This is a genomic window from Paraburkholderia phytofirmans PsJN, assembly GCF_000020125.1.
Taxonomy (GTDB): domain Bacteria; phylum Pseudomonadota; class Gammaproteobacteria; order Burkholderiales; family Burkholderiaceae; genus Paraburkholderia; species Paraburkholderia phytofirmans.
The window spans coordinates 2975520-3031195 of record NC_010681.1; the positions used below are offsets into that span (position 1 = coordinate 2975520).

Annotated in this window: 56 protein-coding genes, 1 tRNA gene and 1 riboswitch (2 of these 58 cut by a window edge); of the genes, 25 read left to right on the plus strand and 32 right to left on the minus strand. The window is 63.9% G+C overall.

Features of this window, described 5'->3' with window-relative positions:
• From BPHYT_RS13010 to BPHYT_RS37280, 6 genes are all read right to left on the minus strand, one after another.
• Window positions 1–20 carry the beginning of a TMEM175 family protein gene (locus tag BPHYT_RS13010; RefSeq protein WP_012433615.1) on the minus strand. The gene continues 556 nt to the left of window position 1, outside the view, so only the first 20 of its 576 coding nucleotides appear in the window; its start codon is at window positions 18–20; its stop codon lies beyond the left edge, outside the window.
• Between the two features lie 136 nt (window positions 21–156).
• On the minus strand, window positions 157–507 hold the full coding sequence (locus tag BPHYT_RS13015) for a cupin domain-containing protein (RefSeq protein ID WP_012433616.1): 351 nt from the start codon (window positions 505–507) through the stop codon (window positions 157–159).
• Between the two features lie 27 nt (window positions 508–534).
• Window positions 535–1935 carry an FAD-containing oxidoreductase gene (locus BPHYT_RS13020; RefSeq protein WP_012433617.1) on the minus strand — a complete coding sequence of 467 codons (1401 nt, stop codon included), beginning with the start codon at window positions 1933–1935 and terminating at the stop codon, window positions 535–537.
• A 136-nt stretch (window positions 1936–2071) separates the two neighbouring features.
• Window positions 2072–2260: a hypothetical protein gene (locus BPHYT_RS13025; protein WP_012433618.1), complete on the minus strand. Its 189-nt coding sequence runs from the start codon at window positions 2258–2260 to the stop codon at window positions 2072–2074.
• A gap of 222 nt (window positions 2261–2482) precedes the next feature.
• A complete protein-coding gene (locus tag BPHYT_RS13030; RefSeq protein ID WP_012433619.1) occupies window positions 2483–4789 on the minus strand; it encodes a putative bifunctional diguanylate cyclase/phosphodiesterase in 2307 nt (768 codons plus the stop codon).
• A gap of 389 nt (window positions 4790–5178) precedes the next feature.
• Window positions 5179–6129, minus strand: coding sequence for an SH3 domain-containing protein (locus BPHYT_RS37280; RefSeq protein ID WP_012433620.1), 951 nt, complete (start codon window positions 6127–6129; stop codon window positions 5179–5181).
• A gap of 302 nt (window positions 6130–6431) precedes the next feature.
• Between BPHYT_RS37280 and BPHYT_RS13040 the strand changes: the two genes are divergently transcribed.
• Window positions 6432–7010: a lysozyme inhibitor LprI family protein gene (locus tag BPHYT_RS13040; RefSeq protein WP_012433621.1), complete on the plus strand. Its 579-nt coding sequence runs from the start codon at window positions 6432–6434 to the stop codon at window positions 7008–7010.
• Window positions 7011–7115: 105 nt separating this feature from the next.
• Here BPHYT_RS13040 and BPHYT_RS13045 read toward each other — a convergent pair whose 3' ends face one another.
• Together BPHYT_RS13045 and BPHYT_RS13050 are read right to left on the minus strand one after the other, a co-directional pair.
• Window positions 7116–7658, minus strand: coding sequence for a nucleoside deaminase (locus BPHYT_RS13045; protein ID WP_012433622.1), 543 nt, complete (start codon window positions 7656–7658; stop codon window positions 7116–7118).
• A 43-nt stretch (window positions 7659–7701) separates the two neighbouring features.
• Entirely contained in the window at window positions 7702–8832 is a 1131-nt protein-coding gene (locus BPHYT_RS13050) for a BMP family ABC transporter substrate-binding protein (RefSeq protein ID WP_012433623.1), read from the minus strand.
• Between the two features lie 267 nt (window positions 8833–9099).
• Here BPHYT_RS13050 and BPHYT_RS13055 point away from each other — a divergent pair, with 267 nt between their 5' ends.
• Complete coding sequence (locus BPHYT_RS13055; RefSeq protein ID WP_012433624.1) at window positions 9100–9849, plus strand: SDR family oxidoreductase; 750 nt, start codon at window positions 9100–9102, stop codon at window positions 9847–9849.
• A 29-nt stretch (window positions 9850–9878) separates the two neighbouring features.
• Here the strand turns inward: BPHYT_RS13055 and BPHYT_RS13060 are convergent, their stop codons facing one another.
• A complete protein-coding gene (locus BPHYT_RS13060) occupies window positions 9879–10205 on the minus strand; it encodes a helix-turn-helix domain-containing protein (protein ID WP_012433625.1) in 327 nt (108 codons plus the stop codon).
• A gap of 20 nt (window positions 10206–10225) precedes the next feature.
• A complete protein-coding gene (locus tag BPHYT_RS13065; RefSeq protein ID WP_012433626.1) occupies window positions 10226–11659 on the minus strand; it encodes an aminotransferase-like domain-containing protein in 1434 nt (477 codons plus the stop codon).
• Between the two features lie 169 nt (window positions 11660–11828).
• Between BPHYT_RS13065 and BPHYT_RS13070 the strand changes: the two genes are divergently transcribed.
• Complete coding sequence (locus BPHYT_RS13070) at window positions 11829–14144, plus strand: FdhF/YdeP family oxidoreductase (RefSeq protein ID WP_012433627.1); 2316 nt, start codon at window positions 11829–11831, stop codon at window positions 14142–14144.
• A gap of 3 nt (window positions 14145–14147) precedes the next feature.
• On the opposite strand, the gene BPHYT_RS13075 is transcribed toward BPHYT_RS13070, so the two are convergent.
• The 3 genes from BPHYT_RS13075 to BPHYT_RS13085 all read right to left on the minus strand — a co-directional run bounded on the left by BPHYT_RS13075 (window position 14148) and on the right by BPHYT_RS13085 (window position 15804).
• The gene (locus tag BPHYT_RS13075; RefSeq protein WP_012433628.1) at window positions 14148–14651 is read right to left on the minus strand and encodes a M48 metallopeptidase family protein; all 504 of its coding nucleotides are present in this window, start codon (window positions 14649–14651) and stop codon (window positions 14148–14150) included.
• A gap of 19 nt (window positions 14652–14670) precedes the next feature.
• On the minus strand, window positions 14671–15303 hold the full coding sequence (locus tag BPHYT_RS13080) for a hypothetical protein (RefSeq protein WP_012433629.1): 633 nt from the start codon (window positions 15301–15303) through the stop codon (window positions 14671–14673).
• A gap of 192 nt (window positions 15304–15495) precedes the next feature.
• Window positions 15496–15804: a hypothetical protein gene (locus tag BPHYT_RS13085; protein WP_012433630.1), complete on the minus strand. Its 309-nt coding sequence runs from the start codon at window positions 15802–15804 to the stop codon at window positions 15496–15498.
• A gap of 38 nt (window positions 15805–15842) precedes the next feature.
• Between BPHYT_RS13085 and BPHYT_RS37285 the strand changes: the two genes are divergently transcribed.
• Window positions 15843–16061 carry a DUF1643 domain-containing protein gene (locus tag BPHYT_RS37285; RefSeq protein ID WP_012433631.1) on the plus strand — a complete coding sequence of 73 codons (219 nt, stop codon included), beginning with the start codon at window positions 15843–15845 and terminating at the stop codon, window positions 16059–16061.
• Window positions 16062–16221: 160 nt separating this feature from the next.
• Here the strand turns inward: BPHYT_RS37285 and BPHYT_RS13090 are convergent, their stop codons facing one another.
• The 3 genes from BPHYT_RS13090 to BPHYT_RS13100 form a co-directional block, all read right to left on the minus strand.
• Window positions 16222–17841, minus strand: coding sequence for a T6SS phospholipase effector Tle1-like catalytic domain-containing protein (locus BPHYT_RS13090; RefSeq protein WP_012433632.1), 1620 nt, complete (start codon window positions 17839–17841; stop codon window positions 16222–16224).
• Window positions 17842–17865: 24 nt separating this feature from the next.
• A complete protein-coding gene (locus tag BPHYT_RS13095) occupies window positions 17866–18324 on the minus strand; it encodes a DUF3304 domain-containing protein (RefSeq protein WP_049869035.1) in 459 nt (152 codons plus the stop codon).
• Window positions 18325–18771: 447 nt separating this feature from the next.
• A tRNA-Leu gene (locus tag BPHYT_RS13100) sits at window positions 18772–18856 on the minus strand.
• 182 nt (window positions 18857–19038) lie between these two features.
• On the opposite strand from BPHYT_RS13100, the gene BPHYT_RS13105 reads away from it, so the two are divergent.
• The 6 genes from BPHYT_RS13105 (at window position 19039) to BPHYT_RS13130 (ending at window position 25038) form a co-directional block, all read left to right on the plus strand.
• Complete coding sequence (locus BPHYT_RS13105) at window positions 19039–20109, plus strand: LacI family DNA-binding transcriptional regulator (RefSeq protein WP_012433634.1); 1071 nt, start codon at window positions 19039–19041, stop codon at window positions 20107–20109.
• Between the two features lie 153 nt (window positions 20110–20262).
• Window positions 20263–21351 carry an ABC transporter substrate-binding protein gene (locus BPHYT_RS13110; RefSeq protein WP_012433635.1) on the plus strand — a complete coding sequence of 363 codons (1089 nt, stop codon included), beginning with the start codon at window positions 20263–20265 and terminating at the stop codon, window positions 21349–21351.
• Window positions 21348–22172, plus strand: coding sequence for an ABC transporter permease (locus BPHYT_RS13115; protein WP_012433636.1), 825 nt, complete (start codon window positions 21348–21350; stop codon window positions 22170–22172). The genes BPHYT_RS13110 and BPHYT_RS13115 overlap by 4 nt, the downstream gene beginning before the upstream one ends.
• 47 nt (window positions 22173–22219) lie before the next feature.
• Window positions 22220–23122, plus strand: a complete 903-nt coding sequence (locus tag BPHYT_RS13120; RefSeq protein WP_012433637.1) for an ABC transporter permease — start codon at window positions 22220–22222, stop codon at window positions 23120–23122.
• Window positions 23119–24165: an ABC transporter ATP-binding protein gene (locus BPHYT_RS13125; RefSeq protein ID WP_012433638.1), complete on the plus strand. Its 1047-nt coding sequence runs from the start codon at window positions 23119–23121 to the stop codon at window positions 24163–24165. Before BPHYT_RS13120 ends, BPHYT_RS13125 begins: the two co-directional genes overlap by 4 nt.
• Before the next feature lie 45 nt (window positions 24166–24210).
• The gene (locus BPHYT_RS13130; RefSeq protein WP_012433639.1) at window positions 24211–25038 is read left to right on the plus strand and encodes a phosphodiesterase; all 828 of its coding nucleotides are present in this window, start codon (window positions 24211–24213) and stop codon (window positions 25036–25038) included.
• A 10-nt stretch (window positions 25039–25048) separates the two neighbouring features.
• On the opposite strand, the gene BPHYT_RS13135 is transcribed toward BPHYT_RS13130, so the two are convergent.
• Complete coding sequence (locus BPHYT_RS13135) at window positions 25049–25534, minus strand: DUF2569 domain-containing protein (RefSeq protein WP_012433640.1); 486 nt, start codon at window positions 25532–25534, stop codon at window positions 25049–25051.
• A 209-nt stretch (window positions 25535–25743) separates the two neighbouring features.
• Here BPHYT_RS13135 and BPHYT_RS13140 point away from each other — a divergent pair, with 209 nt between their 5' ends.
• Window positions 25744–26943, plus strand: a complete 1200-nt coding sequence (locus tag BPHYT_RS13140) for an MFS transporter (protein WP_012433641.1) — start codon at window positions 25744–25746, stop codon at window positions 26941–26943.
• A gap of 28 nt (window positions 26944–26971) precedes the next feature.
• On the opposite strand, the gene BPHYT_RS13145 is transcribed toward BPHYT_RS13140, so the two are convergent.
• The 5 genes from BPHYT_RS13145 to BPHYT_RS13165 form a co-directional block, all read right to left on the minus strand.
• Entirely contained in the window at window positions 26972–27400 is a 429-nt protein-coding gene (locus BPHYT_RS13145; protein WP_012433642.1) for a response regulator, read from the minus strand.
• A 20-nt stretch (window positions 27401–27420) separates the two neighbouring features.
• Window positions 27421–28053 carry a response regulator gene (locus tag BPHYT_RS13150; protein WP_012433643.1) on the minus strand — a complete coding sequence of 211 codons (633 nt, stop codon included), beginning with the start codon at window positions 28051–28053 and terminating at the stop codon, window positions 27421–27423.
• A gap of 291 nt (window positions 28054–28344) precedes the next feature.
• Entirely contained in the window at window positions 28345–28917 is a 573-nt protein-coding gene (locus BPHYT_RS13155) for a ferritin-like domain-containing protein (protein ID WP_012433644.1), read from the minus strand.
• A 100-nt stretch (window positions 28918–29017) separates the two neighbouring features.
• Window positions 29018–29179 (minus strand): DUF1328 domain-containing protein, encoded by a 162-nt coding sequence (locus BPHYT_RS37290; RefSeq protein WP_006052455.1) that lies wholly within the window; start codon window positions 29177–29179, stop codon window positions 29018–29020.
• Between the two features lie 107 nt (window positions 29180–29286).
• Window positions 29287–29463, minus strand: a complete 177-nt coding sequence (locus BPHYT_RS13165) for a DUF1328 domain-containing protein (protein WP_012433645.1) — start codon at window positions 29461–29463, stop codon at window positions 29287–29289.
• Between the two features lie 243 nt (window positions 29464–29706).
• Between BPHYT_RS13165 and BPHYT_RS13170 the strand changes: the two genes are divergently transcribed.
• Both BPHYT_RS13170 and BPHYT_RS13175 read left to right on the plus strand, forming a co-directional pair.
• Window positions 29707–31191 carry a sensor histidine kinase gene (locus BPHYT_RS13170; RefSeq protein WP_012433646.1) on the plus strand — a complete coding sequence of 495 codons (1485 nt, stop codon included), beginning with the start codon at window positions 29707–29709 and terminating at the stop codon, window positions 31189–31191.
• A gap of 233 nt (window positions 31192–31424) precedes the next feature.
• The gene (locus BPHYT_RS13175; RefSeq protein WP_012433647.1) at window positions 31425–31559 is read left to right on the plus strand and encodes an entericidin A/B family lipoprotein; all 135 of its coding nucleotides are present in this window, start codon (window positions 31425–31427) and stop codon (window positions 31557–31559) included.
• 256 nt (window positions 31560–31815) lie between these two features.
• On the opposite strand, the gene BPHYT_RS13180 is transcribed toward BPHYT_RS13175, so the two are convergent.
• Window positions 31816–32610, minus strand: a complete 795-nt coding sequence (locus BPHYT_RS13180; RefSeq protein ID WP_012433648.1) for a DUF4397 domain-containing protein — start codon at window positions 32608–32610, stop codon at window positions 31816–31818.
• A 339-nt stretch (window positions 32611–32949) separates the two neighbouring features.
• Between BPHYT_RS13180 and BPHYT_RS13185 the strand changes: the two genes are divergently transcribed.
• Window positions 32950–34998 carry an NADPH-dependent 2,4-dienoyl-CoA reductase gene (locus tag BPHYT_RS13185; RefSeq protein WP_041758496.1) on the plus strand — a complete coding sequence of 683 codons (2049 nt, stop codon included), beginning with the start codon at window positions 32950–32952 and terminating at the stop codon, window positions 34996–34998.
• Between the two features lie 55 nt (window positions 34999–35053).
• Here BPHYT_RS13185 and BPHYT_RS13190 read toward each other — a convergent pair whose 3' ends face one another.
• The 5 genes from BPHYT_RS13190 to BPHYT_RS13210 all read right to left on the minus strand — a co-directional run bounded on the left by BPHYT_RS13190 (window position 35054) and on the right by BPHYT_RS13210 (window position 39060).
• Window positions 35054–35983, minus strand: coding sequence for an EamA family transporter (locus BPHYT_RS13190; RefSeq protein WP_012433650.1), 930 nt, complete (start codon window positions 35981–35983; stop codon window positions 35054–35056).
• A gap of 364 nt (window positions 35984–36347) precedes the next feature.
• On the minus strand, window positions 36348–36593 hold the full coding sequence (locus BPHYT_RS13195) for a pentapeptide MXKDX repeat protein (RefSeq protein ID WP_012433651.1): 246 nt from the start codon (window positions 36591–36593) through the stop codon (window positions 36348–36350).
• A 117-nt stretch (window positions 36594–36710) separates the two neighbouring features.
• Window positions 36711–37502 carry a molybdopterin-dependent oxidoreductase gene (locus tag BPHYT_RS13200; RefSeq protein WP_012433652.1) on the minus strand — a complete coding sequence of 264 codons (792 nt, stop codon included), beginning with the start codon at window positions 37500–37502 and terminating at the stop codon, window positions 36711–36713.
• A 40-nt stretch (window positions 37503–37542) separates the two neighbouring features.
• The gene (locus tag BPHYT_RS13205) at window positions 37543–38184 is read right to left on the minus strand and encodes a cytochrome b/b6 domain-containing protein (protein ID WP_012433653.1); all 642 of its coding nucleotides are present in this window, start codon (window positions 38182–38184) and stop codon (window positions 37543–37545) included.
• Between the two features lie 30 nt (window positions 38185–38214).
• Window positions 38215–39060 (minus strand): DUF1223 domain-containing protein, encoded by an 846-nt coding sequence (locus BPHYT_RS13210; RefSeq protein ID WP_012433654.1) that lies wholly within the window; start codon window positions 39058–39060, stop codon window positions 38215–38217.
• A gap of 440 nt (window positions 39061–39500) precedes the next feature.
• Between BPHYT_RS13210 and BPHYT_RS13215 the strand changes: the two genes are divergently transcribed.
• The 6 genes from BPHYT_RS13215 (at window position 39501) to BPHYT_RS13240 (ending at window position 46621) form a co-directional block, all read left to right on the plus strand.
• Window positions 39501–39911, plus strand: coding sequence for a GreA/GreB family elongation factor (locus BPHYT_RS13215; protein ID WP_012433655.1), 411 nt, complete (start codon window positions 39501–39503; stop codon window positions 39909–39911).
• 152 nt (window positions 39912–40063) lie between these two features.
• Window positions 40064–40182: riboswitch (TPP riboswitch) on the plus strand.
• A gap of 93 nt (window positions 40183–40275) precedes the next feature.
• Entirely contained in the window at window positions 40276–42207 is a 1932-nt protein-coding gene (gene thiC, locus BPHYT_RS13220) for a phosphomethylpyrimidine synthase ThiC (protein WP_012433656.1), read from the plus strand.
• Window positions 42208–42463: 256 nt separating this feature from the next.
• Window positions 42464–42676: a glycine zipper 2TM domain-containing protein gene (locus BPHYT_RS13225; RefSeq protein ID WP_012433657.1), complete on the plus strand. Its 213-nt coding sequence runs from the start codon at window positions 42464–42466 to the stop codon at window positions 42674–42676.
• Between the two features lie 155 nt (window positions 42677–42831).
• A complete protein-coding gene (locus BPHYT_RS13230) occupies window positions 42832–43323 on the plus strand; it encodes a hypothetical protein (RefSeq protein WP_012433658.1) in 492 nt (163 codons plus the stop codon).
• A gap of 338 nt (window positions 43324–43661) precedes the next feature.
• A complete protein-coding gene (locus tag BPHYT_RS13235) occupies window positions 43662–45260 on the plus strand; it encodes an L-lactate permease (RefSeq protein ID WP_012433659.1) in 1599 nt (532 codons plus the stop codon).
• 434 nt (window positions 45261–45694) lie between these two features.
• Complete coding sequence (locus tag BPHYT_RS13240) at window positions 45695–46621, plus strand: DMT family transporter (RefSeq protein WP_012433660.1); 927 nt, start codon at window positions 45695–45697, stop codon at window positions 46619–46621.
• Between the two features lie 508 nt (window positions 46622–47129).
• On the opposite strand, the gene BPHYT_RS38650 is transcribed toward BPHYT_RS13240, so the two are convergent.
• Window positions 47130–47285 (minus strand): hypothetical protein, encoded by a 156-nt coding sequence (locus BPHYT_RS38650; RefSeq protein WP_012433661.1) that lies wholly within the window; start codon window positions 47283–47285, stop codon window positions 47130–47132.
• Window positions 47286–47466: 181 nt separating this feature from the next.
• On the minus strand, window positions 47467–48696 hold the full coding sequence (gene bamC, locus BPHYT_RS13245) for an outer membrane protein assembly factor BamC (protein ID WP_012433662.1): 1230 nt from the start codon (window positions 48694–48696) through the stop codon (window positions 47467–47469).
• Window positions 48697–49156: 460 nt separating this feature from the next.
• Here bamC and BPHYT_RS13250 point away from each other — a divergent pair, with 460 nt between their 5' ends.
• The 3 genes from BPHYT_RS13250 (at window position 49157) to BPHYT_RS13260 (ending at window position 52989) form a co-directional block, all read left to right on the plus strand.
• Window positions 49157–49621 carry a DUF2844 domain-containing protein gene (locus BPHYT_RS13250; RefSeq protein WP_012433663.1) on the plus strand — a complete coding sequence of 155 codons (465 nt, stop codon included), beginning with the start codon at window positions 49157–49159 and terminating at the stop codon, window positions 49619–49621.
• A 70-nt stretch (window positions 49622–49691) separates the two neighbouring features.
• Window positions 49692–50975: a DUF3443 domain-containing protein gene (locus tag BPHYT_RS13255; protein ID WP_012433664.1), complete on the plus strand. Its 1284-nt coding sequence runs from the start codon at window positions 49692–49694 to the stop codon at window positions 50973–50975.
• Between the two features lie 139 nt (window positions 50976–51114).
• Window positions 51115–52989, plus strand: a complete 1875-nt coding sequence (locus tag BPHYT_RS13260; RefSeq protein ID WP_012433665.1) for a hypothetical protein — start codon at window positions 51115–51117, stop codon at window positions 52987–52989.
• Window positions 52990–53099: 110 nt separating this feature from the next.
• Here the strand turns inward: BPHYT_RS13260 and BPHYT_RS13265 are convergent, their stop codons facing one another.
• Together BPHYT_RS13265 and BPHYT_RS13270 are read right to left on the minus strand one after the other, a co-directional pair.
• The gene (locus BPHYT_RS13265) at window positions 53100–53588 is read right to left on the minus strand and encodes a hypothetical protein (RefSeq protein WP_012433666.1); all 489 of its coding nucleotides are present in this window, start codon (window positions 53586–53588) and stop codon (window positions 53100–53102) included.
• 315 nt (window positions 53589–53903) lie between these two features.
• A complete protein-coding gene (locus BPHYT_RS13270; RefSeq protein WP_012433667.1) occupies window positions 53904–54233 on the minus strand; it encodes a hypothetical protein in 330 nt (109 codons plus the stop codon).
• 266 nt (window positions 54234–54499) lie between these two features.
• Here BPHYT_RS13270 and BPHYT_RS13275 point away from each other — a divergent pair, with 266 nt between their 5' ends.
• The gene (locus tag BPHYT_RS13275) at window positions 54500–55396 is read left to right on the plus strand and encodes a class I SAM-dependent methyltransferase (RefSeq protein WP_012433668.1); all 897 of its coding nucleotides are present in this window, start codon (window positions 54500–54502) and stop codon (window positions 55394–55396) included.
• Between the two features lie 278 nt (window positions 55397–55674).
• Window positions 55675–55676, plus strand: a 2-nt sliver of a protein-coding gene (gene leuA, locus BPHYT_RS13280) for a 2-isopropylmalate synthase (protein ID WP_012433669.1). It continues 1717 nt past the right edge of the window; a 2-nt sliver of its 1719-nt coding sequence is all that appears in the window; only part of the start codon is in view: it crosses the right edge, with 2 bases visible at window positions 55675–55676; its stop codon lies beyond the right edge, outside the window.

Here is a 55676-nt window from a genome sequence, read left to right on the forward strand (position 1 = left end):
TCGACACGTCCCTTGCCCATCGGTTGATTTCCTGATGATGAATGCGGTTGCGCGCACCGGTCGCCCGCGTTCCGCAGACGACCCACGCCGTTGCCGATTATCCGCGATGGCCCGGCGCTTTGTCGATGCGCCTGATCGATCGGCAGTTTGCCGCGCTCAGGTCGGAGCGTCGTCCGGGTAATAGACGGCGAGCCACACGCTGGGCTCCTGCTCGCTCGTCCATGCCACGCGATGCCGGCAATGCGCGCCGATCAGCACGTGATCGCCGGCCTTCATCGGGTGAGGCTCGGCCTCGCCTTCGAATTCGAGCGCCGCCGCGCCGCTCAGCAGCACGACCCACTCGGCGCGCGGACTGTCGTACCAGAAACCCGGCGCGCTGGCGTGGCCCACCGAGACGATCCGCTCGATGCTCACGCCGCCCTCTTCGACCAGCGCGTCGATCTGCTCGCCCGCGTCCGCGGATGCGTCGTGGTCGAACAGATTGCCGCTCCTTATTGCGCGCTTCATCGTATGTGCTCCGCTCGTGCGCGCCGCTCACTTCATGGGCTTGAGTCCATCGAGCAAGGTCGGAACAAGTTCGCTGATGGTCGGGTGAATATGCATCGCGTACTGCAAGGTCGGATACGGCGCGTCCGCCGTCATGATGTCGATGAACGTGTGAAGCGCCTCATCGCCTTCAATGCCGTGAATCGCGGCCCCGAGTACCCGCTTGCTCTCCTTGTCGACCATCACCTTCATGAAGCCGTCGGTCTCGCCGCGTTCGCGCGCGCGGCCCACCCGTGTCATCGGCATGGTGGCGATCAGCGCGTCGCGGCCGGACTTGCGCACTTCGGCCTCCGAGGCGCCGACCCGCGCGAGCGGCGGATCGACGAACACGGCGTACGCCATGATCCGCGTATCGACGCTGCGTGAGGCGCCGTCGAGCAGATTGGCCGCGACGATCTGATAGTCGTCGTAGGAGGTGTGAGTAAAGGCGCCGCGTCCGTTGACGTCGCCGATCGCCCAGACGCCCGGCACGTTGGTGCGCAACTGGCCGTCGACGGGAATCGTGCCGTGCTTGTCCACCGCGATGCCGGCGGCGGCGAGGCCGAGGTCGTCGGTGTTCGGTTCACGGCCGGTCGCGAACAGCAGGTGCGATGCTTCGAGCGCGGGAATGTTCTGCTCGAAGCCGACGCACACTTCATTCTCGCGATGCGGATGCGGCTCCACCCGCGAAGGCTGCACATTGAAGCGAAATTCCACACCCTCACGCGCGAGTACCTTCTGCACGGAGTCGGCGAAATCGGCATCCTCGCGCGTGAGCAAGCGTTCGCCGCGCACCAGCACGGTCACCTGGCTGCCGAAGCGGCGAAAGATCTGTGCGAATTCGAGCGCGATATAACTCGCGCCGACGATCACCAGATGACTCGGCAATTCCGTCAGATCGAGTAGGTTGGAGTTGGTGTAGTAGCGAATCCGCTCGAGTCCGTCGAGCGGCGGCACGACGGCGCGCGTGCCGGTATTGATGAAGACTTCGTCGGCGCTGATCTCGTCGAGCAGATTGCCGTCCGGTCCGCTGATAGCGAGTGCGCGCGGTCCGGTGAAACGCGCGTGGCCTTTGAACACGCTCATGTTCTGCGTGCCGCGCAGCCATGCTTCGACGCCGTCGCGCGACTGCCCGATGATCTTGTCCTTGCGTGCCTTGACCGCGGCCAGATCGACGCTGATCGCGCCGCCCACCTGCACGCCGAGTTCCGCGCAATGACGCGCGACATGCGCTGCGCGGGCGCTCGCCACATAGGATTTGGTCGGCGTGCAGCCGACGTTCACGCAGGTGCCGCCAAACGCAGCCCGTTCAATGACCGCCGTTTCGCGGCCGCTTTTAGCGAGACGCACGGCGAGCGGTGAGCCGCCTTGTCCCGTACCGATCACAACTGCGTCGAAGTGCTGTGGCATGGCGACTCTCCCGAGGCTGGGGTGCTGGTCGTAGCATCTTACGCTTCGCCCCTGGAATCACCATGTTGTGCTGCTCACTACTGCCGCGGATTGTTGCGGATTGTCGCGGACGACTGCTGTTTTCCGTCCGTTGTGCTCAGGCGTGGCAATGCACGGCGCAGATCAGTTCGCGCGAACGTTGCAGCGCGGCCTGTGCACCGCGTGACGCCATCACCCAGCCGACCTGGCCGAGATTGAAATCTTGCGACACCATCACCTGCATGAGGGCGACCATCGGTAGGACCACCGACGGCCGGTAAAGCTGGTCTCTGATTAAAGCTGGCATGACAACTCCCATCGCACGACGCCGCTTCGGCATCGCGCTCAATTTACCTTTCGATGGGAGGATTTTAGGGAGACCGGCCTCGCGGATAAATACCGCGAACGCGAAGTCACTTGTCCAGCAAACCGAACAATCCCGTCGGGATGTACGCGCGGCGCGCCGTGCAAGCCCGCATTCGCAAGCGCGGCAAGGGTTCCGGGCTTGCGTGCGGGACGGCCGGCAGGTTCAGGAGGCGTCGGCGACGTTGAGCTGTGCGTCCCACAAAGCGCGGGCATATGCACTGGCCCCGACCGGACGGCTGTAAAGATAGCCCTGCTGCTTGTCGCAATCGATCGCGCGCAGGAACGCCGCCTGTTCGGCGGTTTCCACCCCTTCGGCGGTGACGTTCATGCCGAGCGAGTGCGCCATCGCCACCACGGCCTGAGTAATCGCAATCGAATCGCGATGATCCGGCAAACCCGCGACGAACGAGCGGTCGATTTTCAGGTTATGCAGCGGGAAGCGCTTCAGATACGACAGCGACGAATAGCCGGTGCCGAAGTCGTCGACGGAAATGCGCACGCCCATGGCGTTCAGCGCGCTCAGCATCGGCAGGACCGTTTCGCTGTCGCTCATCAGCAGCCGTTCGGTGATCTCCAGCTCCAGCGCCGTCGGCTCGAGCCCGGACTGCGCGAGACAGCGTTCGATCCGCTCCACCAGGCCGTCGTTGAACTGCCGCGGCGACAGGTTGACAGCGACGATCAGCTCCGGCGCCAGCGTGCGCCGCCATTGCGCCACCTGCTCGCAGGCCCGCGCCAGCACGAAGTCGCCGATCTCGACGATCAGCCCGGCATCTTCGGCCACGGGGATGAATTCCCCCGGCGACACGTTGCCCAGCTCGCTGTTGTACCAGCGCAGGAGCGCCTCCGCGCCGATCGTGCGGCCGTCGTGGCTGTCGACGATCGGCTGGTAGACGAGGCTCAGTTCGTTGCCGGCGAGCGCGCGCCGCAGCGATTGCTCGATCGTGAAGCGGCGTTGCAGGTGCTGATTCAGCTCGGCGGTGAAAAACTGGAAGTTATTGCGGCCGCGCTGCTTGGCGTGATACATCGCCGAATCCGCGTTGCGCATGAGCGTGGCGACGTCCTGGCCGTCTTCCGGAAAACGGCTGATGCCGATCGACGCGCCCAGGTAGTACTCGTTGTCCGCCACCGCGAACGGCACCGCGATCATGTCGAGAACGCGGCGCGCGAGGCCGATCAGATGCCCGCTGTTTTCATACGCGCTGATCACGATCACGAATTCGTCGCCGCCCACGCGCGCGAGCGTGTCCTCGGGCGCGATGCACGCCGAGAGGCGCTCCGCCACGCTGCAGAGCAGGGAGTCGCCCGCCTCGTGGCCCGCCGTGTCGTTGACCTTCTTGAAGCCGTCCAGGTCGACGAAAAGCACGGCGACGCTCGCCAGTTCGCCCATGCCGGACGACATGTGCGGCGTGAACAGGTCGCGCATCCGCTCGGTGAGATAGGCGCGGTTGTAGAGGCCGGTGAGCGAATCGCGGGTGGCGAGGAACTTGAGTTGGCGCTGCGCCTCGCGCACGGGTCCGATGTCGGTGAACGAGATCAGCACCGAACCGGGTTCGCTCTCGCCCGGCTTGATGATCGGCACGACGTTCTCGGTGATCCAGACAATGTCGCCGCCGATCAGCTCCACGCCGATCGTCACGCCGAGCACCGGTTTGCCGGTGCTCAACACCTGCGCGGTCGGGCGGGCAGCGTCGACGACGAGCGAGCCGTCTTCGTGATACGCGCGCACCATCACCGTATGAATACTGCGGCCGACGATCTGCGGGGTGGCGCGCAAGATGCGCTGCGCGCTCGGATTGCAGGCGAGCACGACGCCGTCACGCGACTGCACGACGATTCCTTCGATCAGATGATCGACCACCAGCCGGTGATGCTCCTCGCTGTGCGCGAGGCGCTGGACCATGGTGTCCTGATGCACGGCGAGACCGACGCTGTGCCCGATGTCGCGCAGCATCGCTTCTTCCTCGGCGCCCGGACGGCGCGGCACGCGGTAGTAGACCGCGAAGGCGCCGAGCACCACGCCGGAATCGTTTTCAAAGGGCACCGACCAGCAGGCCCGCAAGCCGATCGGCAACGCGAGGTGCCGGAAGTCAGCCCACAGCGGATCGGTTTCGATATCCTCGACGACGACTAGGCGCCGCTCGTACATCGCGGTGCCGCATGAGCCGGCCCGTGGACCGATCGCCGTGCCGTCGATCGCCGCGCTGTAATGCGCCGGCAGCGACGGCGCGCCACCCACTCTGACGTGGACGCCGTCGGCGTCGAGCAACAGGATTGAACAGGACGCGCCTTCGCCCAGCAGCGCTTCAGCGCGGCGGCATACTTCGTCAAGCAATTCCGGCAGCGGCGTGTTGCGGGTGATCAAGCGCAACACCGTGCGCTCCGACGCCACCACGCCTTCGGCGAGATTCGATCCATAGCGGCCTTCAGGCGCTGCTTCCAGCTTGTTTTCTGATGTCGCTTCGCAAGTCATATGTGCGCCCCCTAACCCGACATCGGCAACTTAGTGTACGCGGCGCACCGGGGTTTACGCGAGGCCGGCGAATTTAATTCGTCGCGGATGGGAGACGGCGTGGCGAATCGGGCCGGTTGATGGAGTTGGGGAAACCGCGCAAAGGCCTTTCTGGAGCGGGTGATGGCGCTTTGGGCGGGCGCCGCGCGGGTAGCGTTTTGGGTTCCTCCGCTTTTGCAGAGTCGGAACCCGAATCACGGGGGGAAGCTGCGCGGCGACTTGCCTCAAGCGGGTGATGGCGCCCTCGGCGCGCGCCGCGCCGGCAGGGTTTCGGGTTCTGCCGCCGCCTGTTGCGGAGGCGGAACCCGATTTACGCTGGGACGCCTCGCGACGACTTGCCTAGATCGCGCTCAGCCGTGTTGGTCCGGCGGCCGGCCACCTCCACCGCTGCCGCCACCGCCCTGTCCTCCACCGCCGTTGCCGCCGTGGCCACCGCCCTGTCCTTCACCGCCGTTACCGCCGCCCGGCGGCCTGCCTCCGCCGCCTTGCGGAGGACTGCCTTGAGGGCGGCCACCCGCGTTACCTTGTGGACCACCGGGAGGCCGTCCGCCCGCATTGCCCTGTGGCTGGCCGCCCGGTGGCCGTCCGCTCGCATTACCCGATGGCTGACCACTCGGTGGCCGTCCGCCCGCATTACCCGGTGGTTGACCACCCGGTGGCCGTCCGCCCGCGTTGCCCGGTGGCTGACCGCCCGGCGGACGCCCACCTGCATTGCCCGATGGCTGCCCGCCCGGCGGACGCCCACCAACGTTCCCTGGAGGCGGCCCACCCGGCGGTCTTCCTCCGCCGTGCCCCGGAGGCGGTCCACCCGGCGGCCTTCCCCCGTCATGCCCCGGCGGTCTTCCACCCGGCGGCCATCCCGCGCCCGGCCGCGGCGGAGGTGGCGGCGGATGATGCGCCCAGCGCGATTGCTGACCGTACCAAGGCCGGCCGCGATAATAGTCGCCCCAATACGAGCCGATGGAGAACGTCACGATCGGCAGCCCAATTACGGTGCCGTAGTTCATTACCGGCACATTGGCGCCCTGATACGGATAGCTGAGCGAGCCTGCATACACCCAGCCGCGCAGGTTCGGCGCGGCGACATCGCACCATTGATAGCTGCTGATGCACCCCATCACGCTCAACGGCACTCCGCCGGGCAATTGCGTCACGACCGGATAATCCGGCGCCGGGCCCGCGCGCACGTTGACGGTGGTGTTGGTATAGGCCTGCGACTGCGCGCAAGCCACGGCGGGCAAGGCCAGCACGCCGGCCGCCGCATACAGACATCTAAGACATCGAACGAGGTGTCGTTTCATTTTTTCTCCCGTTTCAAGCGCCGCGTGTCTTGCCGGCCGGTCCTGCTGATGTAGTGAGTGCTTGTGGTTCCCGCGCGGCACGCCGCCTCGCCATGTAGCGCCGCGCGTGCCTCCGCTTATAGGCGAGTTGCACGGCACGTGCCTGCAAGCGTCCAATCAACTGCCCCGTCGATTGCCGCCGTCCGCGGGAGGCAAGATTTGGTAACCACCCACCTGAAGTCACGCGTTTTTCGGACGTCCGTGTTCGGGCATCTCGGCCGATCATCCGTTGCATGAAAAAGCCATGCACTTCCGGGACCGCAATGACCGTCATCCGCCCACTTCTGATCGCCGCGCTGATGCTCGCGCATCCAGTCGCCCATGCCACCAGCTTCGACTGCAACCGGGGACGCTCGCTAACCGAGAAGATGATTTGCAACAACCCCGCGCTCTCGAAGCTCGACGACACGCTGGGGCAACTGTACTGGAAAGCGCGTCGGCGGGTCAGCAACCGGCGCGCCTTTCTCACCGACAGCGACAGCAAATGGGCATGGCGTGAAGCGAACTGCCGCGATGCGGCGTGTCTGGGGACGTGGTACGCGACGCGTATCGAGGAACTGCAGACGCTGATCGAAGGGATGCAAACCGGCACGCCGCCGCCATCCGCCACGCCAGTTGACCCCGACATGCGGCGCAGGCCGCTCACGGCTCCCGCGCAACTCACCGAGGTGGCGATGCGTCAGTGCACGGCGGCGAATCCTGGGATCGTGGTGAGCGAGCAGTGTTCCAGCGTGCTTAAGGCGACCAGCGGACAGTGGAAACATCAGCCGCGCGGCGGCGACTGGTTCTGCGGCATCGCGATGCTGGCGCCGGCGCAAATGCAGGTCGACGCCGCGCAATGACCCAAGCATGCTATGCATGTCGGCTCGGCGAGCTTGAGCACTCAAGCAGGGGTGCACACATCGCGCTTCTCTCTCGCGCAAGCGCACCAAGCGCAACAAGCACCGCTAGCGGCTGCTCCAGAATCCGCGCTGCACCGCCATCACCTCGGCTTCCACTTCGGGCACCGGTCCGATCACCTCGACCGGTTTCTGGCAATGGTCGAAGACATACCGGCAGTCCACGCTCATGGTCGGATTCTCGGCGTGATCGCCGGTCGCCTCCAGCAAGCGCTTCTCGGTCATGCCGAACACCACCCGCCCGATGTTGGCCCAATACATCGTGCCGGCACACATGCAGCAAGGCTCGACCGACGTGTACAACGTGCAACTCCACAGATATTCAGGCGTGAAGTTCAACGCCGCCACGCGCGCCAGCACCGACTCGGCGTGATTCACCGTGTCGACGTTGCCCTGTTCCATCAGCACCGTCTCCTGGTCAGGTCCGACCAGCACCGCGCCAAACGGATGATGCCCCAGCAGCGTCGCCCGCTCGGCCACCCGGCTCGAATGCCGCAGATGCCGCACGATCTGCTCGTGCGTGGGCGTCAAACCCTGCGGCGGATAGTTGGCGGCCGCTGCGGCGGCCTCCGTCGAAACCGTCAGACTCACGGGCGATCTCCTTGAATAATAGTTAGATTAGCGAAGCAAATTTTTACTTGGGCAGCGAGCCGTCCACGCCCTGTACGAACCAGTTCAAACGCAGCAGTTCCGGATCGCTCAACGACTTGCCGGCAGCGACCTTCACCGCGCCCGATTGATCCATGATCGGACCGGCAAACGGATTGAACTTGCCGGAGATGATGTCATCGCGCTTCTGGCTCAAGGCCTTTTGCGCGGCCGGCGAAACGGCGTCGGTGTTGATGTCCGCGAGGTCGATCGCTTTCTCTTTCAGCCCCCACCACACCGGCGAATTGTTCCAGGTGCCCGCCATCACCTGATCGACCAGGTGCGTGTAGTACACGCCCCAGTTGCTCACGCATGCGCCGAGTTGCGCATTCGGCCCGAACTTCTTCATATCCGAGTCCCAGCCGAACGCATGCACCTTCTTCTGCTCGGCGGTCTGCATCGTCGCCGTCGAATCGGTGTTCTGGATCAGCACGTCGGCGCCTTGGCCGATCAGCGTTTCGGCGGCCTGCTTTTCGCGGCCCGGATCGAACCAGCTATTGATCCACACCACTTTCACGCGCGCATTCGGATTGACCGAGCGGGCGCCCATCGTGAACGCGTTGATGTTGCGCACCACCTCGGGCACCGGCACGGAGCCGACAAAGCCGAGCGTGTTCGACTTGGTCGTATAGCCCGCGACGAGACCCGCCAGGTAGGCGCTCTGATAGGTGCGCACGTCATAGGTCGCGAAGTTGGCGGCCTTCTTGTAGCCGGTGGCATGTTCGAACACGGCGTCGGGGAAGTCCTTGGCGACCTTCAGCTCGAAATCCTGAAAGCCGAAGCTCGAACCCACCACGATCTTGTTGCCCTTGGACGCCAGATCGCGGAACACGCGCTCCGAATCCGCCGACTCCGGCACGTTCTCGACGCGCGTCACCTTGATCTTGTCGCCGTATTTCGCCTCGAGCGCTTTCACGCCCTGTTCGTGCGCGTAGGTCCAGCCGGCGTCGCCCGGATTGCCGAGATAGACGAAGGCAATGCCGATCGGCTGCGTGGCGGCGGCCGACGCCCCCGCGGCGCTGAATGCCAGCGTCGCGCCAAGCGCGGCAGCGAGGACGGTCCGGACGGTTTTGATGCGCAGTGAACGATGCAGCGCTCGCGCCAGCGTTGTTTTCATGGATTCTCCGAAGATGGTTGAAGGTGCCTGCCCCAGCGCTCGGGATAACCCGGGCAAGGCTCCAGCATAGGGGGCCATATTCGAAGGTCAATTTCAGCGGAAAAATTATTTCCCGTTATTCCGCCCATAACCAAGCTCGTATTTTGGTCCCGCCATCAACATGTTCGATACTTTCGAACGAGTGCGTCGGAGAAATGGTACGGCAAGGCCGCCGCGCAGGCGCAATATCACTCTCACCAACCCGCAACACTCTTTCGGAGATTCAAAATGACTCGCTTCCAAGGTAAGTCGGTTCTCGTCACCGGCGGCAGCAGCGGCATCGGCTTCGCAGCCGCCAAGGCATTCGCCGATGAAGGCGCCCGCGTGGTCATCACCGGCCGCGATGCCGCCGCCCTCGAAACGGCAAGAAAGGCGCTCGGCGCCGATGCCGTCGCAGTGCGCAACGACGCCGGCTCGGTGGCGTCGGCGCGTGAACTGGCGGCTGCGATCAGCGCCGTCGGCATCCGCCTCGACGCGGTGTTCGTCAACGCCGGCACCGCGAAGTTCGCGCCGTTCCCGGACGTCGACGAAGCCTTCTGGGACGCGATGTTCAACACCAACGTCAAGGGCGCCTACTTCCAGATTCAGGCACTGCTGCCGTTGCTCAATCGCGGCGCGTCGATCGTGATCAACGGCTCGATCAATGCGCATATCGGCATGCCGGCGTCGTCCGTGTATGCGGCGAGCAAGGCTGCGGTGATTTCGCTGGCGAAGACGCTTTCGTCGGAACTGCTGCCGCAAGGCGTGCGCGTCAATGTGGTGAGTCCCGGCCCGGTGCAAACGCCGCTGTACGGCAAGCTCGGCCTCGACGCCGCCGCGCTCGAAGCCACCGCCGCGCAGATTCTCGGCCAGGTGCCGGTGGGCCGCTTCGGCACGCCGGAAGAAATCGCCTCGACCGTGCTGCATCTGTCGGCGCCGGAGTCGGCATTTATCGTCGGTACGGAAATCATCGCCGATGGCGGGATGAGCCAGCTTTAAAGCCACGCTCAGGCGAGCCGCGCTCGCAGTCAGTGAAGCTTCGGCTGCGGCTCCGCCTGATCCTCGTCGGGCGCATCGCCGTCGCCGTTGCCGTTGCCGTCGCCAAATAACTCGCCGCATAGACTTTGGCCCAGCTCGCTCAGACGCGCCGTGCCCGCGCCTTCCTCATTGAACGTCGTGTCCACCAGGCCGCCGTCGACGAGCGCCGTCAACTGCCGGCGCAAGCCGCTCATCGGCACGCCAGCCTGCTTCGACAGCTTGGCGAGCGACCACGCGCCGCCCGGCGTTTCCCTATGCGCGCGCCACAATTGCGTCAAGATGGCGACCAGCACCGGATCGAGTTCGTCGTCTTCCATAGTCAGTGTCTCCTCCTTTTTTACGCCATCTGCATGACCAGTTCGCCGAGCGTCTTCAAAGCCGCTTCGGTCTGCGCGGTCCACGGATAGCTGTAGTTGAGCCGGATGAAGTGGCGAAAATCGTTACGCGTCGAAAACATCATGCCCGGCCCGACCGTGATGCTGCGCGCGAGCGCCGCCTGGTAGAGCCGCATCGAATCGACCCGCTCGGGCAGTTCCACCCACAGCACGTAGCCGCCCAGCGGCGTCGACATGCGCGTGCCGACCGGGAAAAACCGCTGCACCATCGCCATCATGATGCTGGCCTGCTGCCGATAAACCTTGCGCACGTGCCGCAGATGCCGATCGTAGCCGTCCTGCCGCAAATAATCGGCGACCGCGACTTGCGGCACCGACGGCGTGGTCAGCGTATTGAGAAACTTCAGCTTCTCGACCTGCGCGCGATAGCGTCCCGGCAGCGCCCAGCCGATCCGGTACGACGCGGTCAAACTCTTCGAAAACGATGCGCAGTGCAGCACGAGCCCTTTCGTGTCGAAGCTCTTCAAGGTCGATGGCCGCGTCTCGCCGAAGTAAAGCTCCTGATAGACGTCGTTCTCGATCACCGGTATCTCGTGCGCCGCCAGCAGTTCGACCAGTTGCCGCTTGCGTGCATCGGGCATCTGGAAACCAAGCGGATTCTGAAAGTTCGGCATCACCATGCAGGCCGCGATCTTCTGTTCGGCGATCACTTGAGCCAAGGCCTCGATGTCGATGCCGTGAACGGGATGCGTCGCCACCTCGATTGCGCGCATGCCGAGCCTCTCGATGGCGTGCAGCATCGCGTAATAAGTCGGCGATTCGACGGCCACCGTGTCGCCGGGTTTGGCGACCGCCTGCAAGCTCAGGTTGATCGCTTCTGTCGCGCCGAGCGTAATGACGATTTCGTCGGGGTCGACCGGTACGCCGTTTTCGGCATAGCGGCGGGCAATCTGCCGGATCAGCTCGGGGTTGCCCGGCGGCAGGTCGTCGATCAGGTTCCAACTTGCGTGGCGTCGCGCGATCGCGTTCGCGTACTGGTTGATGCGCCGCCACGGGAACAGCGACGGATCCGGATACGGCGAGCCGAACGGCACGGCGTCGTGCGCGCGGATGCTGCGCAAAGTCGACAGCACGAGGCGGCTCACGTCCACCGCCGCGGCCACCGGCGGTGTGTGCGGCGTCAAAAGACGGCCGGGCCGCGGCTCGTCGAGCGCCACGGCCCGCGCCACCGCGTCGCGCACGAAATAGCCCGACTGCGGCCGCGTTTCGACAATCCCCCGGCTTTCCAGCAACGCGTACGCGTGCAACACGGTCTTGATACTCACGCCATGCTGCTGGCTCGCCTGCCGCACGGACGGAATCCGCTCGCCCGCCGCGAACACGCCGCGGCGCACGGCTTCGGTCATTTCATCGGCGAGTTTTTCGTACAGTTTCAAGGACTTGAGTCGAGCGCAAGCGTGGGCTGAAGCGCCAGTCTAGGGCAAAACCGATCAACTGTATCCCTTCCCTTTCCAATTTTCTGTATGCTGCGCCTTTTTTGGAACACAGTAGGCTTGCACCTATCGGCTCAACAGCCTCGTTCAAGCCCGATCCGGCGGCAACATCATGAAGAAACCCGAAGCTCGCATCGAACCCTATACGCACCCCGCCGCTGGCTGGGGTGCGCTCAAGTACGTCGCCATCAACCTGATCAAGGAAAAGGTGACGGGCGGCGACTACCGCATGCTGTTCAAGCAGAATCAGCCAGACGGCTTCGACTGCCCCGGCTGCGCGTGGCCGGATCGCGAGCATGCGTCCACCTTCGAGTTCTGCGAAAACGGCGTGAAGGCCGTGGCCGCCGAGGCGACCAGCAAACGCGTGACGCCGGCGTTCTTCGAGAAACATACGATCGCCGAACTGATGACGCAGTCGGACTTCGAACTCGAACAGCACGGCCGCCTGACCGACCCGCTCGTCTACGACGCCGTGAGCGACCGTTACGTGCCGATCGGCTGGGACGAAGCGTTCGACCTGATCGCCGATCACCTGAAGCGGCTCGACGATCCGGACCGCGCCGCCTTCTACACCTCGGGCCGCGCGAGCAACGAAGCCGCCTTCCTCTATCAGCTGTTCGTGCGCATGTACGGCACCAACAACTTCCCCGACTGCTCGAACATGTGCCACGAGGCGACCAGCCGGGGTTTGCCGCATACGGTCGGCATCGGCAAAGGCACGGTCACGCTCGACGACTTCGAACACGCCGACACGCTGCTGATCTTCGGCCAGAATCCGGCCACCAACCATCCGCGGATGCTCGGCGAACTGCGCGAGTGCGCCAAGCGCGGCGCGACCATCGTGTCCATCAATCCGCTGAAGGAGCGCGGCCTCGAACGCTTTGCGAGCCCGCAGCATCCGGTGGAAATGCTGACGATGGGCAGCACGAAGATCAGCTCCGTGTTCATTCGCCCTAAAGTCGGCGGCGACTTCGCGTTGATCAAGGGCGTCGCCAAGCGCGTGATCGAGCTCGACGACGAAGCGTTGGCGTCGGGCCTCGAACGCGTTCTGGATGTCGCGTTCATCGCCGAACATACCGTCGGCTTCGACGCCTTCGCCGATGATCTGCGCGCCGAGAACTGGGACACGATCGTCGCCGAAGCCGGCGTGCCGTTCGAAGACGTGCTGCAACTCGCCGACATCTACGTGAAGGGGCGCGCCGTGATTGCGACGTGGGGCATGGGCCTCACGCAGCACAAGAATTCAGTGCCGACGGTGCAGATCCTGTCCAACCTGATGATGATGCGCGGCAATATCGGCCGGCGCGGTGCGGGCCTGTGCCCGGTGCGCGGCCACTCGAACGTGCAAGGCGACCGGACGGTCGGAATCGAGGAACGGCCGACACAGGCGTTTCTCGACAAGCTCGGCGAAGTCTACGATTTCGAACCGCCGCGCGAGCACGGACTCGACGTCGTCAACACGATTCAGGCGATGCTCGACGGCAAGGTGAAGGTATTCATCGGCCTGGGCGGCAATTTCTCGATCGCGACGCCCGACACGCCGCGCACGTGGGAAGCGATGCGTTCGTGCGACCTCACCGTGCATATCACGACCAAGCTGAACCGCAGCCATCTCGTCCATGGACGCGACGCGCTGATTCTGCCGACGCTCGGCCGCACCGAAATCGACTTGCAGAACGGCGTGGCGCAAGGCGTGAGCGTCGAGGATTCGATGAGCATGGTGCATATCTCGTACGGCATGAACAAACCGGCGTCGGAGAATCTGCTGTCGGAAATTGCGATTGTCGCGCGCATGGCGCATGCGACGCTCGGCAGCGCGAAAGTGGATTGGCTCGCGCAGGCCGCGGACTACTCGCTGATCCGCGACGGCATCGCGCAAGTGATCGAAGGCTTCACCGACTACAACGAGCGCTTGAAGAATCCCGGCGGCTTCCACCTCGGCGTCGCGTCGCGCGAACGGATATGGAAGACGCCGAGCGGCAAGGCACAGTTCCTGGTGCACGCAATCGACATGGCGACGCCGATCCATCAAGCGCGCAAGGAACACGGCGAGCGCCTGATGACGTTGATGACGACCCGCTCACACGATCAGTACAACACGACGATTTACGGCCTCGACGACCGTTATCGCGGCGTGTACGGACAGCGTCGCGTGTTGTTCGCCAACAAGGACGATCTCGCGATGCTCGGTTTCGCGGCGGGACAACGCGTGGATATCACGAGCGTGTGGGCCGACGGCATCGAGCGTCACGCCGATGGCTTTCTGCTCGTGGAGTACGACATTCCTCGCGGCTGTCTCGGCGCTTATTATCCGGAGACGAATCCGCTCGTGCCGCTGTCGTCGGTCGCCGATGGCGCGGGCACGCCGACGTCGAAGTCCATTCCGGTTCTGTTGAAGGCCTCCGAAGTCGAGGCGATCGCGGCTTGATCGTTAGACGGGCTTTTTTGCCAGCTCGCGCTGCGTCAGATAAAGACGCAGATCGAACTCGATCTGGTGGTAACCCGGCTGCATGAACTCGCACAGGCGGTAAAAGGCCTTGTTGTGGTCGCTTTCCTTCAGATGAGCGAGTTCGTGCACCACGATCATTTTCAGAAATTCCGGCGCCGCCGCTTTGAACAGCGACGCGATGCGGATTTCTTTCTTCGCCTTCAGCTTGCCGCCTTGCACGCGGGAGATGCTCGTGTGCAAACCTAGTGCGTGACGCACGACGTCGAGTTTGCTGTCGTAGGCGACCTTGTCGATCTGGTCCGCGCTGCGCAGGTGTTCGCGTTTCAGGTCGGCGCAGTAGGCGTACAGCGCCCGGTCTGTTTGCACGTCGTGCGTGTTCGGATAGCGCGCGGCAAGGTACTGGCCGAGCTGGTCGTCGGCGATCAGCTTTTTGACTTTTTCCTGAAGCGTGGGCGAGTAGCCAGTCAAATATTTCAGGTGGGACATGGTTGCGCTCGGCACCTGCTCAAACGCCACGGCGATTGGCTTCGCAATCGTCCCAATACCGAAGCGGGTCACGATGATCCGGGTATTCCTTGTCCAGCCAGTCGGACAGAATCTTCCACTGCGGATGGTTCGGGCCGCTGCGCGTGTCCCAGAACGAATCCTTCAGGACGCCGTTGTTACGGCCGCGATCCCGCACGACGATCCGGCAATGGTCGTTCGATTCATGAAATTCGGCCTTCAGGTAGTAGCGCGGCAGAATCTGCAATGCGGCGCCCTCCACGATGCGGCCCTGCGCACGAACGACGCCCGCGGATTCGATCCGCAAAACGCCGTCCACGGATTTGTCCGCGCGCCATCCAACCGGGAGCCTGACTACGCATTCGCCCTTGCCCACCTTGATCCAGTCCATGCGCCAGACGCGGGCGAGCGCATCGCGCATGGCGGCCGCGTCCGCATAGCCGGGCGGCAGTTCGAACTGGCCGGGCAGGACGACCAGTTCGTCTCCGCTCGGCGTGACGCTGGCGGGATTGTCGAACGGGTCGTTGTCGAAAGGATTCGAGGGCCGGCTGGCCTCGGTGTTGCTGGTGGTCGGCAAATCCCCGAAGAGGCTTTCGGCAGCACGGCGTGCGCGCTTTGATTTTTCGTTGGCCATTGATTTTCTCGCTTGGGGTTGGGTTGGCCTGGTGGGAAACACTCGTAATGCAGATCGACGTGCGGATTGCATCAACCGAGCCGATGGCTTGAACCCCGGACGCCGAATCGGCACCTCGGGTTCAAGCCATGCAGAAACCGCTATTGTAGTTTTTCCGGCGGCTGATCGTCGACGGCGCTGAAGATAGAGCGATCAGACGCGCGGCAGGTCGTCGATACATTTTTCGACGTGGGCGCCAGGGACATCCGTGTCGATCCCATCGTGGCCGTCGGTGTGGGAGACGGGCACGATTTTGGGCCCCAGAAACCGCGTGCCACCGAGCGTAAAAAGGGACCAGACAGCGTCGCCCCGGCGCATTGCGGCGACCACGTCCGCCACCTCGACGATCGACGTGGGGGACAACCAGTCACGCGTCGACGGGTCGACGGGAGCCCAGCGCACGTGGGTGATCCTGTCGCTCGCCGGGTTGATGCGAATGGCGTCGATAGCATAAGTATTCACGTCTGCCTCCATCATCCTGATCAGGGGATTTCGTCATTATGCGCCGCATCGTTTGCCGGGGATTGGGTGGTGAAATCGGGAGCGCCGTTATCAGCCCGTGCGGCACCTATCGTTATGGGCTGATGTGCGCCGGCGAAGCGTTGTCGCCGGGGAAACCCGCCGCGCTGTTCGTCATGCTCAACCCGAGGACCGCCGATGCGCGACTCGACGATCCGACCATTCGCCGGCGCTGCGGCTTCGCGAAGGTCCGCTGGTGATACGGGACAGAGAATGGATACAAGCCGGGCCCTGGAATCCGGGCGATGGCGGAACATCTCCGCCCCAAAATTCTTCGGGTGCGCTTTCACCAGCGAGTGAGCAGAAGCCGCCCACCCAACAGGTTCGCGCCCTTGGCGAATGGCCGCGCGACCCACGAACTCAGCCGGTCATCATCTCCGGGCGCGGTCCAAGCCACGGCCTCGCGGCGTAGTATCTCGCGTGGTCACAATAGACACGGCGCGGATCGTACAGGGCACACGGCCACGAAGTAAAGTGCGCCACGGAATCGTGGACATGCTCCGCCAGCAGGCTATCCGCCGCGGGAGGCACAGCGCAGGCATTGTCCCATGCCGACAGGATGAGGTTTTCATAGGCCGTACGCTCGCGCGGCCTGGCGGGCGGCCAGTCCCGGCTGTCCGCATGGCGCTCGACAGGATGGCGAAGGAATGTGACCTGAAGCGCGAGGCGTCGCTGTTCCCCCAACAACTGAGCCGCCTGCTTTTCCAGATTGGGCGTGACCGCATACGTCCAGCCGGCCGGATCGCACTCGGGATGGTCATCATCGGTGGTCGCCGGCACCGCCTGACAGGCCGCCGAAGGCAATCCGCGTCCAACCAGTTGCCCGAGCACACGGGAGTCTTCGCCCCTCCGGGCAAGGCCGCCGCGCCACTGAAAATCAAGGCGGCGATGCACGTGAATCAGCGACTCCACATCATCGCCGTTTGCGGCGGGCAAAGCCGCCGTGTAATCTGTGTACGACTTCACCACCGGTTCGTCGTCCTCGAGCTCAAAGTAGCTTTGTCGGTCTGCCTGAATCCTGTCCAACGACAGCAGCGGGACACCGGCCTCCAGCGCTTGCGCATACATGTGGCGCAGCGGAATGCGCGCGAGCAGATTGCCGCGGCCCTGTTGATCCGGAGCGTAGCCGCCGCCGACATCCGAATGCACGCCGGGATAGACCACTTCCTCGCAGTTGGCCGGGTAGGTCCGATCCACACGCACCGAGTCGAGCGGAAACGCCTGCCGGACCTCATGAGCAGCGACGTAGTGCACGCATTGCTCGACCTCGGGTGGTATCGCCAGTTCGGATGCCCAGTCCAGATGCAGACCCGGCCCACCCACCGACGCGACCGTATCGAACAGTCCCAGGAAGGTGATGCGCAGCGGAATGCGCAACAGATTGCTATTGATCCAGCATGGTTGACCGTCCTTGTCGACGCAACGCGAAAGCAGCTTGCGCACGAAAGCTCTAGCCTCCGTCGCACCGCGCGAGAAACCGAACACCGCAAGACTGATAAACGGCATGTGCCGCTGTGCTCCTGCGCTCCAGTCCTCGCCGAGGATCATGGCAAATTCGGCGAGCGCCGCATCGATGCGCGTCTGTCCCCCGACGCCCAGACCCATGCCCGCCATCCCGCCGGGATCATTGCGCACTAGTTCGGCAGCATAGCCAGGCACGCGCCGGGGGATCTGGAACGGAGTACCGACGCCGGGAAAGTATCGAGGCGTAGCACCCTGTCTGGCGGGATCGTCGATCGCCGCCAGATACAGCTTGGCCACGTTCGACAACGCCTGCTCCTGCTCAGGCTTTTGCAGTTCCTGGTACAGGTTGTTGCCCGTACCGTCGAAGAAGAAACTGAGCTTCGGATAAAGCCGGCACTGTATGCGAGCCTTCAGATCGCTGGGGAATTCAGCGGCGATCCGCTTGATCGCTCCGCATGCAGCAGCGTGGTCCAGCTCGGCGTCACTGACAGGCGCGCCCGCCTGACGTACAGTCATGTGGGAATCCTTATGGTTGCGGGGCTATTTTGTGGCGCAACGCGTGGCGGCGCGCGAGAACGCCAGTTCGGCCGTGTCGTGTTCGCGCAAGATCAAGCACAGGTAGCGGTCGTCCCTCGCGGGGCCGCCCGGCGGGAAATGCAAGATCATTGAATGGGGTTCGCGTGCTTTGATCACGGCCTTCGTTTTCGGATCGAGTTCCGTGCCCCACGTCCAGTGGACGGTGACCGGCTTGCCCCAGTCCCTGGGGCTGGGGTAACAGCAGACCGCCCCGCCGCCGCCGCCATGTGGAGGGGAGTCTCCCATGCCGTACCGCTCAACGGCCATGTTGATCGCCCAGCGGTCGGTCTGACTGATCGGCACCATCCACAGGGGGTGCCCGCTCGCGGGCGGATCGTCGGGCAGCAGCGAATTGTCCGCACAGGCTGACACGGCGAGCAGTGCGCTAGCGGCAAGTGCGGCAGCGCTCAGGTACGTTGCCATCGAACGCTTATGCGGCGCCCTACCCGAGCAATGCCGTCGACGCCCGGATATCGTACGTCGCGCGTCTCGCAGGTCCGCCATCGGCCGGCCTCCTTGCTGGGTTGTGGGGACGCGGCCTGACGCGAAAATTGCGAAAGAGAATGCCGGCCGCGATACTGAGCTTTTCCAGCCCTTCACACTTATAACCCGCACGATGATTCCGTCTCAATAGCGAAACTTCCGCAAATCAGTCGATTATTGACACGGCGCAATGCTACTGGCGGCCTGGCTCAAATCCGTTAGGCGCAACGTTGACGTCGGTCCGGGATGGGACAACGCACCAGAATCATTGGAGCCAAACAGATGGTCGACGCCCGTTGGTCCAGACGCAGAGCGGCCATGGGCACGGTCGAGACCTCGCCGCTCCCGATTTCGTTCGCAAGTTTGGCAGCTGCTGGAGGACATAGCTGGTGCCGGGGATCGGACTCGAACCGACAAGCCGTGAGGCGGCGGATTTTAAGTCCGCTATGTTTACCAATTTCATCACCCCGGCGGGGGTCGAAACGCGTGTGGACGCGAATTCTACCATTGCCCGCCGGGCGTACCAAACCGCCCCGCCGACGCTCCGCCCGCCTCCAGTTCCCCAAGTCGTATCCACAAATACCAACGTCATCCTCAAGTCACAAACCTTCCCGATAATCCGCTCACGAAAACGTTTACACCCGAGCGGAAACCATGACCCCGACGATCAAAGATGTCGCTGCCCACGCCGGCTTCTCCATCGCCACCGTGTCGCGCGCGATCAACGCGCCGCATACCGTTAACCCGGTCACACTCGACAAGGTGCGTCAGTCCATCGACGCCCTGAACTTCCGCCCCAGCCCGCTCGGCCGGCAATTGCGCGGCGAACGCACGCGCCTGATCGGCGTGATCCTGCCGACGCTCGCCAACCCCGTGTTCGCCGAGTGCCTGCAAGGTATCGACGAACTCGCCTCGGCGCAAGGCTACCGGCTCATGCTGATGACCACGCAGTACGACGCCGACCGCGAACGTCACGCCATCGAAACGCTGCGCGAACACCGCGTCGAAGGCCTGATCCTGACCGTCGCCGACGCCGACACGCACCCGCTGCTCGACGAACTCGACCGCGCAGGGCTGCTCTACGTGCTGATGCATAACGACACGGTGCGTCGCCCGTCGGTCTCGGTCGACAATCGTCTGGCCGCCTACGACGGCGTGCGCATGCTGATAGCGCACGGCCATCGCCGCATCCTCATGCTCGCGGGCACGCTGGCCGCTTCCGATCGCGCCCGGCAGCGGCATCTGGGCTATTCGCAGGCGATGCAGCAGGCCGGCCTCACGCCGGCACCGGCGCTCGAAGTCGATTTCAACGCCGAAGAACTGTCGCCCTCGGTGCTCGCTCATCTCACGAGCGGCCCGAACCGCCCGAGCGCGCTCTTCTGCAGTAACGATCTGCTGGCGATGGTGGTCATGCGCGGCCTGCGCCGGGCGCGTCTGCAGATTCCTCACGACATGTCGATTCTCGGCTTCGACGGCCTCGCAATGGGCGAACTGCTGTCGCCCGCGCTCGCCAGCATCTGCGCACCGAATCGCGCGATCGGCTGCGCGGCCTGGCAGCGTTTGCTGGCACGCGTCACCGGCACGTACGAAGCGTTGAGCGAAACCTCGCTCACGCTGACCTTGCCGCACAGCTTGCGCCAAGGCGCCACCATCGCGGCGATTTCGAGCCGCGACGACGCAACGCCCACGCGTACGTCAATGCCCGCCGAACGGCCATTCGCCTGAAGCGCCGCGCAAGCGCGCGTCGACCAAATAAGCGCGACATGCACCGACACATGCCGACATGAAAACGTTTACCCCGCTGCCCTGCAAGACGACTTTGCGTCACCCACCCCAAAACCCGAACCACCCGCTCGCTTCTTCTCCTGGAGACCCGCAGTGACCCGCTCTTCCAAACATTTCGCTTCGCCAATCCAACCGCTCCGGCCGCTCTGGCATCGCCTCGCTCGCACCACGGCCGCCGCGCTGTCGGCCTGCATGGTGGTCGCCGCCGCGCTCGTCGCGATCGCACCGCAAGCCGCGCACGCCGATGAGTCCGCGATCTGCTACAACTGCCCGCCCGAATGGGCCGACTGGGCGAGCCAGATCAAGGCGATCCAGCAAAAGACCGGCATTCGTGTGCCGTTCGACAACAAGAACTCCGGTCAGTCGATCGCGCAACTGATGGCCGAGCAGAAGAGCCCGGTCGCCGACGTCGTGTATCTCGGCGTCTCGTCCGCTTTCCAGGCGAAGGACAAGGGCGTGATCCAGCCGTACAAGCCCGCGCATTGGGACGACATTCCCGCCAACCTGAAAGACCCGCAAGGCTACTGGTTCTCGATTCACTCGGGCACGCTGGGCTTTTTCGTCAACAAAGACGCACTCGAAGGCAAGCCGGTGCCGCGCTCGTGGGCCGACCTGCTCAAGCCTGAGTACAAAGGCATGATCGGCTACCTGGATCCGTCGAGCGCGTTTGTCGGCTATGCGGGCGCGGTCGCGGTGAACCAGGCGCTCGGCGGCACGCTCGATAACTTCGAGCCGGGCCTCGACTGGTTTCGCAAGCTGAAGGCCAACGCGCCGATCGTGCCGAAGCAGACCGCCTATGCACGCGTGATGTCCGGTGAAATCCCCATCCTGCTCGACTACGATTTCGACGCCTACCGCGCGAAGTACAAGGATCACGCGAACGTCGAATTCGTGATTCCGAAGGAAGGCACGATCTCGGTGCCGTACGTGATGAGTCTCGTGAAGGGCGCGCCGCATGAAGCGAACGGCAAGAAAGTGCTCGACTTCGTGCTCTCCGACGAAGGCCAGAAGCTGTGGGCCGACGCCTACCTGCGTCCGGTGCGCGCGAACGCGATGAGCCCGGAAACCGCCGCCAAATTCCTGCCGGCCAGCGACTATGCGCGCGCCAAACCGGTGGACTTCGGCAAGATGGCCGAGAAGCAGTCGAGCTTCGGCGAGCGCTACTTGCAGGTGATGCATTGAACGACATCACGTTCCCGCTGCGCTGGCGCATCGCGTTGATCGCGCCGGCGCTGGCGGTGTTCATCGCCTTCTGGCTGCTGCCAATGGGTGCGCTCGCGCAGTTGAGCGGCGACGGCCACGCGTTCGCCACCTATCGCGCGATGCTGACGAATCCGCGCTACATGTCGAGTCTCGGCGCGACCGTGCTGCTGTCCGCGGCGGTCACGGCGGCGACGCTGGTGCTCTCGGTGATCGCGGGTCTGCTGCTGGCGCGGCGCGAGTTTCCTTTGAAACGCACGCTGCTTGCCTTGCTCACGTTTCCGCTGGCGTTTCCCGGCGTGGTGGTCGGCTTCATGGTCATCATGCTGGCGGGACGCCAGGGCCTCATCGGCGCGCTCTCGCTGAAACTCACGGGCGACCGCTGGGTCTTCGCCTACTCGATGAGCGGGCTCTTTCTTGGCTACCTGTACTTCTCGATTCCGCGCGTGATCGTCACCGTGATGGCTTCGGCGACCAAGCTCGATGCATCGCTTGAAGAAGCCGCGCGTTCGCTCGGCGCGTCGCCATGGCGCATCACGCGCGACATCGTGTTGCCCGCGCTTTCGCCCGGGCTGATCGCGGCGGGCGCGGTGTGCTTCGCCACCGCGATGGGCGCGTTCGGCACAGCGTTCACGCTCGCCACCGACATCGACGTACTGCCGATGACCATCTACACCGAGTTCACCCTCAACGCGAACATGGTGACGGCCGCGGGCCTCTCGATCGTGCTCGGCATCGTGACGTGGGCGGTGCTGGCCCTGGCGCGCAGCGTAAGCGGCTCGGCCGTGGCGGCAAGCGCATGAACGGCGTTTCAAAACCTGCGGCTTCCAAAGCGGAGGAAAGGACTTCAATGAACTCCATCACAACCTCTCTGCAACCGTCAGCGAAGCCTCGCTCCCGGCTTGGCTGGCCGGACGCAAGAACGTGGCTCGCAACCGGCCAATGGCTCGTCACGCTGCTGCTGTGCGCGTTTCTGATCGTGCCGGTCGTCATGTCGATCATGGCGGGCCTGACGGTCAACTACTTCAAGGGCGTGTCGAGCGGACTCACGCTGCGCTGGCTGGGTGAAGTGTGGACGCAGTATCACAGCTCGGTGTTTCTCTCGCTCGAAGTGGCGGCGGCGACCTTGCTCATCACGCTCTTGACCGGTGTGCCCGCGGGTTATGTGCTCGCGCGCAGCAAGACGCGGCTCTCGCGCATCATCGAAGAGTTTCTGGTGCTGCCGATCGCACTGCCCGGTCTCGCGTCCGCGCTTGCGCTGCTGGTGGTGTACGGCGGCTTCACGATGTTCCGCATGAGCGTGGCGTTCATCGTGGTCGGGCATGTGGTGTTCACGCTGCCCTTCATGGTGCGCGCGGTCGCGGCGGTGTGCGCGAGCAGCGATCTGCGCACGCTCGAGGAAGGCGCGGCGAGTCTCGGCGCGAGCTTCCTGCAGCGCTTCGTGACGATCGTGCTGCCCAATGCGCGCCCCGGCATCGTGGCCGGTGCGCTGGCGGTGCTGACGCTTTCGATCGGCGAATTCAACCTCACGTGGATGCTGCACACGCCCGATACCAAGACGCTGCCGGTGGGTCTCGCGGACACCTACGCGTCGTTGCGCATCGAGATCGGCAGCGCCTACACGATTCTGTTTTTCATCATGACGATGCCTCTACTCGTCGCAATGCAATGGCTCGGCGTCGATGCGACCGGGCAGCGCAGCGCGGCGAAAAAACGCGTCGCGCGCTCTTCTTCAAAGGCCATCCAGCCATGAAACTCGCCTCCATTCCAATCACGCTGACGCAATGCGCGAAAACGTTTCGCGGCACGCGCGTGCTCGAACCGCTCGACCTGCATATCGATGCCGGCGAAACGCTCGTGCTGCTCGGGCCGTCCGGCTGCGGCAAGACCACGACGCTGCGCATGATCGCGGGTCTGGAAACGCCGGATGCCGGCGGCCGCATCGCGTTCGGTGACGACGACGTCACCGCGCTGCCGATCGAAAAGCGCCAGGTCGGCATGGTGTTCCAGAGCTACGCGCTGTTTCCGAATCTGACGGTGCGCGGCAACATCGGCTACGGGTTGAAGATCAAACGCGTGCCCGCGGAGACGGCGCGGCAACGCGTCGACGAACTGCTCGGCATGATGCGTCTCACCGCGCACGCCGACAAACCGATCGACCAGCTTTCCGGCGGTCAGCGTCAACGGGTGGCGCTCGCTCGAGCACTCGCCGTGCAGCCGCGCGTGCTGTTGCTCGACGAACCGTTGACCGCCCTCGACGCCCGTTTGCGCGACACCTTGCGCAGCGAGATGAACACGCTGCTGCGCGAGTTGGGCATCACGACCGTTTACGTCACGCACGATCAGGCCGAAGCGATGGAACTCGGCGACCGTATCGTCGTGATGAGCGCGGGGCGCATCGAGCAGATCGGCTCGCCGCGCGAGATCTATTACCGCCCCGCCAATCGCACGGTCGCGCAGTTCGTCGGCACCATCAACCGGCTTGCGGGCGAGCGGCGCGACGGCATGCTGAGTACCACGGGCGGTGCAGTGCCGCTGCCTGCGGGCTCCGCGCACGCGAACTCGGTACACGAGATTTTCTTCCGCCCGGAAGACGCGTATCTGGCCGATCCGGCTCACGCGCAATTGCGTGGGCATATCGAAAGCGCCGCGTTTCTCGGCGAGCGCACGCGTCTGACGGTCGGCGGCGCCGCGCCGGACGCGTTGCTGATCGACGTAGCCGGCCGCGTGGAATTGGCGCGCGGCACGCCGGTCGGCATTTCCATCGCGCAGGACGCGCTGATTGCGCTATCGTAATGAAGTCGCGCTGCTTCAACAGCGCGCTATAACAGGAACATCCCCATGCTGCTGGCCCAAATTAGCGACCTGCATATCAAACGGCCCGGCGCGCTCGCGTATCGCCGCGTCGACACCGGCGCCTATCTCGCACGCTGCGTCGCCGCCCTCAATGCGCTCGAGCCGCGTCCCGACGCGGTGATCATGACCGGCGACCTCGTCGATCAGGGTGATCCGGAACAGTACGAACACCTGAAGACATTGCTCGCGCCGCTAGAGATTCCCTACTTCATGCTGGTCGGCAATCACGACGAACGCGCTGCGTTGCGCGCCGCGTTTCCCGATCGCAAGGAATTGCAAAGCGGTGGCGAGTTCGTGCAATACGCCGTCGATGTCGGGCCGCTGCGGGTCATCGCACTCGATTCGATGGTGCCGGGACAAAGCGCCGGCGATCTGTGCGATGCGCGGCTCGCGTGGCTCGCCACGCAACTCGATGCGGCCCAGGGCAAACCGACGGTCGTCGCGTTGCATCATCCGCCGTTCGTGTGCGGCATCGGGCATATGGACGAACTCCGGCTCGATCCCGCTGCCGCCAACAAACTCGCCGCGTTGATCGCGTGTTATCCGAATGTGGAGCGGGTGATCTGCGGGCATGTGCACCGGCCCATGTTCGTGCGCTTCGGCGGCACGATCGCCTCCGCGGTGCCGGCGCCCGCGCATCAGGTCGCGCTCGATCTGCGCGAGGATTCGCCGTCCGCGTTCATGATGGAACCGCCCGCGTATGCGCTGCATCACTACGATCCGGCGACCGGCATCGTCACGCATCACGCGTATGTCGAGAAAGCCGACGGCCCGTATCCGTTTTACGAGCCCGAGGGTGATCTGATCGATTGACGCCTGCGTGTCAGGCGTCGATGAAAGTCTCGCGAACGCGCCGGGAAAGCCTGAAATACGGAATCCCGAGCGCGGCCGCCGCGACAGCCTGAATGAAGCCGTCGAACGGAATGTCGATGTCGATGCCGATCGCGTGCGTCATGTAATCGCCGAGCAGATACGCGCCGGTCCGCATTGCGACAATCGCCAGCAGCCAAGCCTGAACGTGTACGGTAAAACGCGGCGACTTGCGCCATGCAAGCAGCGCCAGCCAGCCCATGCCCACGACGATGAACACGCCCGTGAGCACGTCGCAGCCCACCATCACGATTATGGTGCGATACCAGCCGTGCGTTTCGGGCCGTGCGAACACGGCCAGTATTTCCCATTCGAGCATGAGTTTTAGCGGATCGCGCATCGCGATCGCGGTATAGAGCGCCCACGCCGCCAGGCAAATCAGCGCGATGAGCAGCGAGCCGCCTATGGGTCGAGGTTCATGTTTCGTAGTTGGTGTCATGGAGTCGTTCTGATAATCGTCGGTCGGTTAAGCGCGCCGATTCTACGAACGAACGCCGAACAACCATCTCATTTTGTTGGCAGGGCGTTGTGAGGCGGTGTGCGAACGTGCTGCTCCGCCTCGTAGCCGTCAGCACGATCCGCTGTGCTCCGGTATGATCGGCACGCTTGAGGACCGCGCATGGGCCGGTCCGTCGACCGCACCCTCTCATGTCCACTTCCAACGCGTCCAGTCCCGCCTCCGCCGACCGGTCGTTGCGCGGCCTGCTGTTTCTGCTCGCCACCATCGCCGGGGTCTCGGTTGCGAACATTTATTACAACCAGCCGCTGCTCGACGACTTCCGCCAATCGTTTCCGCACAGCGCGTCGTGGGTCGGCGCGGTGCCGGCCGTCACGCAACTCGGCTATGCGGCCGGTATGCTGCTGCTTGCGCCGCTCGGCGACCGTTTCGACCGGCGTCGTCTGATCCTGTTGCAGATCGCCGCCATCTGCGTCGCGTTGGTCGTGGCGGCTACCGCGCCGACGCTGACCGTGCTGATCGTCGCGAGTCTGGCGATCGGCGTGCTCGCCACCATCGCGCAACAAGCGGTGCCGTTCGCGGCGGAAATCGCGCCGCCGTCCGAACGCGGGCACGCGGTCGGCATGGTGATGAGTGGTTTGCTGCTAGGGATTCTGCTGGCGCGAACAGCGTCAGGCCTGATCGCCGAATATTTCGGCTGGCGCGCGGTCTTCGGCGCCTCCGTGGTCGCGCTGCTGGTGCTGGCGGCCGTCATCATGGCGCGGCTGCCGAAAAGCCAGCCGACGTCGACGCTAACCTACGGCAAGCTGCTGGTGTCGATGTGGCATCTGATCGTCGAGCATCGCGAGCTGCGCGAAGCATCGCTCACCGGCGCGGCCCTGTTCGCGGCATTCAGTATCTTCTGGTCGGTGCTGGCCTTGTTGCTGGCCGGCGCGCCGTTTCATCTCGGACCGCAGGCAGCCGGGCTATTCGGTATTGTCGGCGCGGCAGGGGCGATGGCCGCGCCGCTCGCCGGCAAGTTTTCCGATCGACGCGGACCGCGCGCGATCATCACCGTGTCGATCGTGCTGGTGGCAATTTCGTTCGTCGTATTCGGTGTATCGGCGAAGAGCATCGCCGGACTCGTGGTCGGCGTGATCATCCTGGATATCGGCGTGCAGGCCGCGCAGATTTCCAATCAGTCGCGCATCTACGCACTCAAGCCGGACGCGCGCAGCCGCGTGAATACGGTGTACATGGTGGCGTATTTCATCGGCGGAGCGCTCGGCTCCAGTGTCGGCGCGGTGGTGTGGCCGGCGTTCGGATGGATTGGCGTGAGCGTGGCCGGAATCGTATTCGCGGGGCTTGCGGCGTGGAATCATCTGGCGCTTCCCGCACGCGCGACGAGTTAGGCCGCGCTATCTGCACGGCGCAAAGCGCTTACTTGCTGCTTCGCGCGTACGCGTATTCGTGCAGCGCGTCGATCACACGGTCGAATTCGAACGACTTGTCGTAAAAGTGCCGCACGCCATATTGCTCGCAGCGCTCCCGGTACGCAGGCAACGCGTGGTTCGTCAGCACTGCGGCGAACACCCTGTCGATCAATCCTTCACGCTGCAAGTAGGCGAGCACCGGCACGCCCGAGCCCTGCTTCAACTGCAGGTCGACGATCACCGCGTCGAAGGATTCATCGCCCAACAGTGCAATGGCCTGATCCGCCGAATCCGCGTAGGCGGCGACCTTGAGCAGGCCGGACGCGTCGATCGTTTCCACGAGGCTTCTGCGAATCAGCGGCGAATCCTCGATCAGCAGCACACGCAACGGCGCGTGGCGGGCTGGGTCGGCAACAGGGTTCGATTCGCTGTTCATCGGAATATCTCGATCGTCCATTATTCGATCAAGCCGTTCTTGATCGCGTAATAAGTCAGATCGGCATTGTTCGCCAACCGCATTTTCTCCAGCACGCGAGCCCGGTAAGTGCTCACGGTCTTCACGGACAGATGCAGTTCCTCCGCGATGTCAGTGGGAATCTGCCCCGCCGCGAGCTTGCAGAAAATCTGGAACTCGCGCTCGGAGAGCGCTTCGTGCGGACGCCCAGCCGCCGGTTTGTCGAGGTTGTCGGCGAGCGTGTCGGCAACCGCTTCGGAAAGGTAACGGTGCCCGCGCGCCACCGCGCGAATCGCCCGCACGATTTCCTCCGGCTCGCAGTCCTTGTTCAGATAACCGTTCGCGCCCGCGCGCAATAGATTGATTGCGTACTGGCTCTCCGGATAGCCCGACAGAATCAGCACGCCTTGTTCCGGGCGCACCTGCTTGATCACGCGCAAGGTGTCGATGCCGTTCTTGTCCGGCATCGCGATGTCGAGCAGCACCACGTCGAAGGCCTGTTCGCGCACGAGGCTGATGGTCTGGTCGCCGGTGGCCGCTTCGGCCGCGACGCACATATCCGGCTCGTCGGCGACGAACTGTTTGAAGCCACCTCGGACGATCGCATGGTCGTCAGCTATCAGCACTCGAATCATCGGTTTGGGTGTCCGTGCAATGGAACAGTGGAATCGCTCCAAAACAGACATTGTAATGATCTCCGGCATGGCTTCTGCCGGATTGGGAAAACCGGGCGGCGCACGCCGGGGCGGGAAACCTTGCGGCCCACCCGCGCCCTTCGCGCCGTCCGCCACGCTGCCTGAACTGGCTGAGCGGGCCGCGATGTACAGCGCTGCCGCTCGCCGTCGTGCTGCGTTTCTTTAATGCGCTGTTTGCTTTTGCGTTGTACGGTTTTCGCGCCGCCGCCGCACACGCTTGCGAGCTGGTACTTACTCGCGTCCTTCGAGCAGATCCGCCATGTCGTCGGCATGCTCTTCTTCGACAGCGAGAATTTCTTCGAACATACGACGCGTCGTCACGTCCTTATCGCCCAGATAGCGGATGATCTCGCGATACGTATCGATTGCAATACGCTCGGCGATCAGGTTCTCCTTGATCATGTCCGTGAGGTTCGCGCCTTCCTTGTATTCCGAATGCGAGCGCGTCTTCAGACCGTCCGGCGCGAAATCCGGCTCGCCGCCCAGTTGCACGATCCGTTCGGCGATGCTGTCGGCGTGTTGCTGTTCCTCGGCGGCATGCTCGGCGAACTCTGCGGCCACGGCTTCGGAGTTGATGCCCTTCGCCATGAAATGATGCCGCTTGTAACGCAGCACGCAGACGATTTCCGTGGCCAGTGCATCGTTACACAGCTTCAGCACCGTCTCGCGATCCGCGCCGTAGGATTGCGTGACCGGACCATCCGACATGTGCTTGCGCGCGTCTTCGCGAATCTTCTGCAGATCCATCACGAACGGATCGCTGGATTGCGTCGGCGCACCCTGAGCGGTTGATGACTTCGACATTGAATTTCTCCTTTATCCGGTATTGGGGGAATTGCGCATCACGCACGAATCGCGCCTGATGCGCCGGCACAAGGAACGATGGCCGCGAACGACCACCCGTCTAAGTTCGGAAGACGCCGAGCAGCAGCGTGACCACGAATACGACGAGGAAAATGTAGAACAGGATCTTGGCAATTTCGGCCGCGCCCGCTGCAATGCCGGTAAAACCGAACACGGCGGCGATGATCGCAATCACGAAAAAGACGATGGCATAGTGAAGCATGACGACTCTCCTTCTTGTTGTATCTGCGTGGCATGGGCACACAACACTGATCGACGAACCGTTCCCGCACCTGGAAAAGCGGCTCGCGACTTCCTCATCGAGCAGCGCTAATCGACGATCTTTTTCGTCACCACGAAGCCCAGCACGAGGAACACCACGCACAGAATCACGAACACGACGAACAGGAACTTGGCGATCGCCGCCGCGCCTGCCGCGACACCGGTAAAGCCGAGAAGACCGGCGATCACCGCGATGACGGCGAAGAACAACGCCCATTTCAGCATGATGGCTTCCTCCCGAAACATTGATTGAACAATCAGGTTCATCCTATCGATCGGCCACGCGCGGCGCATTCCGACGCACGCCGGTTTTCGTGTGAGAATCCGCTTACATTGGATTACGGCAGCGTTACGGCGCGCACGATCGCCTCGCCAGGCCGGCGTGCGGCGCTGCAACGGCCGCGCGACGGCGGCACCATCGCCGGATGCAGCGGACGTTACACTGATGCCCCATCAGAGGAGCCGAATGTGCCAAATGTGCAGAACGTGCCGGACACGGGTGATGCAGGTCGCGCCGCGCCGGGAGCCGCCGCCTGGCTGAGCGACTGGATGCGCAACCGCAGTTGGGCGATCGCCATGACGGTGGCGATCGTCATTACCGTGGGCGGGCTCGTGATACTCGAGACCGCGCGCCAGCGCATTGCTGCAGAATACGAAACCGCGCTCGAAGCGCGCGACGTCACCGTGCAACTGAGCACGCTGGCGAGCCAGCTATCGCGCCTGAGCGCCCAGCAAAGCGACTTTCTTCTGACGAAGCAGGACGCCGCCGCGCACGAGTTCTGCGCGACCGCGGTGCGCATCCGCCAGAGCGAACAGCAGTTGAACCGCTTCTATCGCGGCGGCAAAGCCGACAGCGCCGAGCTTGCCAGCTTCACACAAATTCTTGCGTTGATCGACGCGCGCATTGGCGCGGGCGCGTCCGCGCTGCAACGCGCGGCGCCGCATCCGCTCGATCTGTCGGCTTGCGGCGGCGCGAGCGAGGCCAATCCCGCCGACGCGTCGCTGGTGGACAGCACGCTCTCGCTACTGCGCGACAACGAAGAACGCCGCGCGCAACATGCGCTCGCCGCGAGCCGCGGCGATCAGCGCATCTCCACCCTGTGCGCGGCGGGTCTCTCGGCGCTGAACATCGTGCTGTTCATTCTGCTGTTTCGCAATCTCGGCATTCAGATCGATCGTCAGGCACGCGTGCAGCGTCAATTGATCACGCAACAGGAAAGTCTCGATCAGCTCGTCAACGAACGCACCCGGCAGCTCGAAGCGCTCGGCTGGCACTTGCAGGCGGTCAGCGAAAACGAGAAGACCCAGCTCGCGCGCGAATTGCACGACGAACTCGGCGCGATTCTGACCGCCAGCAAAATGGATGTGGCGTGGGCCAACCGCAAGCTGAAGGACAGCGAGCCGGACATCGCCGACAAACTCAAACGGGCGCTCGCCAATCTCGACCAGGGCATCGCGCTGAAACGCCGCATCATCGAAGATATGCGGCCTACGGTGCTGGCCAACTTCGGGCTCGTCACCGCCTTGCGCACGCTCGCCGACGAAGCCGCGCAGCGCAACAACTGGACGCTCGACCTGCATCTGCCCGCCGACGATATCAAGCTCGACGAGCAAACCGAAATCGCGCTGTTCCGTGTCGCGCAGGAGTCGCTGACCAACGCGGCCAAGTACGCGCGAGCCTCGAAGGTATCGATCGCCTTGCAGGTCGGCGACGGCCAGGTGGCGCTGCATATCGCCGATAACGGCGTCGGCATCAAGCCGGCCGATCTGAACCGCACGCACACCCACGGCCTGCTCGGCATGCGCCAGCGCGTCGCCGCGCATGGCGGACGCTTCGATATCCGGCGCGGCGTGCCGAACGGCACCGACATCCACGTGGAAATGCCGAGCGTGAGCACCGCGACGCCATCGGTCGATCTGCCGCCGGCGACGCCTTCGCGAACCTCCGTATAACAAGGGCCCGCGCGGCGTTGCGGCAGACGTGTAGGAGTGCGCCGACGCAAACACCGGAGCACACCTACAAGAAAATCGCGGCGCAGCCGACAGCGCTGCCCCCGTCCTTTTTTTACCATGCAATCAGACCGGATCGACTGGCGTAAGCCCCGGTCGGACGACAGCTAGCTCAGCTGGCGCGTGCCGTAAAGATGGGCACGTCAACCAATGCATTCTCGACAAGGAGAACTTTCATGAATCGACTGATCGCTTTGCTTCTCATTGCAGGGACAGCTGCGCTCGCCGGTTGCAACACGATGGCGGGGGCCGGGCAGGATATTTCGAAGGGTGGCAACGCCATCACGAACTCGGCCGAACAGGCCAAGTAAGCAGCGTATAACGAAGCAGATGCCGGGCGCTTGATAGCGCCTGGCTTGCGCAGTTCAGGCAGAACCCGCCGCGGGAAATCGTGGCGGGTTTTTTTGCGCCCGCTTTAATCGTCATCGCGGACTTTCAGCGAAGCGGCTGGTGTTGTGTTTGTCCGGGCTGCAAACAAAACGGCGATCCACTCACGTGGATCGCCGCTCCGTCCTCCCCAGGACTTATCGTTTATTGCATGTGCTCAGCCTGCGCTTTTGTCAGCGCTTATTGGCCGTTGAGCGTATTCGTCAACTCGACGCTCGGTGTTTGCGTATTGCCGTTCTGTGCAACCAGCAAATGGATCTGACCCGGCACGAGCTGGCTCAGCGCGCCCGCGATCGGCACCGACGTCACCAGCCAGTCGGCATTGTTCGACAGCGTGAAGGCCGGCGACTGGAAGATCGGCGTCTTGCTGCCGGCCGTGGTCGCGATCAGCACGTAGGTGCCGCCCGACACATAGATCGAATCCTGACCGCTCGCCGGCACTGCATTCTTGAAGGCCACGCCGGCCATCGTCGGCGAGACGTTGGTGATGTCGGTCGAGGTGGACTGGACCAGATACAGGTCGAGGTTGGTCGCGTTCGCCGACGCGTTGAAGCCGCGCAGACGCGCGCTATTCGAGAGCAGACCCTTGTCGAACGGATCGTCGATCAGGCCGATGTCCGGCGCGGCCAGACCCGGCAAGGCGAGCACGGTGTATTCGTGGCCTTTCGCGACATCCGGGAAGCTGCCGCTCGCGAGCGCGGTCGTCGTGCCGGTCGCGGAGTAAGCGACCGTGGTCGCGCCCGTGTTGATATTGGTGAGGTTCGTCACGCCCTTATAGCTGATGTTGGTCTGCCCCGAGGGCGCGCTGCCGTTCACGAGAAAGTCGACGGCCGGGCCACTGGGAATGGCATGGATGAAATGGATCTCCGGATTGGTCAGCCCGAGTTCCTTACCGACGTCGTCGGAGCCGCCACCGCACGCGCTCAGAACGGATGCAACGGCAGCCATCGCCACCATGGTTCGGATCAGTTTCATTATGTTCACCTATATCGATTTGTCGGGCTCAGGCCCATGATTTTGTGGACGTCCGCTTCGCACAACACGCCGTCTGACGCTTGTTCGTTGGTCATACGAACGGTTCAGGCCAGCTCTGCGAAACGGAATGCCCCTCCTATCCCTGCTGCCATCGCACGGCTCGTGTCGATGGACGCTCGCTTTGAGCAATGCGCGTGCCGCGGGCTTCGATATGGCTTGTGGCGGCTGAAGAATGTCTTACGGAGCAACGAGTTGCGCGGATTAGAATTTTTCCTCGGAGGGATGGCACACCGCCCGGTGTATTGTTCGTGCGCGCCCAATACTTACACGGTCCCCCGCATGTCTTACCAACACTTACTCGCCGAACTCGACCTCGGCTTCACTCGCCTGCGCAATCGCGTGGTGATGGGTTCGATGCACACCGGCATGGAGGACCGCTTCTGGAATTACCCGAAGCTCGCCGCGTATTTCCGCGAGCGCGCGAAGGGCGGCGTCGGCCTGATCGTGACGGGCGGCATCTCGCCGAATCGCGAGGGGTGGCTGTTGCCGTTCGGCGGCACGCTCAATTCCGTGTTCGATCTGCGCAATCATCGGAAGCTGACCGAGGCCGTGCACGCCGAAGGCGGCAAGATCGCGCTGCAGATCCTGCATGCGGGCCGCTACGGCTATCAGCCGTTCGTGGTCTCCGCGTCGGCGATCAAATCGCCGATCTCGAAGTTCAAGCCGCGCGCGCTGAGCATCGCCGGCATTGCGAAGACCGTGCGCGACTATGCGCGCTGCGCGCGCCTCGCTCAACGCGCGGGCTATGACGGCATCGAGATCATGGGCAGCGAAGGCTACCTGCTCAACCAGTTCCTGTGCCCACGCACCAATCACCGCGCCGACGCCTACGGCGGCAGCATCGAAAACCGCATGCGGCTCGCGCGCGAGATCGTCGAGCGGGTGCGCGCGGTATGCGGCGAACGCTTTATCGTCGTGTACCGGATCTCGCTGATCGATCTGGTGGAAGGCGGCAATACGTGGGACGAAACCGTGCAGGTCGCCCAGGCGCTCGAAGCGGCCGGCGTGACGATGTTCAATACCGGCATAGGCTGGCACGAAGCGCGGGTGCCGACCATCGTGACCTCGGTGCCGCGCGCGGCCTTCGCCGAGCTGAGCGCGCGATTGAAGGCGGCCGTCAAGGTGCCGGTAATCGTGTCGAACCGCATCAACACGCCTGAGGTCGCCGAAGCACTGCTCGCGCAAGGCGCCGGCGATCTGGTTTCGATGGCGCGGCCGCTACTCGCCGATCCCGAGTTCGTCGTGAAGACCGCCGAGGGACGCGCGCATGAAATCAATACCTGCATCGCCTGCAATCAGGCCTGTCTCGATCACACGTTCAAGAACCAGCGCGCCACCTGCCTCGTCAATCCGCGCGCGGGGCGCGAAACCGAACTGATCTACCGGCCGGTCGCCGGCGCGCAGGCCGCGCGTTCGATCGCGGTGGTCGGCGCGGGTCCGGCGGGATTGTCGGCGGCGACCGTGGCCGCCGCGCGCGGGCATCGCGTGACGCTGTTCGATGCAAGCGCAACGATCGGCGGCCAGTTCAATCTGGCGATGCGCGTGCCGGGCAAGGAAGAGTTCAGCGAGACGATCCGCTATTTTCAGAGCCAGCTGCAGCGCCATCGCGTCGACGTGCGGCTCGATACGCGCGTCGATCCCGCGCTGCTCGCCGCCGGCGCTTACGACGACGTGATCGTCGCCACCGGCATCGTGCCGCGGCGGCCGGCGATTGCCGGCATCGACGGGCCGAACGTGCTGTCTTATGTCGATGTGCTGCGCGGCGCACCGGTCGGTCAGCGCGTCGCTGTGATCGGCGCGGGCGGCATCGGCTTCGACGTCAGCGAGTTTCTGCTGCATCGCGCGGGCGAACCGCTGCCCGTGCCGCGCGATGCATGGCTCGACGAATGGGGTGTCGATCTGGCCGTGCGGGAACGCGGCGGGCTGAAACCGCCCGCGCCGGCGCAGCCGCCGCGGCAGATCTGGCTGTTGCAGCGCAAGGCCGGCAAGCTCGGCATGGGACTCGGCAAGACCTCCGGCTGGGTGCATCGCGCGACGCTCGCGAGAAATGGCGTGAAGATGCTCGACGGCGTGTCGTACCGGGAGATCAGCGCGCGCGGCCTGAAGATCGCGCGTGACGGCGTCGAGGAGTGGCTGGAGGTGGACACGATCGTCGTGTGCGCGGGGCAGGAATCGCTGCGCGATCTGCTTCCGCAGACAGCGGCGGATGCAAAGACGGACCACGCCGCTGGCCCGCGCTATCACGTGATCGGCGGCGCGAAGGTGGCAACCGAACTCGACGCGAAACGCGCGATTCGCGAAGGCGCGGAAGTGGCGGCGGCGTTGTGAAACGAGCGGGTCGTCGCCCGCTTCAGGTCGAACTCAGGTCAAACGCAGGCCAAACTCAGGCGAGTCCCTTCTTGCGGTAATCGAACCAGAAAGACAGCCCCACGCTCGCCAGAATCACGACAGTCGCGACCACCGTGGAACGTGTGACCGGCTCGCCGAGCAGGAGCGCGCCGAGCGCGACGGCCACTACTGGATTCACATACATGCAACTGCTGGCGATGATCGGGCTGGTGTGCCGGATCAGAAAACCGTACGCCACATAAGCGGCCATCGTCCCGATCAGCATCAGGTAGATAAACGCCAGCACCGGCAGGAAATGCACTTCGAGCATGCGCTCGCCCGAGACCCACGCGACCAGCGTCGACATTGCGCCGCCCAGGCCGATTTGCAGCGACGTCGAGAGAAACAGGTCAGAAGGCAGCTTCAGACGCCCGGCCAGATGCGCGCCGCCGGCCCAGAAAAGCGCGCCGCACAGAATCGCGAGGCTCCCGCCCGCCGAGCCGGGCGCGCTGTCGCCATGGCTGAGAATCGCAATGCCGACCAGACCGAGCCCAACCGCGAACCACTCGCCGCGGCCGATCTTGCGCCCCGCCACCGCCGCGATCACCGTCGCGAACAGCGGCACGGTCGCGACCATGACCGCCGCGGTGCCGGTGCCGACGGTGCGCATCCCATAGGCGAGCATGCCGCTCGACAAACCGACCAGCATGGTGCCGACGAGCCCGGCGTTGCGGATTTCGGCGGCGCTCGGCCAGACCGGATTGCGACGCGCGGCGAAGATGAACAGCCCTACGCCGGCGAACAGGTTGCGCATCCCGGAGAGCAGCAGCGGCGGAAACGAACCGAGCGCGACGTGCACGGCGAGATACGTCGAGCCCCACACGAGATAAACGACGGCGAGCGCGAGCGCAACCTGCCCGTTGCGCGATTGCGGCAAACGGATCGGCAAACCACGTGAAAAACGATTCAGGAATTGCAGCGACATGCGTTCAGCCCGCCCACGCCGCTCGAGGTGCTCCGCCCCCGCTGAAGACCCTTAGGCGGGATGGCGGACACCACATCGGCGATGCGGTCTGACGGGCGAGGCTGGCGGACATGTCGGTGGAACGGAAGGACGATAGATGGCCAATGGGGCCACAACGCCGCGGCGATCCGAACAGATCGAGCCACGGCGAACACGCGCCAAACGTTTGGCGCGCATCGCATTATGCAGTAAGCGCCCACCGCGCCGCCTGAAAGAATCGTAACTCTTTGGCGTACTTGCAACAGAAAGCCGGGGACATGCCCCGGCTTTCTGTGGTGCAGCCGCCAACGCATTCCCGCTATGCGGGCCGCATAGTCAGGACGGCTCAGTTCGCCATCGCGCCCGAAGCTTCGTGCTTCATGCCCATCGCGTCGCTCTTTTTCATCTTGTTGTGCTTCATCGTGTCCTTCTTCATGCCGCCCTTCGACATGCTGTCCTTGGACATGGCATCTTTCGACATGGTGTCCTTCGACATCGCATCGTTGGACATGGCGCCGCTTGCCTGGGCGAATGCGGCGCCGCCGCTGGTCAGGAGAGCGATGGTCAGTGCTGCAAGTGCGAACTTTTTCATGAGTGACTCCGAGTGTTGTGGATGAATCAAAACCGGCCATAGCACCAGCCGGCGTATTTCCGAAGCTTCTGCCGTCCGGGGTCGCGCCGCCGTTCCAGCGGTGCCGACCCGCGCGCGTCAGGAGCCTCCGAACCAGTTGTAGCCCTGGTCGACCCAATAGCCGCCGGGATACGTGTTGGTGACGAACATCTCGACGATGTGCTTCGGGTTTTTGTAGCCGAGCTTGGTCGGCATGCGCAGCTTCATCGGGAAGCCGTATTTCGCGGGCAGGCGCTCGCCGTCGTACGAGAACGTGAGCAGCGTTTGCGGATGCAGCGCGGTCGGCATGTCGATGCTTTCGTAGTAGTCGTCGGCGCATTTGAAGCCGACGTACTTCGCGCTCGTGTCCGCGCCGATGCGCCGCAGAAAGTCGCCAAACGGCGTGCCGCCCCAGCGGCCGATCGCGCTCCATCCTTCCACGCAGATATGCCGCGTGATCTGCTCGGCGTGCGGCAACGCGTACAGTTCGGGCAACGTCCAGACGCGCTGCCCGGTCACGAGTCCGCTGATCTGCAGCTTGTAGTCGGCGCCGTCCACTTCGGGCACGTCGTCGATGCCGTAGAACGCGTTGAACGGAAACGGCCGCGTGATCTGCGCTTCGGTGTAAGTCGGCGCGAGTTGCTTCGGATCGAACAGCGCCGCTTGCGCGCGGTCGTTCAGGCGCGAGACGGCAGTGAGGAATGTGTTGACCGAGTCGTCGTCGGTGAGCGAGCAGCCGGTCAGCATCGACAGGCCGCCCAGCGTCAGAAGGCGTTTGCCGAACAGACGACGCGACGGCATCGCGAGTTCGCGGCGTGCGTCGATCAGGATCGATTCGCTGTCGAGTTTTTGGCCGGCAGAGCGAGTGGGTTTTCGAGCGGATTGGTTCATGATTCGGTATCCGTAATGTTCGCTTTAGCGGGTGAACGGCTCAGCGGCCGCGCAACATGGCGAGCAGCGAGCGCGGCACGAGCGCCACCATCACCAGATGCACGGCGATGAACGCGGCCATCAGCGACATCGCGCAGAAGTGGACGATGCGAGCGTTGTCGTAGCCGCCCATCAGTTCGCGCAGCAGCGGAAACTGCACCGACTTCCAGATCGCGAGACCCGATAGCACCAGCACGATCAGATCGCAGACCACGAACAGGTAAGCGAATTTCTGCACTGCGTTATAGACGCGCAAGTCGGCATGCGAGAGCTTGCCGGTCAACGCGGCGACGAAATCGCGCAGCACGGCGCGCGGCGACACCGGCAGAAACTTTCGCACGAAGCGTCCGCTCGCGAGGTTCAACGCGAGATACAGCAGACCGTTGAAGACCAGCAGCCACATCGCCGCAAAATGCCATTGCAGCGCGCCGCCGAGCCAGCCGCCCAGCGTGATGGCGGGCGGAAAATGGAACGCCGGGAAGATCGGCGAGGCGTCGTAGATGCGCCAGCCCGACAGCATCATCAGGATGGCCGCGAGCGCGTTGAGCCAATGCGTGAGCCGCACCCACAACGGATGAATCGCACCGCTTTTTTTCGGCTCGGCCGACGGCACGCTGTCGCGAAGTGCATGATGGGTTGCCATGAAACTCTCCTGTGAGCGCGGACGCGGCGATCAATGGCACGCGGCCAGTTCGGCCACTTGCAGAACATCGCCGCTCGCCGCGTTTTCGACGAAGGCGACCACGCCAAAGCGGTCGGCGGGCGCGTTGAGATTGGCATCCGCGGCGGCGTCCTGGACGCGGACATCGCGGCGAATCTGTGCGTTGCCCGCGACGAGCGGCACCGGGCCGATCCATTGCCGCACGACGCGTTCGTGATGCAAGGTGACGCCGCTGTTTTCGCCGGCGCCGACTTGCGAACTCAGCGAGTTTTCATAGACGGCGACGTAGGCTTCGAGTTGGCCCGCCGGGTCCGCCAACTTGCTGGTGAATTGCGCCACGACGTTGAATGCACCCGGCGTCTGCTGCGCCTTGAGTTCCAGCGCGACGTTCGCTTGCGCCGGCTCGGCGACCACCTTGCCGATGCGGCTCTCGAAACTGTCGCGTTGCGACCAGCTACGCAGCTCGCGGCCCGAGACGAAGATTTCCGGCGTGTAGATGGTGTGCCCGCCGGCGAGATCGGTGAGCGCCTGCTGACGTTCGGTGAAACGATGTTGCGAGAAGCGGTCGGTCCAGCCGAGACTGTTCCAATAGTCCACGTGCAGTGCCAACGGCACGATGCTTTGCGTCGCGCCGCTGTTTTTCCATTGGCTCAGCCAGTTGTCGGCGGGCGGGCAGCTATTGCAGCCTTCGCTGCTGTACAACTCGACCAGAGCCACGCGATGCGCCGGACTATGCGCGCTGCAGATCGCGCTAGCCGCGTTCGCGAGACCGCTGGTCACAAGCGTGGTCAGCGCGACAGCGAGCGCGATGCTTCGAGTGAAACGCCGATTGTCTCGGCGGGGTCCGGCGGTTTGCATGACGTGCTCCAATCAGGATCTGCACGTTTGTCGAACCACATGGCCGGTTATGACAGCCCGTTTCCAACTTTTTTCCTGGAGCGTGAAGACGCCAGGCGATGCACGACTCGCGTGCTAACATTAGCCTTTCTATTGCGCGCGTTCAGTCAGATGAATGGCAGCGCCCTCTTCACTCTCTTTCGCTACCCGCCGGCTACTTCGATGCGCTTTCCGACTTCCCGTGCCTTCTTCCGCTTGCGCCCCCGTCGCGCAACCGGCTGCGCGCGCGCGGAACTCATGCCGCGTCGCGCCGGCGAGCCGTCCCGAACGCTCCCGCTCCACGCCGCCCGGCGCCCGATCTAACGTTGCTCGCTCCATTGCCTGAGCCGCGTTGCCGGGCTCCGGGCCGATCTCATCCGCACGCTGTTTCCTCAAATGTAGATCGAATTGGAGTACCCGTCGTGAAAAAGACGAAAACCTGTTATCTCACCGAACTCGACGTCGCCCGTCTCGAGAAACACGCAGCCAGAGCTGGCGCGCAAGCGCACTTGCAAGACATGCTCGACGACGTGCTGGAGCGCGCCGTGATCGTCGATTCACGCGAAATTCCGGCCAACGTCGTCACGATGAACTCACAAGCCACGCTGGTCGACGAAACCAGCGGCGAGCAGATGACCTGGACCGTGGTCTATCCGCCCAATGCGGACTTCGCGCACGGCCGCCTGAACGTGTTCTCGCCCGCCGGCATCGCCTTGCTCGGCGCCAAACGCGGCGAGCGCATCCGCTTCACGCCGCCGAGCGGCACGGAGAAAGTGCTGAAGTTGGAGAAGATCCTGTATCAGCCCGAAGCCGCCGACGATTTCACGTTGTAAGCAACGCCCCGCACTTCACGCAGAACTTTTGCCGCATCATCTCCGGCTGCCTCGTCGATGCACTAAAAGCGCGTGGCGACCCGCGGCTGTTGCCGTGATCCGAATTTTCAAGATGGGTTGCCAAGCAGCGGGCGGCCGGTGTATCGTGTGCGCTGCTAACGCGGGGGTCCTGCGTCGCACGGAGGTTGGAGGTCCGTGCCGCGTGGGTGAGAAATACCCTTTGAACCTGATCTGGATAATGCCAGCGCAGGGAAGCGTACGGATTTCGCACCCAAGCCTTATCGCCTCATCTCTCGCGAATTCCGACTACTTCCGTCTCGTCTCCTGCTTAGCCGCCCCACATAGCTCTGCATAGGAGATACAGATGAACGCCAATCCGAAGTTCCTTTCCGCCGACGCCCACGTCGACGAAGCCGCTGTCGCGCCGCTGCCGAATTCCCGCAAGGTCTACGTGACCGGCTCGCGTGCCGACATCCGCGTGCCGATGCGCGAAATCTCGCAGGCCGATACGCCCGACAGCTTCGGCGGCGAAAAAAATCCGCCGGTCTATGTCTACGACACGTCGGGCCCGTACTCCGATCCGGAAGCGAAGATCGACATCCGCGCCGGCTTGCCCGCACTGCGCCAGGCCTGGATCGAAGAGCGCGGCGACACCGAAGCGCTGACGGGTCTGTCGAGCGACTTCAGCCGCGAGCGCGCCGCCGACACGGCCACCGCCGATCTGCGCTTCAAGGGCTTGCATCGCACGCCGCGCCGCGCGATCGCCGGCAAGAACGTCTCGCAGATGCACTACGCGCGGAAAGGCATCATCACGCCGGAAATGGAATACATCGCGATTCGCGAGAACCAGCGCCGCGCCGAGTATCTGGAAAGCCTGAAGACGAGCGGCCCGAACGGCGAAAAGCTCGCGGCGATGATGGGCCGCCAGCACCCGGGCCAGGCGTTCGGCGCGAGCGCGTTCGGCCCGAACGGCCTCACGGCGATCACGCCGGAATTCGTGCGCGAAGAAGTCGCGCGCGGCCGCGCGATCATCCCGAACAACATCAATCACCCGGAAAGCGAACCGATGATCATCGGCCGCAACTTCCTCGTGAAGGTGAATGCGAACATCGGCAACTCGGCGGTGACGTCCTCCATCGGCGAGGAAGTCGACAAGATGACGTGGGCGATCCGCTGGGGCGGCGATACGGTGATGGATCTGTCGACCGGCAAGCATATCCACGAAACGCGCGAGTGGATCATCCGCAATTCGCCGGTGCCGATCGGCACGGTGCCGATTTACCAGGCGCTGGAAAAGGTCAACGGCAAGGCCGAAGACCTGACGTGGGAAATCTTCCGCGACACGCTGATCGAACAGGCCGAGCAAGGCGTCGATTACTTCACGATTCACGCGGGCGTGCGTCTGCAATACGTGCCGCTCACGGCCAAGCGCATGACGGGCATCGTCTCGCGCGGCGGCTCGATCATGGCGAAGTGGTGCCTCGCGCATCACAAGGAAAGCTTCCTGTACGAGCACTTCGAAGACATTTGCGAAATCATGAAGGCGTATGACGTGGCCTTCTCGCTCGGCGACGGCCTGCGTCCCGGCTCGATCTACGATGCCAACGACGAAGCGCAGCTCGGCGAACTGAAAACGCTCGGCGAACTCACGCAGATCGCGTGGAAGCACGACGTGCAGACCATGATCGAAGGCCCCGGCCACGTGCCGATGCAGCTCATCAAGGAGAACATGGACCTGCAACTCGAATGGTGTGACGAAGCGCCGTTCTACACGCTGGGACCGTTGACGACCGACATCGCGCCGGGCTACGACCACATCACGTCGGGCATTGGCGCGGCGATGATCGGCTGGTTCGGCACGGCCATGCTCTGCTACGTCACCCCGAAGGAACACCTCGGGCTGCCGAACAAGGACGACGTCAAGACCGGCATCATCACGTACAAGCTGGCCGCGCACGCCGCCGATCTGGCGAAGGGCCATCCGGGCGCGCAGGTGCGTGACAACGCGCTCTCCAAGGCGCGCTTCGAATTCCGTTGGGAAGACCAGTTCAACCTCGGTCTCGATCCGGACAAGGCGCGCGAATTCCACGACGAAACGCTGCCAAAGGATTCGGCCAAGGTCGCGCATTTCTGCTCGATGTGCGGCCCGCACTTCTGCTCGATGAAGATCACGCAGGACGTGCGCGAGTTCGCCGCGCAACAAGGCGTGACCGACGACGAAGCACTGAAGAAAGGCATGGAAGTGAAGTCGATCGAGTTCATGAAGAAAGGCGCTGAGATTTACCAGCGGCAGTAAGGTTCGGATCGCGGATCGGGCGTCGTTGTTACGCCACCCGATCCGCCAGGCCCCTGCATTGCAGCAACGAAGCCCGCCACTGGCGGGCTTTTGCGTCTACGCGACCCGGGCACGCCGCGTGCTGCAGGAAGGACAACATTTGATTACGAAACCGTCGGTTCGCTGACAAGCGCACACATCCGGATACAGGATGCGGCGATACCATCAAATGCAGGGGCGGTGCTTACTGCCGACCATAACTACTGGAGTCGACATCATGAAATCGATACGTCAAATCGGTACGTTTGCGGCCATCGCGGCCATTCTGGTAAGCCTTTCCGCATGTGACGGCATGAGCCGTCAGGGGCGCGACACGGCAATCGGCGCGGGTCTGGGCGGCGCGGCGGGCGCGGCGGTCGGCGGCAATGCGCTGTCGACGCTCGGCGGCGCGGCGGCGGGCGGCGTCATTGGCCATGAGGTGGGCAAGTAATCAACAAATCAAGCGTACGGCGACAGGTCGCGCCACCCGCTGCAATGAGGCGAAATAAGCCGTTACGGTTTTGCAATCCTGTTGGCCCAGAGGCGGCGTAAGCTCATGACGTGACGCCCCCTGATTGCGGCGTTCGATTCAACCAGGAGCGCGTCATGAAGTCCCGCCTCATCAACACGGTGTGCGCGATCGGCCAGCGGTTGCCGCTGCGCTTTTCCCAGTCTTTTCCACGTCCTTCGCAAACAGGCATCGCGCTCGGCGGCGCGGTCTGTTTGCTCACGCTCTCCGGCTGCTATTACCCGTACGGTTACTATCCGGCGGGCTATTCGCCGTATTACGCGACGGCGGTCCCCGCAGCGGGAACCCAACAGGCAGTCCCGGTCGGGCAAGACGACTACTCGGCGGCTCAGCAGCAGCAACAGTCGCAACAAGCGCAGACAGGTCAGCCAGCTTCGCCGCCGACATATGCGGTCGCCGCCCCGCCCGTGTATGTCGCCCCCGCTCCCATTTACTATCCGCCGCCGGTCTATCCGGCCTATTACGGCTATCCAGGTTGGTATGGGCCGTCGGTGTCGATCGGCGTCGGATTCGGTGGTTATTGGGGTGGCCACGGCGGCGGATGGGGCGGCCATGGCCATTGGCACTGACGCTCACCTGCGCCGTTCAATCTCCTTGTCTTCACACGATGCGCTTGCCCAGCGGATTCGCGCGGTGCCGTGCGGTGCCGGCGCTATATCGCGCGTTGCGCGCCACGCCGGCCGGCTCGCGCAAGCCGCGCTCCCAGCGCCCATCCGCTGCGCCCGTAGTTTCCCTTCTTGACGCCGCCCGGCTGGGTTCTATCCTTGGTAAGCCACATGCAGTATCCGTTTAAAAAAGCGCTCCCGTCCGCTCCCGCGTGCCGGCGACGCCCATCCGTCATGCCATAGCGACGCGCTCCGGAGTGCGTGGTGCCGCGTCGAGTCCGAACAACAATGAAGGAGACGTGATGTTTCACCAACTACTCACTCCTGTCGGCAATTCGCTATTGCCATCGTTCCTCGTCGCGGCTTTGCCGATCATCGTCGTGCTGCTTCTGCTCGGCTGGGCGCGCCGGCCGGCGTGGCAGGCGTCGCTCGCGGGGTTGGTCGTCGGCTTGATCGTGGCGATCTTTGTCTGGCAATTTCCGGTGGGCCTCGCGGTCGACTCGGTGGTCGCCGGCGCGGTGTTCGCCTGCTGGCCGGTCATGTGGATCGTGTTCGCGGCGATCCTGCTTTACAACATCTCGCAACGCTCGGGCCGCTTCGCGGCCTTTCGCATGTGGATGATCGACAACCTGCCGAACGACCGGCGCGTCGTGCTGGTGGTGATCGGGTTTTCGTTCGGCGCGCTGCTCGAAGGGATTTCGGGCTTCGGCACGCCGGTCGCCATCACCAGTTCGCTGCTGATTCTGCTCGGCTTTCCCACGCTCGAAGCGCTCACCTTCACGCTGATCTTCAACACCGCGCCGGTTGCCTTCGGCGCACTCGGCGTGCCGATCACCGTGCTCGGCGCGGTCACGCATTTGCCGGCCGATTCGCTCGCCAAGATGGTCGGCCGCCAGTTGCCGTTCTTCGCTTTTCTGCTGCCCTTCTATGTGATCGGCGTCTATGCGGGCTTTCGCAACATGCTGCGGGTGTGGCCGGTGCTGCTGGTGTCGGGCGCGAGCTTCGCGCTGACGCAGTTCGTCGCGTCGAACTATGTGAACTACAGCCTGACCGACGTGTTGTCGTCGATGGTCTCGCTCATTCTCACGATCGCCTTCCTGCGCGTCTGGAAGCCCGCGGCGGATCCGAAGTTCGCGGTCAACATCGACCGCGTGGGTGAAGTGCGCGGCAAGATCGGCGGCGCCCAGGGCTGGTATCCGTGGATCATCGTGTCGGTGGTGGTGATCATCTGGACCGTAGCGAAGATCTTCCTGATCGGCGACGTCAAGGTGCCGTGGCCGGGGCTCGACAAGGCCGTCTTCATCACCCTGTACAACACGCCGTACAGCGCGGTGTGGGACTTCCAGCCGCTCGCCACCGGCACCGCCATCCTGGTCGCCGCGCTCATTACGGCGGCCGTGGTCAAACTGAGTCCGCGCGAGTTCGGCGCGGCCGTCGCCGACACGTGGGTGCAGACGCGCATCGCCATCCTGACGGTGGCGACCATCGTCGGGCTCGCGTATCTGATGAATTACTCGGGGCTCACTTATACGCTCGGCCTCGGCGCGTCGTCGGTCGGACCGTTCTTTCCGCTGGTGTCGGCGTTCCTCGGCTGGGTCGCGGTGTTCCTGTCCGGCAGCGACACGTCGGGTAACGCGCTGTTCGGCAACCTGCAGGTGGTGGCGGCCAATCAGTTGAATCTCAACCCGATTCTGATGGCGGCTGCGAACTCGTCGGGCGGCGTGATGGGCAAGATGATTTCGCCGCAGAACATTTCGACGGGGGTGGCGACCACCGAATTGAAAGGCAAGGAAGGCGTGGTGTTCGCTAAAACCTTCAAGCATTCGATTCTGTTGACGGTGCTGCTCGGCGTGCTGGTGTGGCTGCAGCAGAATTTCTTGCAGTGGATGATTCCGCATTGAGGCAGGCGGGGTTGTGCGGGCCGCGCGGCCCGCACAACCCGTTCGATCGACTCACGCGATGCGCTCCGAATAGCCGGCAGAGGCCGCGTGAACGCCGGCGTGCGTTGCTTTAGCCTGGAAGGATCTGGCGAGTTCGCCGCCTATCTGCTATGGACTTGCTGCGGCAAAATAATTCACGTCGCGAACGTCAGCTTATTCACCCGCCTCTGCATCTGCGCCCCGCTCCACCATCCAGATCGCAATATTTCTCACATCAGCGTGAGAATTGCTCGTTTTGCGCGGGCCGCCGCTGCGCTTACGATCAACCATTATCAAATTATCAAATGCCTCCGTCTCCCGGATCTTGCCGTTTCATTCCAGCCTGAAACGTTTCGCATGACTGCGCTGCTACGATGCACAGGCGTCGCGACTCAACCGCGCGTGGCGCCACCTCGATGAATGCTAAAAACCTGTTCCAGTTGCTGATTCTCGCCGCCCTGTGGGGTGCCTCGTTCCTGTTCATCCGGGTCGGCGTCACCGACTTCGGCGTCGCGCCTTTGATGGCGCTGCGCGTCGGCATCGGCGCGGCCTTTCTCGCGATCGTACTGATCGCGCGACGTCCGCTGCGCCAGTCCGCAACGATCCTGCGCACGCGGGCCTTCCCGCTGCTAGTGGTCGGCATCCTGAATTCGGCGGCGCCCTTCTGCCTGTTCGCCTATGCCGAGTTGACGCTGTCGGCTGGCGTCACGTCGGTGATCAATGCGAGCACGCCGCTGTGGGGCGCGCTAGTCGGCTTTCTGTGGCTGCGCGACAGATTGAGCGCGCTGCGCACGCTCGGTCTGGTGATCGGCTTTCTCGGCGTGCTAATGCTGGTGTGGGATCAGATCGCCGCGCCCAATGGCACGCCGGCGACGCCGCTCACCACCGCGCTCGCGGCCGGCGCCGCGCTCGGCGCCACCTTGCTGTACGGCATCGCGGCCAACTACACCAAGCGCCATCTGACCGGCGTCGACGCCCTCACCGTCGCCACCGGCACGATGACCGGCGCCACCATCGTGCTGCTGCCGCTCGCCGTGATCTACTGGCCGGCGGCGCCCATCTCGCTGCACGCATGGGGCGCGGTGATCGCGCTCGGCGTCGCCTGTACCGGCGTCGCGTATATGCTGTTCTTCCATCTGATCGCGGTGGCCGGACCGGCGCGCGCGATTACGGTGACCTTCGTCATTCCGATCTTCGGCATTCTGTGGGGCGCGCTGTTTCTCGGCGAAGGCGTCTCGCCCGGCATGCTCGAAGGCTGCGGCGTGATTCTGGTCGGCACTGCGCTCGCCACCGGCGTGATCAAGCGTCTGCCGTGGCTCGGCACGCGCCGCGCCGATACCTGATATCTGATACTCGCGTCATTCCGCGCGACGCTTACCCGGCGTCGCCGACTCTCATGTTTCGCGCCGCCCCGACGGCCGCAACCAATCCCGAGCACACCAAAAAAATAGCCCGCACTCCATGTCGGAGTGCGGGCGAAACCGTCGCCCTACGAGGATAGGCGACGGGGCCACCGAGGCCGCGCGCCGCGCGCGCAGGCCGTCATCGGGCGAAACATCGGTTCGTCGGCCGATGCTGGAATGGTCTGGGATCGTTTTGGATCGTCGATCGGGAATCGCTGCCAACTCACGCCGGGTCATGCAATCCGGCCCCATGAGTCTGTAAAAGCAGCTTATGTGCCAGTTTTTACATATCGTTAAAAAAACTAGCGGCAACCTTTTGATTTTTATTGATTTTTTCTGCTGCCGGAGGTTGCGGAGAATGGTGTTCAGGAAGGCCTGGAAAGTTACGTCACCGGGGTAACGTCACGTTACATGAGGCCGCACGAAGCGGCCCCGCCGACGGGCCGGGTCACAGCGTTGGCCACTTCGTGCGCTGCGCCGTGCCATGCCGAAGCCGCAGGCCGGTTGGCCGCGGCGATTCGCGCGGGCTCAAGGCCGCGCCGCAGACCAGCGCCAGGACGAGCAAGCTCGCCGCCCACATCCAGTAAGGAATCACGTCGAACATGGTCATCTCCCGTTGAACGCCGGATCGGGCCGGTATTTAGGGAACCAAGCAAAAGACGTGCGCATGCACCGGACGATCGCTTATCGGCAAGGTGTTGCCGGAATCTCAGGGCAAAAAAAAACCCGCCCGGAGTGTGCCTCGGGCGGGTTCGGATAGCGTTGCCGCCCTGCGGCGGCCCTGCTCAGTGCAACTGGTCGGCCATCAGACTCATGATCTGTTTGGCCTGCGGGCTCTGGTCAATCGTACCCTTGTCGTCGACCACGGCCACGCGCGTCTGGTTAGGCGTCACCGCGCGCACGTTCACCATGTACTGCTTGGCAACTTTTTCCTTCCTGCCGTGGAAAACCTGGCTCCAGAAGCCCTGTTCCGCCGATGTCATGTCCTTCGGATCGACATAGCGCACGAAGTACAGGCCACGGGTCAGGTCGCGGTCGTCGACGGTGAAGTTGCTGCGGTCGAGCGCGAGGCCCACGCGCAACCAGGCGCGGTCGTACGGCTCGCCGAGCGTGAGTTCCGTCGACGACAGTTGGGCTTCGGTGCCGTTCGCGTCCGCAGCCGGCAAGGGTTGCTGGGCGGACAGCGAGACGTTTTGCGCCGCCGTGGCCGCAGCCGCCGATTTGGCGCCCGCAGTGGCCGCGTTCGGCGCCGTCTGCGCGCCGGCCGACAGGTCGGCGTTTTGCGCGTCAGCCGGTTTCGAGCGCGAATCGGCCAGTGCCAGCGCCGCCATCAGACGCTTCAGATATTCCTGCTCGAGGCCCGGATCGTTCGGCTTCGCCACCCACGTGCTCGAGTCGTTGTTCGTGCCGGTCAGCGCCTCACGCATGCCCTTCTGGCTGACGAACACGTACGTGCCGCCGTTCGGCGCCGCTTCCAGACGCGTGCGGTACTTGTTGCGTTCCGAGGTCACGTAGCTGTTGCCCATGGCCTTGGACAGCGTATTGCGGATCAGGCCTTCGTTGATCTGCGCGTGCGTTTCGTTCCAGTCGGTTTCCATCACGCCCTTGTCGCGCTGGTCGACCACCAGCAGGAAGCCCTGTTCCTGCCAGAAGCGGCGAATCTGCGGCCATGCCTGCTCGGGCGCCTTGTTGTCGATGACGAGCCAGCTTTCCGTGCCGTCGCGCTGGATATGCATGCCGTTGACCGCCGGCGCCACCACCACGGAATTGGCCGACGGCGCTTGCGCCTGAACCTGCTTGAGCGTGGACAACGAGGTTTCGCCGCCCTGCGGGGGCAACGAACGCTGATCGGCCGTCTCATCGATCATGTTCGGCGGTACGGCAAGTGACACCTGCTTCGATTTCGAGTCGCTCTTGTAGTCGACTTTGGTCGGCGACGACGTGCCGCAGCCGGCGACCAGACCGCCTGCCATCAGCATTACTGCAAACCGCTTGGTAAGACGAAGATCAGTCATGTTCGGGGAATCCTTCCGCTACGCCACGGCAAGTTTCCGTGGATCAACCCAACATTTTACCGATCCCGGCGAGTCATGTGCAAAAACCCGGGTTTGCCCGTGAATTGAGCAGCGCGAGACGCGTGCAAACGACGCGGAATCGACGCGCGAAAAGGACGCCGAAGCGTCTACTTCAGAGCGCCTTTCCGTGTGCCGCAAGCGGCTCGTTTTCGCGCCCGAAAGAGACCTGACGCACGGCCAATTTAACACTTGCCTACATTTCCCAACGCCGTGTCAGATGCGCCCTACGCCGTCGTCAGATCATTGATTCCACAGCACTTTCCGAACTCCGCTCACGGCCAATTTCGATATATCCAAATAGCCGAATACGGCTTCCAGTAACGGTTCAAAAACCCGAGTGATATCTTGAAATGGACATCACCAGAAGCCTTTGAGCACTTCAGCCACGGGACCGACCGTCATGCCATTACCTACTCTTACGCCAACTCTCGCAGCCTCGGCGATTGCTTTTGCCGCTTTGTCCGCGAGCCTCGACGCGCGCGCCGAATTGGGGGGCGTCATGCCGTCCAGGGCGGAAGCGAGCGCCAGCGCGCCGCGCGCCATGTTGAACGGGGCGCTGCGCATGCGCACGCTCACCGACGCGGGCAACACCACCATCGCCGAGTACGCGACGAACACCGGCCAGATCATCGCCTACGCGTGGCAAGGCCCAACCATGCCGGACTTGCCCGCGCTGCTCGGCAAGTACGCCACCTCGTATCGCGCCGGCGCCGCGGCGGCGACAGCGGACGGCAATCTGCACGTCTCCCGGGTGGCGCGGCCGGACCTGATCGTGGAATCCGGCGGCCCGATGCGCGGCTACGCGGGTCGCGCATGGCTGCCTGCGGCGCTCCCGCCCGGCGTGACGGCCGACGATTTCCAGTGAGGCGCCCCCGCGCCCGCACTTGGCATCAAAACTCCCCCTCGACGAACCCTCGACGAACATGAGCCACGCCATGAAATCTGCCCTTTCCTTGTATGCCCTGCTGCTGGTCTGCACCGCCTTGGCGGGATGCGGCGGCGGTGGCGGCGGCGCACCGGCCGCCACGTCCCAGACCGGCTCGGCCGCACCTGGCAGCAACCCGGACGCCGCCAGCGCGCCGATAGCCGCCGCGCCGCCTGAGGCCTCGGGCGCGAGTCCAGGGGCTTCGGTGCCGCGCTCAAGCACGCCCAACGTCCAGCCGATCGCCGTCAGCGCCGCGCCGGGGCTGACGCGCAACATGCTGACGACGAGCGTCACCGTCTGCCAGCCCGGCACCAGCCATTGCGCGACGATCGACAACATCCAGGTCGACACCGGTTCGCACGGACTCAGGATTCTCGCGTCCGCATTGCCGGCGGACCTGCCGCTCGCGGCGATCGCATCGGGCAGCGGGATTGCGGGCGAATGCGCGGTGTTCGGCGGCGGATACACGTGGGGCGCGGTACGCAGCGCGGATGTCCGCATGGCGGGCCAGTTGGCCGCCTCGATCCCGATCCAGACGATCGCCGATCCCGCGCTCGCCACCGCGCCCACCGACTGCGCTGGGTCCGGCCGCGCCATGCAGACGGTGGCCGGCCTGCGCTCGAACGGCATTCTCGGCGTGGGCCTGTTCGCGGCCGACTGCGGCGGCGGCTGCGTCAGCGCCGCGCTGCCGCGCTGGTACTACAGCTGCGACGCCAGCGGCGCCTGTCTCGCCAGCACGCAATCCCTGGCGCAGCAGGTGACCAATCCGGTCAGCCGCTTTGCACTCGACAACAACGGCGTGGTGATCGACCTGCCGGCCATCGCCGATGCCGGCGCGGCCAGCGTATCCGGCTCGATGATCTTCGGCATCGGCACCCAGGCCAACAACACGCTGAACGGCGCCAGCGTCCTCAAGGCGAATCCGGTGACGGGCTACGTCGTCACGGCGAGCGGCGGGCAGACCTATTCGCAAAGCTACGTCGACAGCGGCTCGAATGGGCTGTTCTTCCGCACGAGCCAGTTCCCGCAGTGCGGCCTCTGGTACTGCCCGGCTTCGACTCAAGCCGCGAACGCCGCGATCACCGGCACGGATGGCGCGTCGAACACGGTGTCGTTTGCGATCGGCAATTCGAGCGCGCTGTTCACGTCGTCGAACAACGCGTTCAATAATCTGGCCGGCGTGGCCAGCAGCGGCTTCGGCTGGGGCTTGCCGTTCTTCTTCGGACGACGCGTTTATACCGCCATCGCCTCGCGCGAGACGTCGGCGGGCCCGGGGCCGTATTACGCGTTCTGAACCGCCGGCTTCTTTCGACGCTGAAATTTCGCAAACTCATCTAGCCGATAAATTTGGGACCCACCGGCTGAGATAATTCCACGCTCCGGCTAACTCCGTTTCAATTAGTTAGTCATGCAAATTCTGGACTTGTCGGCAGATGGAAGAATCCACTTTTTCGCTCGATCATTTCGAGCAGCTCGTCTACACGCGGCAGCATGTAAAAGCCGCGATCCAGTTCATTGCCGCGCTGGCGCTTCTGCAGCAGAAGCGCGGCGAGCTGGACGGCAGCTTTCGCGCCTCGGGCATGGCCGATCTGCCGCCTGCCGAGCAACGCAAGCGCTTCTGCACACGCCTCGCGAGCGCGGCTTCAACCCTGTTCGCGGACCCGGCATTCCAGTTGCCGCCCGAGTGTTTCAGATTGCTTCTGACACTGCACGAATGGGTTGGAGTGGTGTTTGCCTGCACGCCGTTCGGCAATGCGGACCACGTAAGCCGTCACCTTAATCCGCGCGGTCCGGACAACACGCAGTTTCTGCTTGGCGACAGCTTTATCGAAAAACTGTGCGTGCTTTATTCGACCGAGTCCGAACTGGAACTTAACTTCGCCGCGCTGTGGGCTTATGACAAATCGCTCGCCGCCTGTCTAGCACTCGTTTTGCTGGCGCCGGTATTCAAAGGCTCGGCGAGCGCGCACCTCAAACGCGAAGCGCTCATGGAATGGCTGCCCGGCAAACTGCAGCAGATCGACGACCTCGACGACCTGCCCACCGCGCTGCTGCATAACGCGTATATGTTCTGCAGCTACGCGGACACGCCGCGGCGGCACGAGATCAAGCGGGACATCAACGCGCTGGTCCGGCGCAAGCTGGACCAGTTGGGACTGACCGATATTCCCGCGCCACAACTGGCGCGCGCGAAAAGCCGCAAGCAACGCGGCAAAAAACCGCTCATGCTGGTCGTGCTCGAGTGGTTCAGCGGCGCCCATTCGATCTACCGCACGCACTCGCTCACGCTCGAAGCCGCGCGCGAGCATTTCGAAGTGGTGGCATTCGGCTTCGGCTACGCCGTGGACGATGTCGGGCGCGCGGCGTTCGACCGTTTCATCGAACTTGAAGAGCCGGAATATATCGGCGAGTGTCTTAAAACGATTCGCGATTTCGCCGAGGCGGAACAGCCCGACGTGCTTTATATGCCGAGCGTCGGCATGTTCGCGCTCACGGTGTTCATGTCCAACCTGCGCGTTGCGCCGCTGCAGATCGCCGGCCTCGGCCACCCGGCCACCACGCACTCCGACAAGATCGATTACGTCAGCGTGGAGGAAGACTACGTCGGCAACCCTGCCTGTTTCAGCGAGCGTCTGATGAAGCTGCCGAAAGACGGTCAACCGTACCGGCCATCGGTTGCGCTGCCGGACATCGTCGCCGAGATTCCGCCGTCACGCGAGACGCTGGAGATCGTCATCACGGCCAGCGCAATGAAGCTCAATCCCGGCTTTCTCGAAACGTGCCGTGAAATCGGCGAGCGCGCGGCGACGCCGGTCCAGTTTCATTTCATGAGCGGCGTGCCGTTCGGTTTACCGCTCGAACGCATGCGCGACGTGATCCGCCAGACGCTGCCGCGCGCCTTCGTGCATAGCTTTCACGAATACGCGGGCTACCTGTCGCGCGTCAATCGCTCCGATCTGTTCCTCAGCCCGTTTCCGTTCGGCAATACCAACGGTATTGTCGACGCGCTTACGCTGGGTTTGCCCGGCATCTGCAAGCGCGGGCCGGAAGTGTTCGAGCGGATCGACGGCGCGCTGTTCGAGCGCGTGGGCATGCCGTCGTGGACCACGGCAGAGAGCGGCGAGGATTACATCGCCGCCGCTGTGCGAATGATCGACGCCCACGGCGAGCGCACGGCCTTGCGGCAGCGTCTGATCGATACGCGGGCGGTGGAGCGTTGCTTTGAAGGGCGTCCGCAGGCGTTCGCGGAATGCGTGCTGGGGCGGATGCGGGCGAAGCAACGCAAGCGAGACGAGGCGATGGCTTGAGTTTCCGCGCCGCGCTCTGTGCTAGTCGGTCGCGTCGGTGGCCGGCGTCACCAAATTGGCCGGCGCGAGCCTGTTGAATGAGGTTGGCTTGAATTTCCGCGCGCGCCGCGCTATTCGGTCGCGTCGGTGGCCGGCGCCACCAGATTGGCCGGCGCGAGCCAGTTGAATACATTCAACGTCGGGCCGTTGAACGTGCACTCCGCGGCCGCCGGCGTGACGGTCTTCCGCGTCTTGGCAGATTTAAACCAGAACGCTTTGGTTGCCGATGCATCTGACGCGTTCGACGCGTTTGACGCGTTTGACGCGCTTAACGCGCCCGCCGCACCGACAGCCACCGCCGAGTCCGCAAGCGGCGCACTCGCCGCCGCGGACGCGGACGCCGGGGCCACCACATGTTCAATCGATCCTTCGACCACCACGCGCGAGCCGTGGATGCCTGTTGCGGCATGGGTGATCTTGAGCGTATCGGGCGACGTTTCCGCCAGCTTGCTTCGCATCAACTGTTCGCACGCGTCCGTGTTCTTGTAGACGGCCGTGCAGCCCGTCAGCAGCGCAGCAGCGGTCGTGACGCAGACGAGAGGGAGAATCCGAATCTTCATTGATGTTCCGTTTTTCAAGCCGTCGGCAATTGTAGCTTACGGCCTGCCTGACCGGCAGCGGCATTCGGCGCCCGCTGGGTACATCGATCCGGCGCTACAGCACCGCGCGTTCGCGGCTGATTCTTTTGATCATCGGCGTCTCTGTGGTCACGCAGAACGATACGCAGCGGATCGTGTCCGGACGCTGCCCGTGCCCGTATTCAGGCCACACGCGGCCCCATCGCCCGAAAGAGGCTCAATTAAACAGAACAGTTCGTGCAGGGATGCGCTGCTGTTCAGCGCGCGATGCGGCACGACCGTCGTCGGCGCGTCCGCTCAATTCGACGGCATTGGCGGTTGCACGTAGGTGCGCACACCGGCGAGCGGCGAACCGTAACCGCCGGAATTGGTGTGATTCGGCAAGCCGTTGACCAGTTGCGCGCGCGGGTCGGTTGGATTCAGGTTCATTTCGCCTGCTTGCTGGTTGCCGTGCGTCGGATATTCGCTGCCCCGCGCCGCGTTCGGCATCAAGCGCGTGCTGTTTTGCGGCGCGTTCATGTCGTCCTGCGGGCTCAAACCCTGCGCGCCCGCCTGTGCGGCAACCGCGCATGCAGCCGCGCACAGCAAAAACCGCCCTACCCGCAACATCGTCGATGTTCGTTTCATACCTGCCTCCGGCAAAATGAAGTGAAGGGGATCAAGTCGCGCGCGGCACACAACAGGCCCACACGCGACGGCCAACGCTGAACACACCCATTTATACGCGCCACGCCGCGCTTCGGATTCGGCGACCTTCAGGGCGCGGCGCGTCAGTAGGGGAAACCGGCGGGCACGGTCTTTTATTCCGGTTGCGGCGAGCGCCACGCAAAACCCGGCAAGCGCCTATCCTTATGCCGATTACCGATTTCCTTCCCGCGCGATCGCGCCCGATAATGGACATCATGAACCCACAACCCAATCTTCAGGCTCGCACGCTACGCGCCGCGCTTGCGGCGCTCACCGCAACGCTGCTGCTGGCGGCCTGCGCCGGCCCATCGGCCGCGACTTCCAGTTCGACTGCCGCATCCGCATCGGCCAGTCCGGCGCTGCTCGATGCCGCGATTTCCGGACCGCAACGCGGCGACAAGGCCCGCGCCCGCGACATCTACCGCCATCCGAAAGAAACGCTGCAATTCTTCGAACTCGCGCCGTCGCAAAGCGTGCTGGAGATCGAACCCGGCGGCGGCTGGTACACGGATATCCTCGCGCCGTATCTGCGTGACCACGGCAAGCTCTATGAGGCGCAGTACGACGGCCCGCAGAGTGCGCCATCGGCGGAGGCACAGGCCAATCGGGCCGCGTTTGCCCACAAGCTGGCGGCCACGCCCGCCGTCTACGGCCATGTCGTGGTCGGCACGCTGCACGCCGGCCAGTTCAGCGGTTTTCCGGCCGATGCCAGCGTCGACGAAGTCCTGACCTTCCGCAACATCCATAACTGGATCAAGGACGGCCAGATCGACGCCAACCTGCGCGCGTTCTACGCGGCGCTCAAGCCAGGCGGCGTGCTCGGTGTCGAGGAACATCGCGCGGCGCCGGGCACCTCGCTGCAGCAGACCATCGACACCGGCTACGTGACGGAAGACTACGTCATTGAACATGCGCGCGCGGCGGGCTTCGAACTGTCCGGCAAGAGCGAAGTGAACGCTAACCCGCGCGACACCAAAAATTACCCGAACGGCGTCTGGTCACTGCCGCCAACCTTCGAAGGCGGCGACGTCGACCGGGCGAAATATGCGGCGATCGGCGAATCGGACCGCATGACCTTGCGCTTCGTGAAACCCGCGCATTGACGCCCGCCCCTCTCGATCCACAAGGGGACGGCGCTTGACGCCGTCCCGATAATATGGTCCTATTGCGCACTATGTACCGCGCCCAGACCATCCTATCGCTACTACTAGCCCCCTCTACCGGGCTAGGTCTGCTGCTGCGCGCTTCCATCTGATACACCCGAAGCACCGCAAAATTCCCCAGTAACTGACCCAGCCCCGGTTTTCGACCGGCGCCTCGTCATGTCTTTTCGTCGTCCGGTCGACTCCCAGCTACCTGGTCTCACCCACGGATGATGAAAAT

Excerpts from the sequence above, each read along its gene's own strand:
- BPHYT_RS13015 (WP_012433616.1), bottom strand. The coding sequence starts at position 507 with ATGAAGCGCGCAATAAGGAGCGGCAATCTGTTCGACCACGACGCATCC.
- BPHYT_RS13020 (WP_012433617.1), bottom strand. The coding sequence starts at position 1,935 with ATGCCACAGCACTTCGACGCAGTTGTGATCGGTACGGGACAAGGCGGC.
- BPHYT_RS13025 (WP_012433618.1), bottom strand. The coding sequence starts at position 2,260 with ATGCCAGCTTTAATCAGAGACCAGCTTTACCGGCCGTCGGTGGTCCTA.
- BPHYT_RS13030 (WP_012433619.1), bottom strand. The coding sequence starts at position 4,789 with ATGACTTGCGAAGCGACATCAGAAAACAAGCTGGAAGCAGCGCCTGAA.
- BPHYT_RS37280 (WP_012433620.1), bottom strand. The coding sequence starts at position 6,129 with ATGAAACGACACCTCGTTCGATGTCTTAGATGTCTGTATGCGGCGGCC.
- BPHYT_RS13040 (WP_012433621.1), top strand. The coding sequence starts at position 6,432 with ATGACCGTCATCCGCCCACTTCTGATCGCCGCGCTGATGCTCGCGCAT.
- BPHYT_RS13050 (WP_012433623.1), bottom strand. The coding sequence starts at position 8,832 with ATGAAAACAACGCTGGCGCGAGCGCTGCATCGTTCACTGCGCATCAAA.
- BPHYT_RS13055 (WP_012433624.1), top strand. The coding sequence starts at position 9,100 with ATGACTCGCTTCCAAGGTAAGTCGGTTCTCGTCACCGGCGGCAGCAGC.
- BPHYT_RS13060 (WP_012433625.1), bottom strand. The coding sequence starts at position 10,205 with ATGGAAGACGACGAACTCGATCCGGTGCTGGTCGCCATCTTGACGCAA.
- BPHYT_RS13070 (WP_012433627.1), top strand. The coding sequence starts at position 11,829 with ATGAAGAAACCCGAAGCTCGCATCGAACCCTATACGCACCCCGCCGCT.
- BPHYT_RS13075 (WP_012433628.1), bottom strand. The coding sequence starts at position 14,651 with ATGTCCCACCTGAAATATTTGACTGGCTACTCGCCCACGCTTCAGGAA.
- BPHYT_RS13080 (WP_012433629.1), bottom strand. The coding sequence starts at position 15,303 with ATGGCCAACGAAAAATCAAAGCGCGCACGCCGTGCTGCCGAAAGCCTC.
- BPHYT_RS37285 (WP_012433631.1), top strand. The coding sequence starts at position 15,843 with ATGCGCCGCATCGTTTGCCGGGGATTGGGTGGTGAAATCGGGAGCGCC.
- BPHYT_RS13090 (WP_012433632.1), bottom strand. The coding sequence starts at position 17,841 with ATGACTGTACGTCAGGCGGGCGCGCCTGTCAGTGACGCCGAGCTGGAC.
- BPHYT_RS13095 (WP_049869035.1), bottom strand. The coding sequence starts at position 18,324 with ATGGCAACGTACCTGAGCGCTGCCGCACTTGCCGCTAGCGCACTGCTC.
- BPHYT_RS13105 (WP_012433634.1), top strand. The coding sequence starts at position 19,039 with ATGACCCCGACGATCAAAGATGTCGCTGCCCACGCCGGCTTCTCCATC.
- BPHYT_RS13120 (WP_012433637.1), top strand. The coding sequence starts at position 22,220 with ATGAACTCCATCACAACCTCTCTGCAACCGTCAGCGAAGCCTCGCTCC.
- BPHYT_RS13125 (WP_012433638.1), top strand. The coding sequence starts at position 23,119 with ATGAAACTCGCCTCCATTCCAATCACGCTGACGCAATGCGCGAAAACG.
- BPHYT_RS13130 (WP_012433639.1), top strand. The coding sequence starts at position 24,211 with ATGCTGCTGGCCCAAATTAGCGACCTGCATATCAAACGGCCCGGCGCG.
- BPHYT_RS13135 (WP_012433640.1), bottom strand. The coding sequence starts at position 25,534 with ATGACACCAACTACGAAACATGAACCTCGACCCATAGGCGGCTCGCTG.
- BPHYT_RS13140 (WP_012433641.1), top strand. The coding sequence starts at position 25,744 with ATGTCCACTTCCAACGCGTCCAGTCCCGCCTCCGCCGACCGGTCGTTG.
- BPHYT_RS13145 (WP_012433642.1), bottom strand. The coding sequence starts at position 27,400 with ATGAACAGCGAATCGAACCCTGTTGCCGACCCAGCCCGCCACGCGCCG.
- BPHYT_RS13150 (WP_012433643.1), bottom strand. The coding sequence starts at position 28,053 with ATGATTCGAGTGCTGATAGCTGACGACCATGCGATCGTCCGAGGTGGC.
- BPHYT_RS13155 (WP_012433644.1), bottom strand. The coding sequence starts at position 28,917 with ATGTCGAAGTCATCAACCGCTCAGGGTGCGCCGACGCAATCCAGCGAT.
- BPHYT_RS37290 (WP_006052455.1), bottom strand. The coding sequence starts at position 29,179 with ATGCTTCACTATGCCATCGTCTTTTTCGTGATTGCGATCATCGCCGCC.
- BPHYT_RS13165 (WP_012433645.1), bottom strand. The coding sequence starts at position 29,463 with ATGCTGAAATGGGCGTTGTTCTTCGCCGTCATCGCGGTGATCGCCGGT.
- BPHYT_RS13175 (WP_012433647.1), top strand. The coding sequence starts at position 31,425 with ATGAATCGACTGATCGCTTTGCTTCTCATTGCAGGGACAGCTGCGCTC.
- BPHYT_RS13180 (WP_012433648.1), bottom strand. The coding sequence starts at position 32,610 with ATGAAACTGATCCGAACCATGGTGGCGATGGCTGCCGTTGCATCCGTT.
- BPHYT_RS13185 (WP_041758496.1), top strand. The coding sequence starts at position 32,950 with ATGTCTTACCAACACTTACTCGCCGAACTCGACCTCGGCTTCACTCGC.
- BPHYT_RS13190 (WP_012433650.1), bottom strand. The coding sequence starts at position 35,983 with ATGTCGCTGCAATTCCTGAATCGTTTTTCACGTGGTTTGCCGATCCGT.
- BPHYT_RS13195 (WP_012433651.1), bottom strand. The coding sequence starts at position 36,593 with ATGAAAAAGTTCGCACTTGCAGCACTGACCATCGCTCTCCTGACCAGC.
- BPHYT_RS13200 (WP_012433652.1), bottom strand. The coding sequence starts at position 37,502 with ATGAACCAATCCGCTCGAAAACCCACTCGCTCTGCCGGCCAAAAACTC.
- BPHYT_RS13205 (WP_012433653.1), bottom strand. The coding sequence starts at position 38,184 with ATGGCAACCCATCATGCACTTCGCGACAGCGTGCCGTCGGCCGAGCCG.
- BPHYT_RS13210 (WP_012433654.1), bottom strand. The coding sequence starts at position 39,060 with ATGCAAACCGCCGGACCCCGCCGAGACAATCGGCGTTTCACTCGAAGC.
- thiC (WP_012433656.1), top strand. The coding sequence starts at position 40,276 with ATGAACGCCAATCCGAAGTTCCTTTCCGCCGACGCCCACGTCGACGAA.
- BPHYT_RS13225 (WP_012433657.1), top strand. The coding sequence starts at position 42,464 with ATGAAATCGATACGTCAAATCGGTACGTTTGCGGCCATCGCGGCCATT.
- BPHYT_RS13230 (WP_012433658.1), top strand. The coding sequence starts at position 42,832 with ATGAAGTCCCGCCTCATCAACACGGTGTGCGCGATCGGCCAGCGGTTG.
- BPHYT_RS13235 (WP_012433659.1), top strand. The coding sequence starts at position 43,662 with ATGTTTCACCAACTACTCACTCCTGTCGGCAATTCGCTATTGCCATCG.
- BPHYT_RS13240 (WP_012433660.1), top strand. The coding sequence starts at position 45,695 with ATGAATGCTAAAAACCTGTTCCAGTTGCTGATTCTCGCCGCCCTGTGG.
- BPHYT_RS38650 (WP_012433661.1), bottom strand. The coding sequence starts at position 47,285 with ATGTTCGACGTGATTCCTTACTGGATGTGGGCGGCGAGCTTGCTCGTC.
- bamC (WP_012433662.1), bottom strand. The coding sequence starts at position 48,696 with ATGACTGATCTTCGTCTTACCAAGCGGTTTGCAGTAATGCTGATGGCA.
- BPHYT_RS13250 (WP_012433663.1), top strand. The coding sequence starts at position 49,157 with ATGCCATTACCTACTCTTACGCCAACTCTCGCAGCCTCGGCGATTGCT.
- BPHYT_RS13255 (WP_012433664.1), top strand. The coding sequence starts at position 49,692 with ATGAAATCTGCCCTTTCCTTGTATGCCCTGCTGCTGGTCTGCACCGCC.
- BPHYT_RS13260 (WP_012433665.1), top strand. The coding sequence starts at position 51,115 with ATGGAAGAATCCACTTTTTCGCTCGATCATTTCGAGCAGCTCGTCTAC.
- BPHYT_RS13265 (WP_012433666.1), bottom strand. The coding sequence starts at position 53,588 with ATGAAGATTCGGATTCTCCCTCTCGTCTGCGTCACGACCGCTGCTGCG.
- BPHYT_RS13270 (WP_012433667.1), bottom strand. The coding sequence starts at position 54,233 with ATGAAACGAACATCGACGATGTTGCGGGTAGGGCGGTTTTTGCTGTGC.
- BPHYT_RS13275 (WP_012433668.1), top strand. The coding sequence starts at position 54,500 with ATGGACATCATGAACCCACAACCCAATCTTCAGGCTCGCACGCTACGC.